Origin of the sequence: Salinibacterium sp. SWN1162 (assembly GCF_015864675.1) — a bacterium.
Lineage (GTDB): Bacteria > Actinomycetota > Actinomycetes > Actinomycetales > Microbacteriaceae > Rhodoglobus.
Genome location: NZ_JADYWT010000001.1, coordinates 286,883 through 343,980 on the forward strand (window position 1 = coordinate 286,883; position 57,098 = coordinate 343,980).

Here is a 57,098-nt window from a genome sequence, read left to right on the forward strand (position 1 = left end):
TGGTTATTGTGGCGATCGCGATCAATCTGGGGGCCATCGCACTCGTGCAGCTGGGCGCGCTCGGCAGCCTCGATTTCACCGTTCTCGCACTTTCCGGGGTGCTTGGGGCGTTGGTGTTCGCCATGCACATCACCCTGCGAGTGACCGCTCGCGATGCGGATCCGCTGATCTTGCCCATCATTACCGTGCTGAACGGCATCGGTATTGCCATGATCTACCGTCTCGATATCGCCGATGAACTCACTGGTTGGAGCAGTGGAGGAGTTCGCCAGATCATCTGGACCGGTATCGCAATCGCGATTGCAATCGCGGTACTGCTCATCATCAAGAATCACCGTGTTCTTCAGCGTTATCGCTACATCGCAATGTTCAGCGGTATTGCGCTGCTCCTGCTCCCGCTCGCTCCCATCATTGGCGACACTCGGTTCGGCGCGCGCCTGTGGGTTCAAATCGGTCCTTTCTCTTTCCAGCCTGGCGAACTCGCCAAGATCGCCCTGGCAGTGTTCTTCGCGGGGTACTTGGTTTCAGCCCGCGATTCCTTGTCGATGGTCGGTCGCAAATTCATGGGGATGACGTTCCCCCGAGCTCGCGACCTCGGCCCGATCTTCGTTGTATTCGTCGCCTCCATGTTGGTGTTGATTTTTCAGCGCGACATGGGAACGGCGCTTCTCTACTTCGGTCTCTTCCTTGTCATGATCTACGTCGCAACAGGGCGTTCCAGTTGGATCCTTCTCGGTATGGCCATGTTCCTCGGCGGAGCGTTCGTCGCGAGTCGCTTCTTGACCTACATTTCCGGACGCATTGATGCCTGGCTCAACCCCTTCGATCCAGCAGTGTACGACGCGACGGGCGGCAGCTATCAACTCGTGCAGGGCCTGTTCGGGCTCGCGGATGGCGGGCTCATCGGTACCGGTCTTGGCCGGGGAAGTCCTGAGATCACCCCTCTCGCGGAGAGCGACTACATCATCTCCGCTCTCGGAGAAGAACTCGGCCTTATCGGCATCTTCGCAATTCTCGCGTTGTACCTTCTCTTTGTGTCTCGTGGATTCCGTATCGGCTTTGCCGGTCAAGATGATTTCGGCCGCCTCCTTGGTGTCGGTCTCGCTTTTGTGATCGCACTGCAGGTCTTTGTCGTCATCGGCGGCGTCACCCGCGTCATTCCGCTGACCGGACTCACCACTCCCTTCCTCGCTGCGGGTGGTTCATCGCTCGTTGCTAACTGGATTATTGCGGCCCTCCTGCTGCGCCTCTCCGACACCGTTCGACACCAACCACAGTTGGTCGTGGAACCGTCTATCGAAAACCGATTGGTGGTGGGACAGTGAACCGCGAACTCAAGCGTGTGAGCACCGTCGTGCTGCTCATGTTCGTGAGCTTGTTTATCTCGAGCTCCGTTATTCAGGTCGTCACCGCTGATCAGCTGCAGGCGGATGGCCGAAACGTTCGCACGCTCTACGCAAGCTACTCAGCCGAACGTGGTCCGATCCTTGTCAATGGCGAACCTATTGCGTACTCCGAGCCGGTCGATGACGAATTCAAGTTCTTGCGGGTATACCCGAAGGGCGAGTTGTATGCGCCGATCACGGGATACCTCACCCTGAATCAAGGCAACACCGGGCTCGAACACTCGCTCAACGACTACCTCAGTGGCTCGTCGAATGATCAGTTCTTCGACCAGGTGAACTCGATTCTTACGGGCCAGAACCCCACGGGCGCCGCGGTAGAACTGACTATCGATCCCGTTATCCAGCAAGCAGCATGGGACGCGCTGGGTGACCTCAAGGGAGCCGTCATCGCGATCAAGCCCAAGACGGGTGAGATCCTCGCGATGGTCTCGAAGCCTTCGTACGACCCCAACGAGTTGGCAGTTCACGACAGCGCCGAGGTCATCGACGCCTACACTCGCTTGTTGAACGACGCCGATGAGCCTTTCTACAACCGCACGCTCGCTGGGCCTCTCGACCCTCCGGGATCGACGTTCAAGCTTGTTGTTGCGGCAGCCGCTCTCGAAAGCGGCGACTACACCGCCGAAAGCACGTTCCCGAACCCCGCTTCGCTGCAGTTGCCGGAGAGCACTTTCGAGATCAGCAACGCCGACTCTGGCACGTGCGGCTCGGGCAGCACAGCCACGATCGCCACGGCCATCCAATTGTCGTGCAACATTCCGTTCGCGCAATTAGGCGATGCTCTTGGTTCTAACGCGATTCGGGAACAGGCCGAAAGGTTCGGTTTCAACGAGAGCGTTTCGGTACCCCTCGTCTCGACCGAGAGTGTCTACCCCAGCGCGCTAGATCGCCCTCAGACGATGCTCTCCGCCTTCGGTCAGTCGAGCGTGCGCGCTTCCCCTTTGCAAATGGCGATGGTGTCGATGGCGATCGCCAACGGCGGTAATATCATGCAACCTAATCTTGTTGAGAGCGTCGTTTCGTCCGACCTCACAACCATCCAGTCCTTCGAACCAACGTTGTTCAACCAAGCAGTCAGTGCCGAAACCGCAGCATCCTTGACCCAGATGATGGTGAATGGGGTCGATAACGGTGCAGCAAACACTGCCGCGATCGATGGCGTTGAGGTCGCAGGAAAGACCGGTACAGCAGAGAACGGAGAAGGTGAGCCATACACACTATGGTTCACTGGATTCGCGCCGGCAAATGATCCAGAGGTTGTTGTGGCGGTAGTGGTTCAGGATGGTGGCGGGCTAGGACAGTCCGGAACCTCCAGCGGGCTTTCCGCACCAATTGGGCGTCAAGTACTAGAGGCGGTGCTAAACAAATGAGACCGACTAGCGGACTCACTTTCGGCGGTAGATACCAGCTGTCCAGTCGCGTAGCGATCGGTGGCATGGGCGAGGTCTGGGAAGCAACCGACCTCGTGATCGGTCGAACGGTCGCGATTAAGATCCTCAAGGATGAATATCTGGGAGACCCCGGATTCCTCGAGCGTTTCCGTGCAGAGGCCCGCCACGCCGCTCTGGTGAACCACGAGGGCATCGCGAACGTCTTCGACTACGGCGAAGAGGATGGCAGCGCCTACCTCGTTATGGAGCTCGTACCCGGCGAAGCACTCAGCGCCATTCTCGAGCGCGAACGAGTACTCGATCCCGATCGCGTGCTCGACATGGTCGCGCAGACAGCGGCCGCACTTCAAGCTGCTCACGCCGCAGGACTCGTCCATCGCGACATCAAGCCCGGCAACCTTCTCATCACCCCTGAGGGCCGGGTGAAGATCACTGACTTCGGCATTGCGCGCATCGCCGATCAAGTACCGCTCACAGCGACCGGCCAGGTCATGGGCACGGTGCAGTACCTCTCGCCAGAGCAGGCCAGTGGTCATCCCGCCTCCCCCACCACCGACATCTATTCGCTCGGTATCGTCGCTTACGAGGCGTTGGCAGGGCGTCGTCCATTTACGGGCGAGTCTCAAGTGGCGATCGCCATGGCTCAGATCAACGAGACTCCGCCTGAGCTGCCGATCACCGTTGCAGAACCGGTTCGCAACCTTGTGTATGCCTGCTTGGCTAAGTCGCCAGGCGACCGCCCGTCATCCGCGTCGCATCTTTCGCGTGCCGCCCAGTCGCTCCGTCGCGGAGACATCGCGGCTGCCGCCGCTGCCGTGCCCGGAATCATGGGCGACAACTCTCACGCGGCAACTGTTGGACTCAACTACGGCAATGCAACCCAAGCCACGCGAGTACTCAACACCGCTAGCGCGCCCGGTGAAGCCCCGACCGCTGCAGAGATCGCCGCAGAATCGAAACCACGCAACGCATGGACGTGGCCGATCGTCGCGCTCATTTCCTTGCTCGCAGTTGTTCTGATCGGTGCGATTATCGCTCTACTCGCAAGCCCGGGAGAAGAAGAAGCCCCACCAACCAGCGCCACACCAACTGTTTCGGTCGCTCCAGAGCCCGCCCCGTCGACGTCAGCACCGCCCACCAAGGTGTCGCTGACGGAAGACGAGCTACTCAACCGCACACGAGACGCTGTTGAGCAGTTGCTCGAAGAAAAGGGTCTCTTGCTCGACGCTCAAACCGGGTCTGAGGCTCCAACGTCAAACGACGTCGGTCGCTCTTACTCGGCGGCACCGGTAGGAAACGTCGCGATCGGTGAAACGATCACCGTTCGTTTCTACGATGAGATTCCTGAGACGCCGACCGCACCTCAGCCTCAAGCGAACCTGCTCGAACCCGCAGGCCCCTACAATCCCGGTGACACTGTCACCGTGAAGTGGAATACCTACAGCGATTGCCCCGCAGGGCATGCCCTGTCGTCGTATAACTTCCTCGTTCAGGGTGGGCCGAGCGCCGGGCCGTCTGAATACGACAAGGATGCCACGTCGTTCGACATCGTTCTTGGCGAGGACTCGACTGTCTCGACAAAGATCTCCTACTCGGTCACGTGCGACGGTCTTGTCGCGTCGCCCATGTCGGAGCAAGTCATCGTTACGGTTACAGATCCCGCTCCGTAAGCAGTGATCGGCAAAGGCAACGGATACACTTATTCGGTACTGATTCAAACAAAAACAGGAGTTAACCAGTGAGCGAAGGCGTGGCACAGGGCGTACGCCAGCTCGCTGGTCGGTACCAAATCGGTGAGCTTCTCGGCCATGGCGGAATGGCTGATGTTCACCTCGGCATCGACACTCGGCTGGGGCGGCGCGTAGCTATCAAGCTGCTCAAGCCAACTCTCGCTAACGATCCCGCCTTCCGAACCCGCTTTCGCCGTGAAGCTCACGACGCCGCGAAGATGGCGCATCCCACAATCGTGCGCATCTTCGACGCCGGTGAAGAGTCCGTAGTCGACCCCTCCGGGCACGAAACGCTCATCCCGTTCATCATCATGGAATACGTTGACGGTCGTCTGCTCAAAGACATCGTTGCCGAGGGCCCGCTTGCGCCCGAAGAAGCAGCCCGTATCGTCTCCCAAGTCCTCACCGCGCTCGAATACTCTCACCGTGCTGGCGTCGTTCACCGTGATATCAAGCCCGGCAACATCATGGTCACCACGGGTGGTCAAGTGAAGGTCATGGACTTCGGTATCGCCCGTGCCGTTTCCGACTCCGCCGCAACAATTGCTGAGTCGAGCGCAATCGTCGGGACCGCTCAGTACTTCTCCCCCGAACAAGCTCGCGGCGAGAGCGTGGATGCGCGTTCTGACCTGTACTCCACCGGTGTCGTACTGTTCGAACTGCTCACCGGAAAACCGCCGTTCAGCGGAGCAAACCCGGTTGCTGTCGCTTACAAGCACGTGAACTCCGAGCCGATCCCTCCCAGCACCATGGTTGCCGCAGTATCGCCGGCACTGGACGCTGTTGTGCTGCGCTCGCTCGCGAAGGATCGCTTCGACCGCTACCAAAGCGCCGCAGAGTTTCGCACTGACGTAGAGTCGGCCGCCGCCGGGTCAGTCCCCGAGCGCAAGCAACTAGCGGCTAACGACTTCAACAGCACCCTGTTCGGCGTCAACCCGAACATGACGGCCGGAAGCGACGCCACCTTCCGCCAACTTGCGGTAGATGAGAACGACCGCAGTCCTCGCACGCAAAACCGCCCTCCCGTCGCGTGGATCTGGGGCGGCATCGCTTTGATGGCGGTCATCATCGTCTCGGTCGTCGTCTGGGCGTTCACCCTCACTCCGGCTCAGCTCAGTGGCTCCACCGCTGTTGACGTGCCCGATGTTGCGACGATGACCTATGAAGACGGGGCTGCGCTGCTGACGGAGCTCAATCTCGTTCCCAAACAGGTTAGCCAGGCCAGTGAGACCGTGGATGAGGGAATCATCATCCGCACCGACCCCGGCCCCGGCCAGACCGTTCCTCTCGGACTCGAGATTCAGGTGGTCGTTTCTCTCGGCCGCACGCCCGTAACAGTGCCGAACGTGTCGAATATGCAGCAGGATGCCGCGATTGAACTGCTGGAATCCGCCGGCCTGGTCTACGGCTCAACCTCACAGGAGTATTCGCCCAGTTTGAAAAAGGGCACCGTAATCAGTTCAGATCCCCGTGGAGATGCCGAGCGTAATTCGGCCGGCGAGATCATCCGCGAGGGTGAGACTGTCAATCTGGTGGTCTCGAACGGTCTCGTGAAAATCCCGGATCTCGTGGGCACCGATTTAGGTGAAGCCAACAACACGCTCACCGCGCTGCAATTGAGCGTGAGCGCGAATGCAAACTTCGGGTGTTCTGGTAACTCAGTCACTTACCAGTCGATCGTTGGCGACCAACCTCAGAAGTCCAACATCACCATCGAGTACTGCGCCGCCAACTAGCTGGTAGTTACTAGCTAGTAGCTAGTAGCTAGTTGTTAGTTGTGAACGAGCGGCGTGAGGGTCTTGGCGAGCGCGGGGGCGTCCGGCAATCCTGCCTGCGCTAGCCAGTTGCCGAGCATGAGGTAGCCACCCTCGGTGAGTACTGACTCAGGGTGGAACTGCACGCCGTAGACGGGTTGGGTTGCGTGCTGCACCCCCATAATCACTCCACCGGGCGTGCGCGCCGTCACCACGAGTTCGTCGGGCACAGTGCCATCGACGATCGCCAGTGAGTGATACCGAGTCGCCGTAAATGGTTGGGGAAGGTCGCGGAAAATCACGCTGTCATCGTGGTCAATCTGCGAAGTCTTACCGTGCATCAGCTCGTCGGCATGGGTCACTGTTGCGCCGAGCGCTTCAGCGATTGCCTGATGTCCAAGGCAGACTCCGAACAGCGGTTTTCCGGTAGCGAGCGCGGCGTGCACGATCGGGATGCTCACGCCAGCGTTGGCGGGTGTGCCAGGACCAGGCGAGAGAAGAACGGCGTCGTACTCAGCGATTCGATCGGCAGCCTCTTCCGCGCTGAAAGAATCGTTGCGCACAACATCCGTCGTAGCGCCGAGTTCGAGAAGGTAGCCGTTAAGCGTGTAAACGAAACTGTCGTAGTTATCGACAACGAGAATGTGAGTCACTGTTGCACCGTCGCATCCAAAGGAGTGACAAGCGGCAACAACCACGGGAACACGAACGCGAACAGTACCGTGACGGCTACAGCCGCCATGATCAACAGGATCAGCACGCGGACGAGTGCTGGGCCTGGGAGTACGTTCCAGAGTGCTGCATACATTAGCCAGCTCCTTCGAGGTTTTGAGCGATCGCTGCGATTTCAGAGGGGGCGCCTTCTGAACGCGGGTACCAAGTGTCGTACACCGCATAGGCGATGATTCGTTCATCCGCGGTATGAATGGGGTTACAGCTCGTGAGCGTCATTATGCGATCACTTGCAACTGCACCGTCGAACTGGGGTACGGGGTTGAGTACTCCCACCCCGGATGCGGGCACGTATTCCAGCGAACGGAAGACGTAGCGGTACCAACCCGCTTCAGTCTCCACGTAGACGCTGTCTCCGAGTTGCAGCTTATTGATATCGAAGAACGGATCGCCCCACCCGGTTCGATGAGCGGCAACTGCAAAGTTGCCCACCTCTCCCGGCATCTGCGTTCCCGTGTAATGACCGACTCCGCGCGTGTTCAATACCCGTTCGAGACTGACGCTCTCCGCTATCGGGCGAGTGTAGTCCGCGCCAAAGCGCGGAACGATGAGGGTGCCGAAGACCTGAGCTTCACCGGGTGCTTCGTCGACAACGGGCACCCCAGGATCTGCTCGCTCGTCTGGGGCAAGCTTGACCGCTTCGCCCTTGTTCCACTCTTGGCTCAACTCAATAGCTTCGTCACGCTGGGTGTTGCTGACAAAGATGTTGTTGACCCAGGTCTGCCACACAAGAAACAGCAGCACAACTACGCCGGCCGTGATGAAGATTTCGCCGAGAACACCGATGAAAGAAACAGGGCGGCGGGCTTTCGCACTGCGCCGTGTGCGGCGGCCGTCTTCGAGAACCATAGGCGCAATTCTATCCGCAGTCTCCTCCGCGTTTCCGCGCGGCCGTTCGTCACTCAGGGCGTTCGCGCTAGAATCTCTCCCATGGCCCGTAATTCTGCAGAAAAGTCACCGTCGCGTCCCGCTGAGGACACTCCCAACGCGGTCTGGTTCAAGCCCGTCATGTTCGGCTTCATGCTGATCGGGCTTGCCTGGATCATCGTGTTTTACGTGAGCAACCAGCAGATGCCTGTAGCTTCGCTCGGCAGCTGGAACATTCTTGTTGGTTTCGGCATCCTCTTCATTGGATTTCTCATGACAACACGGTGGCGTTAGAAATTACACGCGTGTAGTTATACCCAGTGTTAATAAACCTGTGGATAACTTTTAGTCACTTATAGGACGAAGATTCTCACGAGGGTCAGACTGATCAAAGCAGCGACGACGAGCGCGACAAGCGCGATCTCCGCGTTCGAAGACTTCTTATTGCGCTGCCGCAAAAAGACCAGAGCCAGCACGGCGCCGGTTATCAGTCCTCCGACGTGCGCTTGCCACGAGATGTTGAGCCCCGGGATAAAGCCGGCAACCAAGTTGACCACCAGAACGATGAGCAAAACCTTGTTGTTCACACCCATACGACGCTGAATCACGAAGAACGCGGCGACGATTCCGAAGATGGCTCCGGATGCTCCCAGCACCACTGAACCGGGCGCCAACAGCAACACCGCCACCGACCCGCCTAACGCGCTCACCAGGTAGAGGGCAAGAAATCGAGCACGCCCCAGCGGTAGTTCCAGTGCACGCCCAAAAATGAAGAGTGTGAACATGTTGAAACCGATGTGGAAAACGCTGTTCGTGGAGTGCAAGAACGCCGAAGTGATCATGCGCCAGGGCTCAATGGCCGTCAGGGGCGGGTAATAAACGAGCGCTTGAGTGACACCAGTGCCCGGGATCAACTGCAGCAAGAAAATAGCAACGGTCAACGCCATAAGCGTGTACGTCACGACCGGCTTTCCCTGAGAGGCGCGAGAGGCTCGAACTAGAACTGGCTTGCGCTTCGGCCCATTCGCACGGGCCTCTTTGATACATTCGGGGCAATGTACGCCCACAGCTGCCTGCGTTTGGCAGCTGGGGCATACAGTGCGCCCACATCGCTGGCAGAGAGTGAAACTTTGCCGGTCTGGATGCCGGTAGCAGTAGTTACCGCTGGCATCCGGCGATGTGGTCACGAAGGTTAGACCTCGTCGATCGTGACGCTCTCGATAACAACGTCGGTGAGGGGCTTGTCGCTGCCGTCGGTGTCGACTGCCTCGATGGCGTCGACTACCTTGCGTGATTCGTCGTCTGCGACAGCACCGAAGATGGTGTGCTTGCCCTGGAGCCAAGGTGTGGCGACCGTCGTAATGAAGAACTGTGAACCGTTGGTTCCCTTGCCACCGCGCGTACCGGCGTTTGCCATGGCGAGAATGTAGGGAGCCGAGAAGTTAAGTTCGGGGTGGATTTCGTCGTCGAAGTTGTAGCCGGGGCCGCCGATGCCCTTACCTAGGGGATCTCCGCCCTGGAGCATGAACTGCTTGATGATGCGGTGGAAGATGACGCCATCGTAAAGAGGTGCGCTGGTCTTCTGGCCGGTGGCGGGGTGGGTCCATTCGATATCGCCCTTGGCGAGACCTACGAAGTTGGCAACGGTCTTCGGCGCGTGGTTGCCGAAGAGGTTGAGACGGATTTCTCCGAGGTTTGTCTTGATCGTGGCAACTGCGGTGTGTTGAGACATAGCGTCAATTCTTACATAGCGAACCTGAGCCTCGGATACTAGTTATTCAGCGTGCTCACAGGCAAAGCAGTGCGGACTTGGAACCCACCGTGGCAGTATGGAGTCACTGTTCGACCACCTTTGGAGGTTTCCCGTGGCACTAACTCGCAAACGCCGCAAAGAACTCAAGCGCTTGAAAGGTCAAGCCGAAGACCTGTGGCAAGACCAAAAGGAGCTGCTCGACCACGCTTCTGCCGTTGTACGAGAGGCGAGCCAACAGGCCGCTAACTACGCTCGTGAAGAAGTCAGCCCCAAAATTCACAACACGTTCGATGCCCGGGTAAAGCCCGTCGTGTCGTCTTCAGTCGCTGGTGCACGTTCAGCGGCCGAAAACACCAAGTCGAAGATCAAGGGTGACGTGCTACCGGCCGTCACGTCAGCTCTCGGCGCAGCTCTCGCCGCGCTCGAAGTCGCCAAGAACCAGCAGGTGCGGGATGCGTTCACTCGCGTCTCTGGCCTCGCAGTGTCTGCGGGAGAGAAAACCGGCCTCGTTAAGCCACAGCCGAAGGCAGCTGGATTTGGCCGCTACATCTTCATCGGTGTTGGCGTCGTTGCTGCTGTGGGCGTCGCGTACGCCGCCTGGCAGACGCTTCGCGCAGACGACGACCTGTGGATCGACGACGAAGCAGAGACTGCATAATTTCTCTTTGCTGCTCACCGCCTGCGGTGTAGCCACAACCTCTTAAACAGTTCTGGCCCGGTTCTTTCGAATCGGGCCAGAACTTTTTTCGTTAATCTCTGCAGCACGGCCAGCCGCATACCGCGGCGTCAGCGTCATGCACGAGGCGCCCGTGGGCCGCTAGCGGCTTCAAACGGTCCCGGCGAGCAGATGGGAGCCTTCGCCCCGGTTCGTCGCCTCAGTGGCACTGGAGGCGTCAGGAGAGTTCACGGCCACGGACGTGAATGTCGCGGGACGATCCTCACCTCGGTGACGATGCCTTGAGTGCACTCTCGCTACGTCGCTAACCAGCAATTACGCGAGCGTTCGAGTACGCAAAAACCCCGGCCAGATAACTGGCCGGGGTTTTTGTTGTCGTGCTGTGGAGCCTAGGGGAATCGAACCCCTGACCTCCTGCTTGCAAAGCAGGCGCTCTACCAATTGAGCTAAGGCCCCAATAGGAACTTCTTGCAGAAATTCCAGTGGGGGTACGTGGACTTGAACCACGGACCTCTTCGTTATCAGCGAAGCGCTCTAACCGCCTGAGCTATACCCCCGTTGGGCAGATACGAGAGTATCGCATTCTGCCCGTTTGGCGTAATCGACTAGTTATTGGTGAAACCCACGAGGATTCCACCGGTCAGTCGAACGCTGAAGTTATAAAGCATACTCGCAATTGCACCGAGTGCCGTACCCACGAGAGTGTTCAAAAGTGCGATCACGATCGAGAACAATGCGACTTGACCGAACCCGAACGAACTCGTGATTCGGAAGTCGGCTTCCTTCGAGAGGATGTCTCGGAAGATGTTGTCGATATCGCCGAAAATTCCGGTGGAGTTAAGAACAATCCACACCAGCATCGTCGCAACAACGAAGACCACTCCGAGCGAAATTGCCACCAGGAATGAGAACTTTACGGCCGACCAGAAGTCGATGTACACCAGCTTGAGGCGAACCTGTTTCACTGATGTTTGGCGCTGCGACTTGCGCTGCAACTTCTCCGCGACACTACTCATCTACCGACTCGTCCTTCCCAGCAGGGGCATCTTCACTCGGAACACTATCGTCCCCAGCTTCAAGTTCTTTGTTGTCTAGATTTCGTTCGCTATTTCGCGCAATTGCGATGATCTTGTCTTCCGCTGCGAAACGAGCGAAAACGACGCCCATAGTGTCACGACCCTTGGCCGGAACCTCAGCGACAGAAGAGCGTACCACCTTGCCACTGGCAAGAACCACAAGCACTTCATCCTCGTCCCCGACCATCAAAGCTCCCGCCAAATCGCCGCGAGATCCGTCGAGTTTGGCAACCTTGATACCCAAACCACCACGCCCCTGCACGCGGTACTGATCAGCGGCAGTTCGCTTCGCGAAGCCACCCTCAGTGACAACGAAGACGAAGCCACTCTCGGGGACAACACTGGCGCTCAGCAGTTGGTCATCCTCGCGGAAGCTCATACCCATCACGCCGGAGGTTGATCGCCCCATGGGACGCAATGCTTCATCGGATGCCGTGAAGCGAATCGACATTCCCTTGCGAGAAACGAGCAACACATCGTCGGTGTTTTCCACGAGCATTGCCGAAACGAGTTCGTCGCCCTCACGCAGGTTCACAGCGATGATGCCGCCGCTGCGGTTGGTGTCGTATTCCGCCATCGCGGTCTTCTTGACCAGACCGTTGCGCGTAGCGAGCACTAGGTAGGTGGATTGTTCGTAGTCGCGGATGTCGAGAATCTGAGCGATCTCTTCGCCGGGCTGCAGTGCCAAGAAGTTGGCAACGTGCTGGCCCTTCGCGTCGCGGCCGCCCTCTTGCAGCTCATACGCCTTGGCACGGTAGACGCGACCCGTGTTGGTGAAGAACAGCAACCAGTGGTGAGTGGTGGTGACGAACAAGTGGTCGACCACGTCATCCGCACGCAACTGGGCACCCTTGACGCCCTTGCCGCCGCGGTGCTGGCTGCGGTAGTTGTCGCTGCGCGTGCGCTTGACGTAACCGCCGCGCGTGACTGTGACCACCATCTCCTCTTCGGGAATCAGATCTTCCATACTCATGTCGCCATCGAAACCAAACATGATTTCAGTGCGGCGATCGTCGCCATATTTAGCGAGGAGTTCGGTCAGTTCTTCACTGACGATGTTGCTCTGACGTTCCTTGCTCGCGATGATCGCCTTGAAATCGACGATTTCGAGCTCGATTTCGTCGTGCTCGTCGATGATCTTCTGGCGCTCGAGAGCCGCGAGGCGGCGAAGCTGCATGTCGAGAATGGCGCGAGCCTGAATCTCGTCAATGTCGAGCAACTCGATGAGGCCGTTGCGGGCATCTTCGACGGTGGGCGAACGACGGATGAGAGCGATGACCTCGTCGAGAGCATCCAGAGCCTTGAGGTAACCGCGCAAAATGTGGGCACGCTCTTCGGCCTTGCGCAGACGGAACTCGGTGCGGCGAACAATAACTTCGATCTGGTGAGTCGCCCACTCCGTGATGAAGCCGTCGATCGAGAGCGTGCGCGGGATGCCATCCACGATCGCGAGCATGTTCGCGCCGAAGTTTTCCTGCAGCTGCGTGTGCTTGTAGAGGTTGTTGAGAACAACCTTGGCAACGGCGTCGCGCTTGAGCACGATGACGAGGCGCTGGCCGGTGCGACCCGACGTCTCATCACGGATGTCGGCGATGCCGGCGAGCTTGCCATCCTTGACCAGGTCGGCAATTTTTAGTGCCAGGTTGTCGGGGTTCACTTGGTACGGCAGTTCGGTAACGACGAGGCAGGTGCGACCCTGAAGCTCTTCGACGTTGACCACGGCGCGCATTGTGATCGATCCACGACCCGTGCGGTACGCATCCTGAATTCCCTTGACGCCCAAAATCTGGGCGCCGGTCGGAAAGTCTGGTCCCTTGATGCGCTGAATCAACGCCTCGACAAGTTCTTCCTTCGACGCGTCAGGGTTGGCGAGGTGCCAGAGGGCACCCTCCCCCACTTCGCGCAAGTTGTGCGGCGGAATGTTGGTGGCCATACCGACCGCGATACCGACCGAACCGTTGACGAGAAGGTTGGGGAAACGGCTCGGGAGAACCGTGGGTTCCTGCGTGCGACCGTCGTAGTTGTCTTGGAAGTCGACGGTGTCTTCTTCAATGTCCCGAACCATTTCCATGGCGAGTTGAGCCATTTTGGTTTCGGTATAACGGTGAGCAGCGGCGCCGTCATTTCCGGGAGAACCGAAGTTTCCCTGGCCCAAAGCCAGCGGATAACGGAGGCTCCACGGCTGAACCAAACGAACGAGAGCGTCGTAGACCGACGAGTCACCGTGCGGATGGAACTGGCCCATCACATCACCGATGACACGGGTGCACTTGGAGAAGCCTTTGTCTGGGCGGTAGCCACCGTCGTACATCGCGTAAATCACACGGCGGTGCACCGGCTTGAGGCCATCGCGCACTTCAGGAAGCGCACGACCCACGATGACGCTCATGGCGTAGTCGAGGTACGAGCGCTGCATCTCCAGTTGAAGATCAACCTGGTTGATCTTGTCGTGACGGTCGTCTACGGGTGCGTCTTCGAAGGTTTTCTTCGGAGTTTCTTCGTCAGCCATTAAATTTCAGTTCCAGTCTGTATCTGTCGCGAGTGCGGGCGCCGTGAGCTCTGTACGAGCTAGATGTCTAAGAAGCGGACGTCTTTAGCGTTGCGCTGGATGAAGTTTCGGCGAGATTCAACGTCTTCGCCCATGAGAGTTGAGAAGGTTTCGTCGGCGGCGGCAGCATCATCCAAGGTCACTTGAAGAAGCGTGCGAGTGGCGGGGTCCATGGTGGTTTCCCACAGTTCCTTGTAGTCCATCTCACCAAGACCCTTGTAGCGCTGGATGCCGTTGTCCTTGGGCATGCGCTTGCCTTCGGAAAGTCCCAGTTCAGTCAGAGCGTCGCGCTCGGCATCGCTGTAGACGTACTGGTGCTGTGCGTTGCTCCACTTGAGGCGGTATAGCGGTGGCTGAGCCAAGTAGACGTAGCCCAAATCGATGAGCGGACGCATGTAGCGGAACAGCAGCGTCAGAAGCAGCGTGGTGATGTGCTGGCCGTCGACGTCAGCATCGGCCATCAAAACGATCTTGTGGTACCGAGCCTTTTCAGGGTCGAAGTCCTCGCCGACACCCGCGCCGAACGCGGTGATCATGGCCTGAACTTCAGCATTACCGAGAGCACGGTCGAGACGCGCCTTCTCAACGTTGAGGATCTTGCCTCGCAGCGGAAGAATCGCTTGGAACTCGGGGTTACGGCCCTGAACGGCGGAGCCGCCGGCCGAATCGCCCTCGACCATAAAGATCTCGGAGAGCGAAGGATCTTTGCTCGAGCAGTCCCGCAGCTTTCCAGGCATTCCGCTCGATTCGAGCAGTCCCTTTCGACGAGTCTGTTCGCGCGCCTTACGGGCAGCGAGTCGTGCTTGCGAGGCCTGGATGGCCTTGCGGATAACGTCCCGGGCCTGCGTGGGGTTGCGATCGAACCAATCACCGAGCTGCTGGCCGGCGATGCGCTGAACGAATGCCTTTGCTTCGGTGTTGCCCAGCTTGGTCTTGGTCTGGCCCTCGAATTGAGGTTCACCGAGCTTGATCGAGATGACCGCAGTCAGTCCTTCACGAACATCGTCACCGGAAAGGTTTTCGTCTTTCTCCTTGATGATGTTCTTCTCGCGAGCGTAACGGTTCACCAGAGTAGTGAGCGCAGCGCGGAAACCCTCTTCGTGGGTTCCACCTTCGTGAGTGTTAATGGTGTTGGCGTAGGTGTGAACGCTTTCGGAATATCCAGCCGTCCACTGCATCGCGACTTCAAGCGAGATGCGCTTCTCGGTATCTTCGGATTCAAACGCGATGACATCCGGATGAATGAGCTCGTTCTTCTTGGTCTTGTTCAAGTATTCGACATAGTCAACAAGGCCACGCTCGTACATGTAGCTCTCGACGACTTCTTCTTCGCCGCGCTCATCAGTGATCGTGATGCGCAGTCCTTTATTAAGGAAGGCCATCTGCTGAAAGCGGGCGCGAAGCGTCTCGAAATCGAATTCAACTGTCTCGAACGTCTCTTTGCTCGGCCAGAAAGTCTGCTGGGTTCCGGTCAGGTCAGAACTTTCGCCCTGCTTCAGGGGGCCGGTGGGAACACCGTTTTTAAAGCTCATGCGCCACACGTACCCCTGGCGGTGAACTTCCGTGTCCACTTCTTCAGAGAGCGCGTTGACGACAGAAATACCTACACCGTGAAGTCCACCCGATACGGCGTAGCCGCCACCACCGAATTTTCCACCAGCGTGCAGGATCGTCATGACTACTTCGACAGTCGACTTCTGCTCTTGCTGGTTCAGATCGACCGGGATACCGCGGCCGTTGTCTCGCACGCGAACGGAACCGTCCTTGCGGATCCACACGCCGATAGTGTCGCAGTAGCCAGCCAGCGATTCATCAACAGAGTTGTCGACGACTTCGTACACCAAGTGGTGCAAACCGCGGGGACCAGTGGAGCCGATGTACATACCGGGGCGCTTGCGCACAGCTTCGAGACCCTCAAGGATCTGAATTTGATCGGCGCCATAGCTATCAGCGGCAACATGACCGTTGGCAATGATGTGGCTCTCGGGCACGTCGTTTTCGGGCGTCGATGTCATCTGAAGTTAGGCTCCTGCCGCTAGTTCATACTCGCCATTCAGAGCGGATATCTCTCTCAAGAGGTGCGTCCGACGGCTCCTGAGATTCTAACAAATTCCGAGCGGCCGCGGCGCTCAAATCGCGTTCTACGGGAGTTTCTTTAGTAGCGTGACCCATTTTGTCTCCCTAACCGTAAGTATCGCGCGGGCCCCTACCTGGAATTGATCTGGGGCCTCTTTTCCACGAAGGGGCGTTGGGGCCTTCAAAGCGCACAGTTTCCACACCCGCTTCTGGATGCTGTTGAGCAATCGTCGTCGTGATGTGGCCACGCATGAGACGCAGCTGTGTGGCCCACGCTGTCGAATCGCAGCGGATGGTGAGCACACCTTCTTCGATTCCGACCGGCTCAGAGTGTTCCGCAGTTTCGGCTCCCACGATTGTGGTCCACGCCAAAATGAGCTCGGAGCGAGCGAGCGGAGACTTCCACCCCATATTCGACGTGAGGCTATCCATCACATCGCCCAATCCGTGCGGATCGCGGCCCGGAGCGAAGGGCACACTGGTTCCTGGCTCTTTCTTATTACGCTTTCGCGCCATATAAGAACGCTTCGTGGCATCCCCAAAAACGTCGCGGAATCGCAGATACACCGCGACGTGTTCGTCCACGTTGGGATCTCGATCATTCACCGGTGATCACTTCCCCCGCTTGAATGCGCACTACGTTCGCTGCAAGTTCTTTCGGAACATCACCGAAAACAGCGGCTGTAATCAGCACTTGTTCAAAGCCAGAGATCGAACTAGCTAAGCGTTCGCGGCGTGATTGGTCGAGTTCAGCGAACACGTCATCCAGAATCAACACGGGGTCGCCCGCTGATGATTCTCGACGTAATAGTTCGGCGGATGCCAATTTCAGGGCGAGCGCGAAGGACCAGGATTCACCGTGGCTCGCATAGCCACGTGCCGGCAAACCATTGAGGCCGAAGATGAGGTCATCACGGTGAGGTCCGACCAGTGTGATCGCACGATCGCGTTCTGCTTTTCGCACCGAGGAGAGGGCTGCAATGAAAGCTGTTGTCGCGTCAGCGACCGAAATAATTTCGCCGACAGCGTTGGTAGCCACAGCGTTGTCCGGGTCGTCCTGTCGCGAGATGATGCTCAACGAATTGGCAAGCGATGCACCGTGATCGGCCCCGACGATGCGTTCATATGCGCTGGCGACTTCAGGACTCAAATCCGCAATGAGGGCGCTGCGAGCACTGATGATCTCGGAGCCGAAGGCGACGAGTCGTTCATCCCACACATCAAGGGTGCTCAACTGCGTGTCGCGAACCCCGGATGCCCGGGCAGATTTAAGCAGCATGTTGCGCTGTTTTACGACGCGCTCGTAGTCACTCATCACTCCGCTAAAGCGCGGCGATCGCAATATAAGCAAGTCATCGATGAATCTGCGGCGGCCAGAAGGTTCTCCGCGCACAAGAGCGAGATCCTCGGGCGCGAACAGCACACTGGAAAAATATCGCGGAAGTTCGCGGGTACGGATGACCGAGCGATTGATCTGGGCGCGGTTAGCCCCAGAGCGGTTAATTTGAACCTCCGCCAAAAAATTGCGGTCGTTATGCTCGAGGCGCACCCGCACAATGGCTGCATCCATCGCTTGTCTCACCATCGCGTGATCAGTGGACACTCGATGCGAGCCAAGGGTGCTCAAAAATCCAAGCGCCTCGACCAGATTCGTCTTGCCTTGGCCATTCGATCCGACGATGAGAGTCGGCCCTGCACCAAGCTCGAGGGTGAGCTCTTTATAGTTGCGAAAATCTTTGAGTTCGACGTGAGTTACGCGCATTGGTGCGGAGCTTAGCTCTTACGGACGCTATGCCCGCCGAACTGATTGCGGAGAGCTGCGACCGCCTTCATGGACGGCGAATCTTCTTGACGAGAGACAAAGCGCGCGAAGATTGCTGCGCTAATAGTGGGAACAGCGACCGCCTGGTTCAGCGCTTCGTGCACTGTCCATCGACCCTCCCCCGAATCTTCGACGTAGCCGGAGATGTCGGCGAAGTCGGGGTCTTCCTCTAGCGCTTTTACGAGAAGTTCAAGCAACCATGAACGGACAACTGTTCCGCGTTGCCATGCCTTAAAAGTTCCAGGGACGTTGTCGATGAGGTCTTTGCGGCTATCGAGCAGTTCAAAGCCCTCGGCCCACGCCTGCATCAGCGCATACTCGATGCCGTTGTGCACCATTTTGGCGTAATGCCCGGCACCAACCGGACCGGCGTGAACGAAGCCCTCGTCACGCGGACCTTCTGGACGAAGAGCATCGAAGATCGGCATTGCCCGCTCGATATCGGCCTTTTCGCCGCCGGCCATGAGACCGTAGCCGTTTTCTAGGCCCCAAATTCCGCCGGAAACCCCTACATCTACAAAAGAAAGTTTCAGTTCGGCCAGTTGATCGCGGTGTAACTGGTCGTCGGTGAAGCGGGTATTCCCACCGTCAATAACGAGATCGCCCGGCTCAAGAAGGGTCGCGACATCTGTAATTACGGAATCAGTAATGGGACCGGACGGAACCATGACCCATACGATGCGCGGGGTCGGCAGCGCATCCACTAGATCTGAAAGCGTAGCTACATCGGAGACCTCGGCGTTCGGATCGAATCCGGTGACTGTGAGACCGGCAGTGCGCATGCGTTCCCGCATGTTTCCGCCCATTTTTCCGAGGCCGATGATCCCAAGGTGCATGGTGTCTGCCATGGCCTATCGCAACAACAGGTTCGGCTGGAGAAGGTACTTGTAATTGTCGCTACCAGGTTGGTCTTTCGACGACTGGCTAGTGATCAACACTGGTCCGGGCTTATTCGGATTTTCAGTTTTGGTGAACGAGATGCGCACGAACTCGGAGTGCACTGAGCTCAAACCGTCAATAAGGAACTGCGGCTTGAGCGATACGACGGTGTCGTCCCCGGTCAAGAACGCATCGATGGTCTCCGAAGCTTGTGCTTGCTCAGATCCGATCGCCTCGAGAGTGACTCCCTCTTCAGTGAAGGTGAAGCGAAGAGCTGCTTCTCTTTCCAGCACGAGCGAAACTCGACGGACAGCCTCGATCAATTCGCCCGTGTTCATGACGGCGAAGTTATCCACAGTCTCGGGAAAAAGTCGGCGAACCGGTGGAAAGTTGCCCTTGATCAGCAACGAGGTGACGGTTTTCTTGTCCGACCGAAAAGCAATCAGCTCTCGCTCGTCAGTGCTTGTGATCGCTACGGAAATTTCGCCACTGTTGCCGAAAGTTTTTCCAACCTCCATCAGGGTCTTAGCCGGAACAAGGGCAGTGGCTGATTCGACACCAGACGAACCGGCGTCCCACTCAATATCCCGAACGGCAACACGGTAACGGTCCGTCGCTACGAGCGAAATATTGTTTTGGGAAACTTCGAGCTGAACACCGGTGATGACTGGAGTCACATCATCCCGTGACGCGGCAACAGCAACTTGTGAGATTGCGGCCGAGAATACGTCAGCCTTCAGCGTTCCGACCTTGTCTGAAATTTCTGGAAGGCTCGGGTACTCCTCGACAGGCATGCTCGACAACGTGAAGTGGCCAGTGCCGCAAGCAACGATAATTTTGTTTTCTTCAGTGCTAAAACGCACCGGAGCATTAGGGAGCCGGCTTGCAATGTCGGCGAGAAGCTTGCCCGAAACAAGGATGCGCCCAGGCTCTTCAACCTCAGCAACGATTTGTGTTCGAGCTGAAACCTCGTAGTCAAACGACGACAGCGTTAGGCCCTCAGCGGTGGCTTCGATCAACACACCGCTCAAAATGGGCAGCGTGGTGCGCTGCGGCAGCAGTTTTACCGCAAACGAAACCGCCTCGCTGAAGACGTCACGATTGACCTGAAACTTCATGAACTACCCCTAACCGGATGACGCTCTGGCCGTTAATACTGGCACAGCCAATCCACTTGCGAACTACAGGTTATTTGGGATTCAAATTTCATTCTTTAAAGGTCACACTCTTAACCGCTGTGGATTGTGTGTATAACTCTGCGATTTTCTTGTAATTACTGGAAACTACATCCGTGTGACTTGTTGAGGAGCCGTGGAGAACAGTGGCACTGTTCGTGGAAACTCGAGTTACAAGAATTCTCAATTCCACAGAAAGATTCTTGTGATCAACAATCTTTCCGGCGAGTTGGGAAGGTTATCCCCAAGTTATCCCCAAGTGGAAAAAGCTACTTTTGAGTGAAACGCTGGTTTTGTTTGATGCGGCTGGTGAGCTCGGTCACCTGGTTATAGATAGAACGGCGCTCTTTCATGAGCTCAGTGATCTTCTTATTGGCGTACATAACCGTGGTGTGATCTCTGTTGCCGAACAACTGACCGATTTTTGGCAGCGAAAGATTAGTCATCTCACGACAGAGATACATGGCGATCTGACGCGCAGTAGCAATCGCCTGGGATCGTGACGACCCGTACAGGTCGTCGACCGACAGTTTGAAGTAGTCCGCAGTGTGATTAATGATGTCGACCGGGGCGATCACGTTGTCTTCATCGAGAGTGATGAGGTCTTTCAGCACTGTTTGCACGAGTGCCATGTCGACCTCAGTGCGGTTGAGGCTCGCGAACGCAGTGACGCGAATGAGAGTTCCTTCGAGCTCGCGGATGTTCGACGAGACTTTTGATGCCATAAATTCCAGGATGTCGTTGCCGACCTGCATCTTCTCGCTTTGCGCTTTCTTGCGCAGAATCGCAATGCGAGTCTCGAGGTCTGGCGCCTGCACGTCTGTAATCAGGCCCCACTCAAAGCGCGAACGCATCCGATCTTCGAAACCGGTCAGGTGTTTGGGAGGCAGATCGCTCGTGATGACCACTTGCTTGTTGTGATCGTGGAGCGTGTTAAAAGTGTGGAAGAAGGCTTCCTGGGTGGAATCCTTTCCCTGCAAGAACTGGATGTCGTCAATGAGAAGAATGTCGATTTCGCGGTAGCGCGATTGAAATACTGACGCGCGGTTGTTTGCGATCGAGTTAATGAAGTCGTTGGTGAACTCTTCTGAACTGACATAGCGAACGCGGATGCCCGGGTAGAGACTTTCGGCATAGTGTCCGATTGCGTGCAAGAGGTGGGTTTTGCCGAGCCCGGATCCTCCATAGATGAAGAGTGGGTTGTATGCCTTGGCTGGTGCTTCGGCTACGGCCACCGCTGCGGCATGCGCGAAGCGGTTCGAGCCGCCGATAACGAAGTTGTCAAAGCTGTACTTAGGGTTTAACCGTGAGTCGCTTCGCCGCGGAGAGGATGTTTTCTCCACTGGACTGGGAGGAGTCGGCTCGATGTAGGGCTGTTCCGTGTGAGGAAGGTCCTGGGATAACGCATCCTGCTGGATTTCTGGATTCACTACGGTCGCGAAGTTTGTGACGCCGTGAGAATCATCGAGCGCGGCTATGGCATCGATGAACGGCTGACGCAGTCGCTGCTCCAGCATTCCTCGGGTGAGTTCGTTCGGAACTTCTAGATAGAGCGTGCCTGCCATGACACCTTTTGGTTCAACGAGATTTACGAAGCCCTGCAATTGCGGGGTAATTCGCTCGTCTCCGTTGAGGTGTGTCAGGACTATTTGCCATAGTCCCCTAGTCGGGTCGGGTGTTTCCGACATTCTTTTCCCATCCCTTTGCAGTAATTACTCACAGGCTTATCCACTGGTGAGTACAGCTATTCTCGCTGAAACACTGCGATCTTTTGGCCGTTATGCACCGCTAGTCACCTTAGTTGTCCACAGCATGTCGTTACCAATAACGATGTATTCTGTGTGGATAATGCGGCGTTCTTCCCGTTGCGGTTTGACCGCATCGGTTTAACGCCGTAGTTTTAATCAGTTGACTTCCGGCCCTTGGGCCTACCAATTCTTCCCGGCTGCTAGAGCTGGGCCTTGGAGATATAGCTATGAGCAAGAGAACTTTTCAGCCAAACAACCGTCGCCGCGCGAAGGTACACGGATTCCGTTTGCGCATGCGTACCCGCGCCGGCCGTTCAATCTTGAGCGCGCGTCGTCGTAAGGGACGCACCGAACTCTCCGCGTAATTTCGTCCGGTGCTGTCTAAGACGAATCGCGTAGCGTTGCCAAACGATTTTCGTTTGGCGGTTCGTCGGGGTCGTCGGTTTACAGCACCGCACTGCGTTGTCCACATTGTGAACAACGAGCGGTCTCAAGGCGTGCGCTTTGGATTCATTGTCTCTAAAGCGGTAGGCAACGCGGTTGTTCGCAATCGCGTTCGTCGTCGACTTCGGGCGGCGGCGGCTCAGTTGCTTCCGGATGTTCATGCCAATGCGGACATCGTTGTTCGGGCTTTGGCAGGTTCAGAGCAAGCTGAGTGGTCTACGCTGCAGGCTGAGATCGCAGAAGGGATTGACCGCATCGTGGTGAAGATATGAATTCCGTCCTGACGTTCGCTCTGCTCCTTCCGCGAAACATCTGTGTCTTCGTTCTTCGCATGTATCGCGCGGTCATCTCTCCGCTTTATGGGGATGTTTGCCGCTATTACCCATCGTGTTCTCACTACACGCTCCAGGCTATTCAACAGCACGGGGTTTTCCGTGGTGTGTGGCTTGGTTCGCGCCGAATTCTCCGTTGCCACCCGTGGGCAGAAGGTGGAATCGACGACATCCCGGCTCGCCGGCATGACCGCTACCAGATCACCCGGTTCGGCTTTGTTATAGCCGCAAGCCACGAAAGGGGCTAACCACTTCATGGACCTTTTTGCTTTCTTTGGCAATTTGCTTTGGCCAATCAAGTGGGTAATCGAGGCAATCCTCGTCGCCTTCCACGAGATCCTCACATTCTTTGGAATGAATGCGGATGACGGTCTGACCTGGGTGCTCTCGATCGTCGGCCTGGTATTGGTTGTTCGCGCAGCATTGATCCCCGTATTTGTTCGGCAGATTAAGAGCCAGCGGCGAATGATGGAAGTCGCTCCTCAGCTCAAGAAGATCCAAGACAAGTACAAGGGCAAGAAGGACCAGTTCTCTCGTGAGGCCATGTCTCGCGAGACAATGGCCATGTACAAGGATGCGGGAACCAACCCGTTCAGTTCTTGCCTCCCTCTTTTGCTTCAGATGCCGATCTTCTTCGGTCTTTTTTCGGTGTTGCGTAATGCACAACTCGAGGGAAACGCTCCCGGTGTTGGTCTGCTGAACGCGGAGCTCTCAGAGTCCTTTGGTACCTCGTCGCTGTTCGATATCGCGCCGCTTCACCTCGCGATCAGTACTGCCGATGGGAACACGGCCGTTATTGTTACCGCTGTCATCATGGTCATCCTGATGACCGGTTCGCAGTTCATCACTCAGCTTCAGATCATGTCGAAGAACCAGTCGGCAGAGATGAAAGCTAGCCCCATGTACCGCCAACAGCGGATCATGTTGTACCTACTCCCCCTTGTCTTCGCCTTCTCGGGATTTACCTTCCCGCTCGGAGTGATGTTCTACTGGCTGGTATCGAACTTCTGGACCATGGGTCAGCAGTTCCTCGTTATTCGCAACATGCCCACGCCTGGCAGTGAAGCTGCTCTGGCCCGTGAGGCTCGTCTTGCTAAGCGCAACCAGCGCAAGGGCATCGTTGAAGAAACTCCGGATGCCGGCACGATCATCATCGAAGAACCTAAGAACCCGCAGCGGGATCAACCCGTGAGCAAGAACCGTGCAAAGAAGAAGCAGGGAAAGAAGAAATGACGAACGTTTCTGACACCGATACCACCGCCGTCGAATCCGCTCCTGTGGAAGACCGCGAAGACCGCACCACCGCGCAGCTTGAAGAAGAGGGCGACATCGCGGCGGATTACATCGAAGAACTGCTCGACATCGCGGACCTTGATGGCGACATCGAGATCGATGCTCGCGCGGGGCGTTCGTATGTATCGGTTACTTCAAGTGAAGACACCAACCTCCGTTTACTGTCGAAGCCGGACACCGTCACGGCTCTGCAGGAGCTCACTCGAATTGCCGTCCAGAACAAGACCGGAGCGTTCTCGCGTCTGATCCTGGATATTGGCGGATCACGTGAAGCTCGCGCTGCAGAACTTTCGAAGCTCGTCGACGTTGCCGTTGCTCGTATCGAGGCTGGTTCTGATTCAGCCGCATTGCCCGCAATGTCTTCGTACGAGCGCAAGCTTGTTCACGATGTGGTCGCGGAGCGCGGCTTTGTCTCCCAGTCCAGCGGCGAGGGCCGTGACCGTCACACCGTGATCACGCGTTCATAGTTTCACGTGAAACATTGAGCCACGGATTAGAGCTCGAACCCGAGCCAGACATTGCGGCGGAGTTATTTGGCTCTCGCATTGATGTAGCACGCATGTATACCGAGAGCCTTGCTCATCGTGGTGAAGAACTCGGTCTTATCGGACCTCTAGAAGTTCCTCGGCTGTGGTCCCGTCACATTGTGAACTGTGCCTTAGTCGCTCCCCTGCTCCGGCCTGGTCTGGTCGGCGATATTGGCAGTGGCGCCGGCCTTCCGGGATTAGTGCTCGCAATCGCGCGTCCCGACGTGAATTTCGTCCTCATCGAACCTATGGAGCGTCGGGTTGACTGGCTCAATGCGGAGGTATGCCGGCTCGGTCTTAGTAACGTGCTGGTGGATCGCTCTCGTTCTCAGGACGCTCCATACGGTGAGAAGCTCACTCAAATTACAGCTAGAGCGGTCACAGCGCTCTCGAAACTTATTCCCTCTACGGAACACTTGCTCTCCCCCGGCGGAGAGATGGTCTTTATGAAGGGCGCACGCATCGATGATGAGATCGAGGCGGCTGCGAAGGCGATTCGTAAGGCTCGGCTCAAAGATGTTGAGTCTCTTGTTCTTGGACAGGGCCTTACTCCGGAGATCACTCGTGTCTTTCGGGCTAGAGTGGACTAATTCGGCTATCTCTGTAGCCGCCTTTAGTTTTTCCCGTTTTTACCGCAGTCTGAGAGAAAGTTTCACGTGAAACATCCCGAAAGCGAAGTCAACGAACAAGGTAAATCGTTCGATGAAACCACGCCGCTTGCGCGGGAAATAGCGGAGCTTACTCGTCGCCGTAGGGCTGTAGCGTCGGCTTCGTTGCCACTCCCCTCCGAGCCGCGAGTTTTCACTGTCGCTAATCAAAAAGGCGGCGTAGGGAAAACGACTTCCACAGTCAACTTGGCTGCCGCTCTCGCACGTACGGGCGCTCGTGTACTAGTGATTGATCTTGATCCCCAAGGGAACGCATCGACCGCGGTCGGCGTAGAGCATCGTTCCGAGACTGCCAGCGTCTATGACGTCATGATCAATGACGTTCCTATGGCGGATGTTGTCCAGAAGAGTCCTGAATTTGCGGCGTTGTATTGTGTGCCGGCGACGATTCATCTCGCTGGTGCCGAGATCGAGTTAGTTTCTCTCGTTGCTCGGGAACAGCGTCTCCGTTCCGCGCTTGATACTTTTCTGGCTGAAACTCCCGAGCCATTTCACTACGTTTTCATTGACTGCCCGCCTTCACTGGGTTTGCTTACGATCAACGCATTCGTTGCGGCGCAAGAAGTTCTCATTCCCATCCAGTGTGAGTACTACGCCCTTGAGGGACTGAGCCAGCTCCTCAACAACATCAAGTTGATCGAACGCCACCTCAACCCGCGGCTGCGCGTGACAACAATTTTGATGACCATGTACGACTCTCGCACTAATCTGGCGAACCAAGTCGTGGATGACGTTCGAGCACACTTCCCCAATCAGGTGCTGACTACTCTGATACCTCGTTCGGTCCGCATTTCAGAAGCCCCGAGCTACGGCCAGAGCGTGATCAGCTATGACCAGAACTCCCCCGGATCGCTTTCCTATCTTGAAGCGGCAGCGGAAATTGCACATCGAGGAGTACCCAAATAATGGCCGCACCGAAGAGAACTGGTTTGGGTCGAGGAATTGGCGCGCTGATTCCGTCCACGGATGAGAATCAAGAGCGTCCGGTGGATGTCTTCTTCCCCGGTGGTGAACTTGCGCCTGATCGCTTGCGCGCAGTTCCCGGCGCCCGACTCGCAAGCCTCTCCCCTCTCGATATTGTTCCTAACTCTCGCCAACCGCGAAGTGAATTCCGGCAGGAAGAGCTCGAAGAGCTTATTGTGTCGATTCGCGAGATCGGCGTGCTTCAGCCGATCGTAGTTCGACCCCTGGTGGGCGCGGTTGAGGGCGGCCCGCAGTACGAACTGATTATGGGCGAGCGTCGGCTGCGCGCGAGCAAACATTTGGGACTTTCAACGATCCCAGCGGTTATCAAAAGTACAGCCGATGAAGACATGCTTCGGGACGCGCTCCTTGAGAATCTTCACCGTGCGAACCTCAATCCCCTCGAAGAGGCATCGGCGTATCAACAGCTACTCGCGGACTTTGGCATCACTCAGGAGCAGCTCGCTGAGCGAATCGGTCGCTCACGGCCTCAAATCACGAACACAATGCGGCTTTTGCGCCTTCCAGAAACCGTTCAGCGCCGCGTAGCGTCCGGAGTTCTCACCGCGGGCCACGCTCGAGCGCTCCTATCGCTTCCTGACAGCGCCGGTATGGAGCGTTTGGCTGAGAAAATCGTCAATGAAGAGCTCTCGGTGCGTGCAGCGGAAGCTGCGGCAGGTTCTCTTTCGACGAAACCTCCTCGCTCAAAGCCGTCTCGCGGAAAAAAGCAGGGACATCTAGACGAGATCGCTGAGCGCCTCGGAGACCGACTCAATACCCGGGTCAAGGTCACTCTGGGTGCGAGCAAGGGCCAGGTCGTCATTGATTTTGCTACCGTGGGCGACCTCAACCGCATTCTCGAGGAACTCGGCGACACGGGGTTCAGCGCCTAAGGTGTCGCAGGTCCTCGTTGGGCCGTGTTTCGCTTGAAGGAACACGAGCCCGGATTGCGCCCTTCGATGGTCCATGGCGCTTTTCTGCTCTTTATATTGTCGGGAGCCCCTGTTTTTTGGATAGGCATGCTCGACTGATACGGAATTATTCCGGTTGACGTTGACGTTGACGTTGACGTTGACCTTGACGTTGACTGCGATTGCGACTGCGATTGCGACTGCGAGAGCGCTGTCGGGCGTGGTTCTGACACTATTCGGAGGGTAGCTTCCAAGGTTTGCGGCTTCCTGTCAGGAGTAGTGCGCCGCGTTCATGAAGACGGGCTCCTGATTTGCATCAGGCGTGCATACACATTCGATGTTTCACGTGAAACTTCGCTAGTCGCTAGTCGCTAGTCGCTAGTCGCTAGTCGCTAGTCGCTAGTCGCTAGTCGCACCCAAGATTGTGCACTCTCGGCGCCGTCGTGAAAGAGATCTGACCGCGCATCACCCGTACGGCGTGACTCGACAACTTGGGTGACTCCCCCACTATGTTCCACGTGAAACATCGCAGGATTCAGCGAGGTGGGCTATCCGTTCGAACAACGGCCCACCATCTCGAGCGGTTTCTTCGACCACTGTGCGAGCTTATTGGTGAGGAAACTCATTCGCGCCAAAGCAATGGAAAGGGGGCTCTAGCCCTCCATCGCGATGTCCGCCAGGGCGGCGTATACCCATCCGAGATCGTGGCCGGCCGCTATCAAGGCCTGCGGCAGAATGGATGTCTCGGTAAGACCGGGGAGGACATTTGCCTCGAGAAACCACGGGGTTCCGGCACCGTCGACGATGAGGTCGACGCGAGATAGGTGGCGTAGTCCGAGGGCGGAGTGCGCCGCAAGCGCCGCCGCGGCTGAGCGGTCGGCGTCAGCTTCTGAGATTCTCGCTGGCGTGTAAAAGCGGGTCTGACCAGCATTATAGCGAGCCTCGAAAGTGTAGGCGCCCTCGACGGGATCGATCTCAACCGCGGGAAGCGCGACTGGGCCCATGCCGCTGTCGAGGATTCCGATAGCGATCTCAACACCCGTGATGCGTTGCTCGATAAGGGCAACGTCGCAATAGTTGTAAGCGTTCACCATCGCGCTCGGAAGGTTAGCGCGGTCGGTCACGATGGACACGCCCTGAGCCGATCCGCCCTGAGCAGGTTTCACCACCAACTCCCCCGACAGCTCGTCAGCGAGTTCATCAAGAATGCTGTGCGCCCCGAGTTCGCGGAACGAGTCTCGAGACAAAGCGATCGACAATGGCGTGCGGACGCCGACGCGTGAAACGAGCGACTTGGCGGTCGGCTTGTCCCACGCTAAACGGGCAGCGTCGGCGCGGGACCCCACATAGGGAATGCCGATGAGGTCGAGGAGGCCTCGGAGGGCACCATCCTCGCCGCTAGCGCCGTGGAGTGCAGGCCACACGACATCCGGCTTCGATTCGCGCAGATAAGGCAGCAACGTCGCGTCGGGATCACGAAGCTCGACGATCTTGCCCTGGGCACGCAATCCATCGGCGACGCGGCGACCGGAGCGGAGCGAGACGTCCCGTTCATGCGAGATTCCGCCAGCGAGAACGAGTACGCGGGTAGGTGAATCGTTCATGGTGTTCCTAGCTGAGGTTGGCTGGGGGGTTGATCATCGATGGCGCAGGAGGCGACACCGTCAGAGGGGCTGTCTGCGAGAAAGTGTTGAGTAGCTCAAGTTCACCGTTGATCACGGTGGACAGCCTGCGAATTCCTTCCCGAATGAATTCGGGGGTGGGATAACAGAAAGACAGGCGCATATTGCTGCGTCCATTACCATCCGCGAAGAAGGCTGTGCCGGGCGTATAGGCGACTAGTTCCTTGACGGCACGCGGCAACATGGCCTTGGAATCGAGATTATCGGGCAGCGTGACCCAGATGTAGAAGCCGCCGTTTGGCACGGTCCACTGCAGGTCCGGAAGGTAATCGCCCAGGGCACCGAGCATGGCATCACGACGCTCACGGTAAACGCCACGGAAGGTATCGATCTGGCCCTTCCAGTCGGCAACACTCATGTATTCACTAATGATGTTCTGCGTGAACGAGCTCGGCGACAGTACCGCCGCCTCATTAGCCAAAATGAGTTTCTCTCTGATGGCGTGAGGGGCGAGAACCCAACCGACGCGGAAACCGGGCGCAAGAGTCTTGGAGAACGTACCCAAGTAAACGACGCCATCTTCTTCGACCGATCGCATGGCGTGGGGTGGTGGTCCGTCAAAGTAGAGCAACCCATAGGGGTTATCTTCGAGAACTAGGATGCCGTTTTCCCGAGCGATTTCTAGAACTTCGAGGCGACGCTGCCAGCTGAGAGTCACACCAGCGGGGTTGCTGAACGTGGGAACCGTGTAGAGGAACTTGATCGTCTTGCCGGCGGCGCGCACTGACGCGATGTGGGCTCGCAGCGATTCGGGAACGAGACCGAACTCATCCATCTCCACGTGAGTGATCTCGGCCTGGAACGACTTGAAGACGACCATTGCTGTGACGTAACTCGGTCCCTCGGCGATGACGACGTCGCCGGGGTTGATGAACAGCTTCGTGACGAGTTCAAGAGCGTGCTGGGAGCCCGTGGTGACGACGACGTCGTCGACACTGGCTCGGATGCCTTCGAGGGCCATCACTTCGAGGATTTGCTCGCGCAAAGCCGGAAGTCCTTGACCTGAGCCGTACTGGAGAGCGGCGGGCCCACGATCTCGCATAACGCGGTCGATTGACTCGGTGATGAGATCTTGAGGCAGCGCTGAAACATACGGCATACCGCCCGCGAGCGAAACAACTTCGGGCCGCGAGGCCACGGCAAACAACGCTCGTACCTCTGAAGCGGCGAGCCCTGAGGCGCGATCAGCGTAGTGGTCAAACCACTGGTCGAGGTTGTTTGGCTGTGTTGTCATGGGGCGTCCCGTTCGGTTGACTTTAAACAATAGGCGTTTGAGGGTTCCGACCTGAAACCGAGCGGGCATTGTGACTCGAGAGCGGACAATCTGGACCCGCTGCGGCTCCGAATAACTGACAAAGAAACAATCGTGGAATTAGCCTGTTCGCTTCACGGTTCTACAGTGGGCGGAGCGCCGTTGTTGCGTTGGCTCTGCCCCCCGTCTGACTCCTCATACCCTCAACGAAAGCTGATGATGAACGCTCGCACCGACTGGACCGAAGCTAACCTCGGAGACCTCACTGGCAAGGTCGCGATTGTGACCGGTGCGAATTCGGGGCTGGGGTTAGAGACGAGCCGCGCGCTGCTCAAAGCCGGTGCCCACGTTGTCATGACGATGCGGAGCGAAGCGAAGGCCGCATCCACCGCCGCCGCACTGACTGCTGAACTCGACGGGGCCTCTCTCGAGACGATGCTTCTTGACCTCGCCGACCTCGAGTCCGTGCGGCGTTTCAGCGAAATGTTTCACGGGAAACATTCGCGCCTTGACCTTCTGATCAACAACGCGGGGATCATGATGACGGATGCCCAGCTCACTATCGACGGCTTCGAATCGCAGCTCGGCACCAACCATCTCGGCCACTTCGCGCTCACGGGACATCTACTCGATCTCATTAGGGCAACTCCCGGCGCACGCGTCGTAAGCCTGTCGAGCGTCGCACACCGTTGGGGATTCATGGAATTTGGCGATCTCATGTTCCTCAACGGCTCGTACACACCGCGGGCCGCCTATGGTCGCTCGAAACTTGCCAATCTTCTCTTCGCGTACGAGTTGCAGCGCCTCTTCGACACAGCTGGAGTCGACGCGATCTCGGTGGCCGCGCATCCGGGAACCGCAGGCACAGGACTCGCCGACCACCTGTTCAACCGCTGGTACCTGCGGCCGTTGAAGCCTCTGGTCTTTCTGGGCATTCAAACTCCCAAGCAGGGCGCTCGGCCTTCACTCCGGGCTGCGACAGACCCGCTCGCGAAGGGCGGAGATTTCTTTGGCCCCGGAGGCCGCAAGGAGTACCGGGGTGCTCCGGTCTTGGTGGAGTCAAATGCGGCGTCGCACTCTGAAGTCGATGCGCGCAAGCTCTGGGTCGAGTCCGAGCGCTTGACCGGCGTTAACTACGAAAGCCTCCGTACATCCACCAAATAGTGGATGCCGGAGGCTCTCGGCAGAGTCTGAGCTTTAGGCCAAGAACTCGGCGAGGTCTGCCTCGATGGCAGGCTTCGGCTTGGCGCCAATAACAGTCTTGACGACCTCGCCGCCCTTGAAGACCTTCATCGCGGGGATCGACGTGATCTGGTACTTCATGGCCATCTGCGGGTTGTCGTCAACGTTGAGCTTGACGATCTTGATCTTGTCGGAGTTTTCGGCAGCGATCTGATCAAGGATCGGGCCGACCTGGCGACAGGGGCCACACCACTCAGCCCAGAAGTCGACCATGATGGTCTCTCCGGAGTTGATGACCATCTCTTCGAAGTTGGCGTCGGTTACATCTGTTGCTGTTGACATTGTGTATTCCTTTGTTCGGTGAAGTTGAAAAACTAATGGTGGAGAGAGCGCGGGGCTCCTAGGCGGCTGCTTCGTCTGCGTCCTCAACGCGAGCGGGCTGAACCGCTCCCGCCACGAGTTCGCGCGGCAGTGATGCGAGGTAGTGCTCCGCATCGAGTGCAGCAACAGTGCCGGACCCGGCGGCTGTGACTGCTTGGCGGTAGGTCGGGTCGATAACGTCGCCGGCGGCGAATACTCCGGTGATGTTGGTGCGTGACGAACGACCATCCACTGCCACTGTTCCGTCGGCGTTGATGTCGAGCTGCCCGTGCACGAGGTGCGTGCGGGGGTCGGCGCCGATAGCGATAAAAAGGCCGCTGACGTCGAGGTGGGAAGTGGAACCGTCAACCGTATCCGTGAGGTCGATGCCATCAACGAGCTCGGAACCAGTGATGCCGGTTACAGCCTTATTCCAGACAAATTCGATCTTCGGATCGCTGAAAGCACGCTCCTGCATCGCCTTGGACGCACGCAACTCATCCTTGCGGTGAATGACGTAGACCTTCTCGGCAAACTTGGTGAGGAAGGTTGCTTCTTCCATGGCAGAGTCTCCACCGCCGACGACCGCAATCGTCTTTTGGCGGAAGAAGAACCCGTCGCACGTGGCGCACCACGAAACTCCGTAGCCGCTGAGTCGTTCTTCATCAGCGAGTCCAAGCTTGCGGTAGGCGGAGCCCGTTGCGAAGACGACAGAGAGCGCCTCGTGAACGTCGCCGTTGCCGAGAGTGACCTTCTTGATCTGGCCCTCGAGCTGCAGATCGGTGACGTCGTCGAGAACGATCTCGGTGCCGAAGCGTTCGGCCTGCTTCTGCATTTCGAGCATGAGATCAGGACCCTGGATGCCGTTAGCAAACCCCGGGTAATTTTCGATTTCGGTGGTCTTCATGAGCTCACCACCTGCTTCGACAGAACTGGCGATCAACAGCGGCGCAAGGTTGGCACGCGCTGCGTAAATCGCAGCGGTGTACCCAGCGGGGCCGGATCCGATGATGATGACTTGACGCACTTTTTCGTGTCTCCTTGGGATTGTGATTACCCGGTTCAACACATCCTAGCTACGGAGTATTCCGTGTGGCTGTGGCGTGCGGGCTAGCTACTGAATGTTCGTAGCCCCGCCGCTTTTAGTTCGCTTTTTATTGTTAAGGCAATAAGGAAAGCGACCTCTAGCGTCGCGTCAACCGCGCAACGATCGGGCGAACGAAAGCAAGAAACTCATCGTTCTTAGTGAGCGCGAGCACCGCTGAATACACCAGCAGCATGCCGGTACCAGCCACGGCGATTGAAATGAAGCCCGTAAGGAAACTGGACACCACGAACGACCCTTCCCCGAATCCGCCCAGCAGCAGCAGGATGCCCACACCCGTCGCGGCCGCAGGAATCATCGCCGTAGCGAACCACAGCAAGCGTCGCAGGAGGGGCAGAATCTCGAAACCGGGGAGGCGCTTGCGCAGAACGAACAGCGCGATCGTCGTTTGGACGGTGCCGGCAATGGAGATGGCCAGCGCCAAACTCATAGCGATGCGCTCGACCGGGAACGTTGAAATTACCAGAGCCGCCGCAACGTAGAGAACGATTTGGAAGCTTTGCAAGAAAAAGGGAGTGCGCGTGTCTTCGAAGGAATAGAAAACACGTTGCAGAACGTACATCATGCTGAACGGTACGAGACCAATGAGGTAGACGACTAGTACGCCTGCCAAAGCCATAATCTGGGCATAAGTGGTGCCAAACAGAGCACTAAAGGGAACAGCAATCACCATGAGCCCAATGGCAGCGAACACCAGCAACATCAGGATCGAACGCAGTGCGGAAGAAACATCGCTTCGCATCGACACAAGGTCGTTGTCGCGAGCGTGGCCGCTCATTTGCGTGAAATAGGCCATTCCGATCGAGACGGCGATCACCGAGTGCGGAAGCATAAAAATGAGCCACGCGTTGCTCATGAGGAAGACTGATGGGTTGTCGCCCGAGGCCTGAGAGGCAACGACGCTTTCGACCACACCGCCGACTTGGGTGATCATAATCATCCCGAAGGTCCACGCAGCGGCTTTGCCGGCACGGCCTAACCCGACGCCGCGCCACTGGAACTCAGGACGATAGCGCAGCCCAGCTCGGCGCCAGAAATAGGCGAGCAACGATGCCTGCACGACAATGCCCATTGTGGCGCTGCCGGCGAGAAGCGCGATCATGCCGGGAGTCCAGTCAGCAGCGGCGACTCCTGAGGCACTTCCAAAGATAAAGGAGAAGACAACGAGGCCCGCGAGCATCACGACGTTGTTTACGACGGGAGCCCAGGTGAAGGGACCGAACTTGCCGCGTGCGTTAAGAACTTCGCCGAAGAGTGAATAGAGCGCGTAGAAGAGAATCTGGGGCAGGCACCAATAGGCAAAGGCTGTGGCGAGCGCGACCTTGTTCGATCCAAAGCTCGCGCTTGTGTAGAGGTCGACCAGCAGGGGCGCGCTCAGTGTGGCCGCCAGAGTCACAATGAGGAAGATCACGAGGCCGAGCGTGACGAGTCGGTTGATGAACTTCTGGCCGCCATCTTTGTGGATGGCAGCGCGGACTATTTGCGGCACGATGACAGCGCTGAGCATGCCTCCCGCCACGATTGCGTAGACACTCTTGGGCAGCTGGTTGGCGATCCCGTACGCGTCGGCAGCGCCCCCGGTGATGCCGAGCGTGCGAGCGAGAAGAAGTGCGCTGAGAAAGCCTAGGATGCGCGAAACGAAGGTACCGGAGGCAAGAAGCGCACTGGCTCGCCCGATCGACGCGGGTTTCGGGTCTGGCAGGCCGATGGAGGCGGTCGGAAGGCCGGGTGCCGGCTCGGCGTCTGGACCGAGCTGGTTAGTCATTGAGAGGCTTCTTTCGGCGAGTAATACTGCGAACTAGTCCCAGGGCGAAGATCACCACGACGAGCGCGCCAAACGTGAGAACGATGGGCGTTTCCCAACCGGCTCGAACGTTGACCTCACCGACGGTGGCCGCACCTACTGCGACGCCGTTTGCACTCGCCAGGCTGATCTCAACTTCGACGACACCGTTGGAGAGAGATTGCACCGGCACCTCCCCCTTGGCTTGGGAGTTGGGTTCGATGCGAAGTTCAACGCGTGAGTCTTCTACTGCCATAAGCCCCGTGCGGGGATCGACCGTGATGTAGACCGTGACGGCTTGATTGAGAGCATTGCTGACTGAAACCGGCAATGGTCCGTTGTCTGCGATCAGAAGGAAGTTGCTCGACTCGACGACGCTCACGGCGTCGAGGGTGTCACGCGAGTCGACGAGGAATCCGTTAACAGCGGTGAGCCACTCGGAGGGGTCTTCGTAGGGAACGGCTCCGAGGACATCGAGAAGAGCCAGGCGCCGCTGGGCGATCAGCGCCTCGGGGTCGTCAGCAATGGCGAAGAATGAGCGCTCCTTATACGCGGCGGACAGTAGCCGCTTTGCGTCGCTTACGCGGGATTCCGTTTGAGGCATGTCCTTGATCGTCGCGGCGACCGGGGTGCGCTCGGCGAGTTGCGTCAGCGACACTGTCGTGATCGACGGGCTGGCGGTGAGCGTTGCTAGAGCGGCATCGAGCCGGGCCGCACTCAGCTCAAGCGAGTGATCAATGGCGATCAAAACGGATGCCGTTCCTGCGCTCTGCGCTGCACCCGCGCTCAGCACCGCTTGATTGAGCGCAAGGTTCGCGGCAGTAACATCCCGGTCAATTGTTGACTCGAGTGCCTCATCCATGGCTTCTGATGCCGCAGAGTCCGAAATGAGGGCGGTGACACCGTCGATGCTGGTTACAGATCCAGCATCCGATTGCCGTGAAACATTTGTCGAGGACAGCACGATGGTGCTGTAGCCGCTTTCAGCGAAAGCGGGGAGATCGCTGGCCACGACGGTGTCAGAGCGAGGCCGCAAAAAGCCATCGATCGCGTAGTCCCAGTCGAGAAGCTGTGCGGTGGTGGGATAGTTCGCGTTGTCGTCAAACGCGCCGTCTTGGGGATTAGCAGTCGCGGCCGGATCTGGCTCGGCATCCGTGGGTTCAGCGGTCGAAAAGTTGGCGGCATCCAAGGCAAAATCGAAAGAAATCGGCTCGAGCGTTGAGGCCTGCCCCGATTGCGTCGCGAGGGTCGGGTCAGCATGTGCGTAGGAAAGAGGCACGATGTCATTGCTAACCGAAGAAAGGCGTTCAAGCCACAAGCGAGCTGATTGCGGCACGCTCGTGCCGAGAACCCGGATTGACGCGATAATCATCGGGTCAATAGCGATCGCCACTGGCTTACCGTCGAGGGCATCCAATTGACGGGTGAGCAATCCGAGCGGTTCGGTGTAGTTCGCTAGCGTTTCAGCGTCGATGATGCCACCGCTGCCGCTGGGGACAGTGAGCGGCGCAATCAGAGCGACATCGGTCGCTGCGGACGCCGTAGTGAGGGCACGAACGTCGCTGGCGGCGGGGGCGGCCTGGGCTCCAGTCGCAGCGAGCGTGAGCCCGAGACCGAGCGCTATGGCAGCGCTAAAGACTCTTATAGGCAACGGGAAACCCCGTACTCTCGCTCGGCCAGCATGGTGTGAGTTTATTCGTCCTTGCCTGAATGATGGGTGCTTTGATCACAGAGGCGCAAAATGCAGCCGGTGTCCGTGCGAAACTAGTCCCACCATGGAGAGTGTTGCCCACGCGATCGAGAGTCTCGACAAACTTGCCGACTCTAAGCCAGTAGCTACCCTAGCGGCGCGATTCGCTGCTGAGGGCTTCGAACTCGCGCTTGTGGGCGGACCGGTTCGGGATGCGTTCTTGGGACGTAAGGTCACCGACCTGGATTTCGCAACGAACGCCCACCCCGCCGACATCATGCGGTTAGTAAAGCCGATCTCTGACGCCCAGTGGGACATCGGCCGGGACTTCGGCACTATCGCCGCGCGTATCGATGGCGAGACCGTGGAGATCACGACGTATCGGGCGGATAGCTACGACGGCGAAACCCGTAAGCCGGTCGTCGCATTCGGCGACTCTCTCGAGAAGGATCTCGAACGCCGCGACTTCAGCGTCAACGCCATGGCATTGCGCCTACCGGAACGTGTTCTCGTCGATCCTTGGGGAGGAGTGGAACACCTTCTTACGAGAACGATCACAACACCGGGCTCTCCCGAGGTGTCCTTCGGTGATGATCCGCTCCGGATGATGCGGGCTGCACGTTTCACGTCGCAGCTCGGGTTCACCGTCGACCCCGCCACGGTGGCGGCGATGAAGGAACTGGCTCCGCGCCTGGAGATCGTGAGCGTTGAGCGCGTGAGTGATGAGCTGACGAAACTCTTGAAGACGGATGACCCGGTGCCGGGCATCCGCTTAATGGTGGAGACCGGCCTCGCTGACCAGGTACTCCCCGAGGTTCCTGCCTTGAAGCTTGAAGTGGATGAGCATGCTCACCACAAGGATGTCTACGAGCACTCCTTGACCGTATTACGCCAGGCGATTGATCTGGAGAAGAGTCGGCCCGGTATTGAGGGCCCCGACCTCATCCTGCGCATGGCGGCCCTGCTGCACGACATTGGCAAGCCATCCACTCGCAAGATCGAGCGCGGTGGAGTCGTGACCTTCCACCACCACGACGTTGTCGGCGCCAAGCTCGCGACCAAGCGACTGCGGGCTCTGCGCTTCGACAAAGAGACTATTAACTCTGTCGCGCGCCTGGTGGAGCTTCACTTGCGCTTCTTTGGCTACACCGAAGGCGCGTGGACCGACTCGGCGGTGCGTCGCTATGTTCGGGATGCTGGCGACCAGCTAGAACGTCTGCACATCATTACTCGGGCGGATGTCACCACTCGTAATGTGCGCAAGGCCGACCGGTTGTCGTTTGCCTACGACGACCTCGAAGAACGGATCGGTGCCATTGCCGAGGCAGAGGGGATCGCTGCAGTGCGGCCCGACCTCGATGGTGAAGAAATCATGGCGATCTTGGGCCTCAAGCCCAGCCGCGAGGTCGGCGAGGCCTACAAGTTCTTGCTCGACTTGCGCCTTGATGAAGGGCCCCTCGGCGCGGACGAAGCCGAAAAGCGGCTGCGGCTGTGGTGGGCTGAGCGCTCCTAAGCTTCGCTTTAAACTTCGCCTTGAGTATTGACCCACGGAACAACTACACTAGGCAGGTTGTCTGACTGCTTTCGTGCGGTCGGATGAACGTCAACACCCTCCTGTTACAGACCGTCTGTAACCGTTTAAGTCCGAAGGAGGTGGGTTTGTGACGCATCAGTACGAACTCATGGTCATCCTCGATCCAGAGATCGACGAACGCACCGTGGCTCCCAGTCTCGACAAGTTCCTCAATGTCATCCGCAATGACGGTGGCACCATCGATAACATCGATATTTGGGGTCGCCGTCGTTTGGCCTACGAGATCAACAAGAAGACCGAAGGCATCTACGCCGTCGTGAACTTCACCGCAGAGAGCAAGTCAACAGACGAGCTCGACCGCCAACTCTCACTCAGCGAAGCTGTCATGCGCACCAAGGTGCTGCGTGCCGAAGCTGGGTTCGCTCAGGTAGCTGCTGCAAAGAAGATTGCTGAAGAGAAGGCTGCCCGCAAGGCTGCTGCTCCGGCAAAGACTCCTGCCGCAGACGCTAAGACTCCTTCTTCAGAAGCTAAGGCTCCTGCTGCAGAAGCCAAGACTCCTGCTGCTCCTGCTGCACCTAAGGCTGAAGCGGCTCCTGCTGCAGAAGCCAAGGCTGAAGCGGAAGCTAAGTAACCGTGGCCGGCGAAACAGTCATTACGGTCGTGGGAAACCTCACGGCAGATCCCGAACTGCGTTACACGCAGGGCGGACTTGCCGTAGCTAACTTCACCATTGCCTCTACGCCGCGCACCTTCGATCGAGCATCCAACGAGTGGAAAGACGGAGAAGCTCTCTTCCTCCGTGCTTCCTGCTGGCGTGAATTCGCCGAGCACGTTGCCAGCTCACTGACTAAGGGAACCCGCGTTGTTGCGCAGGGTCGTCTTCGTCAGCGTTCCTACGACACCAAAGAGGGCGAAAAGCGCACGAGCATGGAACTGGAGATCGACGAGATCGGTCCCAGCCTCCGTTATGCAACGACGCAGATCACCCGTGCACCCCGTGACAGCTCGGCTCCTCGTGGAGTTCAGCAGAACGGCGGCCAGCAGAACGGTGGCGGCCAGCCAAAGGAAGAACCGTGGGCAGCTAGCGCTCCTGCAGCTTCATCCGGCGACGTGTGGAACACCCCTGGCAACTACTCCGACGAGACGCCTTTCTAGGCACTCGACGATCAGTCTTATTTACAGAAAGAAGTAACACTCATGGCAGGAAAGAGCAGCGGCGACCGCCGCAAGCCCATCCGCAAAGGCAAGGACGGCAAGAACGCCGCACCCGCCAAGTCGATCCGCGTAGGCGTCATCGACTACAAGGATGTCGCTACGCTTCGCAAGTTCATCTCCGAGCGTGGAAAGATCCGCGCCCGTCGTATCACCGGTGTTTCCGTTCAGGAGCAGCGTCTCATCGCCACGGCCGTCAAGAACGCCCGTGAGATGGCATTGCTGCCCTACGCCGGCGCAGGCCGTTAAGGAGCCACCGACATGTTAAAGCTCATCCTCACTCACGAAGTGACCGGTCTCGGCGCGCCTGGCGACGTTGTTGACGTAAAGAACGGCTTCGCTCGTAACTACCTCGTTCCCCAGGGCTTCGCCGTGGCATGGACTCGCGGTGGCGAAAAGCAGGTTGAATCCATCAAGGCAGCACGCGCATCGCGCGAGCACGCCACTCTCGAAGAAGCGCAGGACCTCAAGGCTCGCCTCCAGGCGACCAAGGTCAAGCTCACCGTGACCGCTGGTCAGGGTGGACGTCTGTTCGGTTCAGTCAAGCCCGCGCACGTAGCAGATGCTGTTTCCGCTGCAGGTCTTGGCGACATCGACAAGCGCAAGATCGAGATCCCCTCGGCAATCAAGATTGTCGGAGACCACGAAGCTACGATCCGTCTGCGTGACGACATCGTTGCAACGATCACCCTTCAGGTGGTCGCTAGCAAGTAATTGCTTGAGAACAAGGACGACGGGCCGGTTGGCTCGTCGTCCTTGTGCTTTAAGCCCGGTTGTCAAGGCTTTTGTGCACAGGATGAAGAAAAAATTCGAACCCTCAAGTCTTACTTTAGGTCGGTTTCTACACACTGTGTGTGAAAACTAAAAATGCTGGTCAGAAGCATTGTTTACGGATTCCCCGCCATTGTTTCCACAGGAGTTTCCACAGTTTGTTCACACGGCTTCCGGCGTTTCGTCCGAGTTATACACAAAGTTATACACAGCCCCAGTTGTGGGTAGTTGATTCTGGTTCGTAAGGTGAAGCAGCCTTGAAGCCCAACCCGCTTTGACGCTGCCCGAGTGTCTGCGGCTGCACGTATAACTAGAGCAGCCCACTAAAAGGAGAACTATGTCGATTGCGCATCTCGGTCTCGCCGGAGACGAGCGACAATCAGGTGGCTCCTCCGGAGCATCACGCGGCGACCGCGTTCCTCCACATGACCTTCTTGCCGAGCAGAGCGCTATCGGCGGCATGCTCCTGAGCAAGGACGCCGTCGCTGACGTAATCGAAACCGTGCGCGGTGTGGACTTCTATGTTCCCAAGCACGAAACAATCTTCAATGCAGTGCTCACTCTCTACTCGCACGGTGAGCCCACCGACGTCATCGCCGTCACCGACGAACTGACGAAGACCGGCGAACTATCGCGCGCCGGCGGTATTGAGTACCTCCACACCCTCACCGGCATCGTTCCGACCGCAGCCAACGCCGGGTTCTACGCGACCATCGTTACGGAGAAAGCCGTTCTGCGACGCCTTGTTGAAGCGGGCACTCGCATCGTTCAAATGGGTTACGCCAGTGAGGGCGAAGTTCTCGACCTCGTCAACAACGCCCAGGCTGAAATCTACTCCGTCACCGGTGGTGTTGAAACCGAGGACTACGTGCCGCTCACGACCGCCGTCGAAAGCGCCATCGACGAAATCGAAGCAGCGCGCGGGCGCGACGGGCAGATGATCGGTGTTCCCACCGGCTTTGCGGAGCTCGATGAACTTACTAACGGGCTACACCCCGGTCAGCTGATCATCTTGGCCGCGCGACCCGCTATTGGTAAGTCAACTCTTGGTTTGGACTTTGCTCGCGCAGCATCCATTCACCACGATCTGCCGTCGATCGTGTTCTCGCTCGAAATGGGTCGCAGCGAAATCGCCATGCGTCTGCTCTCGGCTGAAGCCAGCGTTCCCCTTCAGCACATGCGTAAGGGGTCGGTTCACGCCAACGACTGGACCACCATCGCTCAAACGCGTGGCCGCATTAACGATGCACCGCTCTATATCGATGACAGCCCCAACATGACGTTGGTGGAGATCCGCGCCAAATGCCGTCGACTCAAGCAAAAGGTTGGCCTGCGCATGGTCATCATCGACTACCTGCAGCTCATGACGAGCGGTAAGAAAGTCGAATCGCGTCAGCAAGAGGTCAGTGAGTTCTCGCGTGCTCTCAAGCTTCTCGCCAAGGAACTTGAAGTCCCGGTTATCGCAATCTCTCAGCTGAACCGTGGTCCTGAGCAGCGAGCAGATAAGAAGCCGGCACTCTCCGACCTGCGTGAATCGGGATCGCTCGAGCAAGACGCCGACATGGTGATCCTGCTCCACCGCGAAAGCGCCTACGAAGCAGACAGCCCCCGTGCCGGTGAAGCCGATCTGATCATTGCCAAGCACCGTAACGGACCGACCCGCACCGTCACCGTGGGCTTCCACGGTCACTTCTCGCGCTTCGTCGACCTTCCGCCGGGCTCCTAAGCCCCCGGGCAGGGGATCGGCGCGAGCGGCCTAGACTGGGAACACCCGCTTGTTCAGAAAGAAGGCGATCGCTTGACTAGTGCTCACACTGAGCCGCTGCCTGCATCTACTGCGTGGTACGTGCCCTTAGCCCGCGCCATCCCCGCCCTGATTCTCGCTGTTGTCATCACGTTCTCGGCTGACCATTCCTCGCGCCTCGGACTTGTCACGCTGGCCAGCTACACCCTTATCGTCGGCGCAGTACTGCTGACCGCCAGCGTGCTCTCCCTTCACCGCGGAATCGGTCGCAACCTCACGATTACGCAGGGCGCTCTTTCCATTGCTACCGCCATCGCCGCCTTCATTGCGTCTAATGGTGGTCAGGCCTATTTCGTCTTCCTGCTGACGGCGTTCGCTGCGATCACCGGATTTATCGAGCTCTATCTCGGACTGCGCAGCCGTGGGCGTGACGCGTCATCCCGCGACTGGGTTTTCGTTGGCGGCCTCACCGCCCTGCTCGCCCTCGTGGTGCTGCTCGTGCCGCCGGGATTCAGCCAACCATTTACCGGGCCGGATGGAATTGACCGTGAACTGACGGCATCCATCGTGGTGGTCGGGCTTCTCGGAGCCTATTGGGCCATTCTTGGTGTGTACCTAGTGATTGCTGCACTCTCTCTCAAGTGGAGCACAACCGATCACGACGCTGTAACCGCAGCCGTGCAAAAGAAAGAGGACTCGTGACTACCCCAGACAAGCGTGACCGCACGCGCCCCGCAGAGATGCTCGGCCTCTCCGCAGTCTTCGGGCTGTTCACGGGACTGGTGGTTTTCATGGCTACCCGCGACCTGATGCTCGGCCTTATCTTCGCCGGCGTCGCCTTCATCGTGTCGCTCGTCGTTATCGCCATGCTCACGCTCGCGGTGCGCCCCGACAAGAACGAACTCATCGATCTCGATGAGCAGGATCGCGAAGCCGGGCACTAGCCTCCTCCCGTTCTGGCCTGCCGCCGAGAGGCGGCTCAGCTCGGCAATAATTCTGGCGCGCTCGGGGTTCACAATTTCGCCCCAGGCCCTTTGACTCTCAGTCTTTATTAAGGTTAGGCTTACCTAAGCAACACTCGCTGCAGCGGGTGTTGCCTTTTTACGCCCGACCGCTTTCGGTCATCCGAAATAACTAAGGACACTATGAACTTCTCTCGCACCCGCTACGGCGCCCTCGTGGGCGTAGTCGCTCTTGCGCTTGCTGCCTGCAGCACCGCAATCCCCGAAGCTGCAGATTCAGACGGAGCAGAAGCATCCGTTCAGTTCGAAGACAACAACGGCAGCCACACGCTGTCGACGCCGCTCACCTCGGTAGTGGCCACCGACAACCGCACGTTCGAAACTCTCTCAGACTGGGGCATCGAACTCAGTGCCGCTGCTGTCGCCTTGATGCCCAGCACGATTGCCTACACCGAAGATGACTCGATCATCGACCTCGGTAATCACAACGAGCCTGACCTCGAAGCTGTCGTTGCCGTCCAGCCCGACGTGATCATCAACGGCCAGCGCTTCACGCCGTACTACGACGACTTCGCCAAGCTGGTTCCTGACGCCGTGATCGTTTCGCTCGACCCGCGCGAAGGCGAGCCCTTCGACGCCGAGCTCAAGCGCCAGACCACCGTTCTGGGCGAGATCTTCGGCAAGCAGGCAGAGGCCGAACAGTTGAATGCTGACTTCGACGCCTCCATCGAGCGCGTGAACGCGGCCTACAACAGCGACGATTCGGTCATGGCGGTCATCACCTCGGGTGGAGAAATCGGATACTCCGCTCCCAGCGTCGGTCGCACCCTCGGACCGGTCTTCGACATCTTCGACTTCACCGCTGCACTGGATGTCGATGACAGCAGCGAAGACCACCAGGGTGATGACATTTCGGTAGAGGCAATCGCCGACTCCAACCCCGACTGGATTCTCGTCATGGACCGCGACGCCGCGATTCTCGCGGACGACCCCAGCTACGTGCAGGGTAGCGAAGTTCTTGAGAACTCCGAAGCACTCTCGGGAGTCACCGCCGTGCAGGACGACAACCTCGTGTACATGCCCGCTGACACCTACACGAACGAAGGCATCCAGACGTACACCGAGTTCTTCAACGCTCTCGCTGACGCGCTAGAAGCCAAGAACTAGCGTTACTCACGCCGTTCGGTGCTGAATCGTGCCCCCGGGCGAACTTCAGCACCGAACGGTTCTGGCCTTCAATCAGAAACCCTCACTCACGGATGACGTCAACACTGGCCCGACGGCGGCCCGCCAACACGACCACCCTCTTCGACTGGAAACTCCTGCTCGCGACGGTGGGTGTTGTTCTGCTGCTGATCGCCTCCCTGTTCACGGGTGTTTACGACATTTTCGGGGCGGATGACGGCCAACGAATGTTCGGCATTACCCGCGTTCCCCGAACGATTGCGCTCGTGCTCGCGGGGGCCGCGATGGCAATGAGCGGGCTCGTCATGCAGTTGCTGACGCAGAACCGTTTCGTGGAACCGACCACGACCGGCACTACCGAGTGGGCAGGCCTCGGACTGCTCACCGTGATGATTCTCTTTCCGGGAGCCAGCATCCTCGCCCGCATGACCGGTGCCGTTGTGGCGGCCTTCATCGGCACCGGGGTGTTCTTTCTCTTCCTGCGCCGCGTCACCCTGCGCTCGTCGCTGATCGTGCCGATCGTCGGCATCATGCTCGGCTCGGTCGTCGGTGCCATCTCCACCTATATTGCTCTCTCGACGGACATGCTTCAGAGCCTCTCCGTGTGGTTCGCCGGCAGCTTCACCTCGGTGATGCGCGGGCAATACGAACTGCTCTGGATCGTCGCACTCGTCGTGGTCGTGATCTTTCTGTTCGCCGACCGGCTCACCGTGGCGGGGCTCGGCCAAGACATCGCAACGAATGTCGGCGTGAACTACAACCAGATTTTGCTCATCGGCACCGCGCTCATCGCGGTAGCGACCGGAGTCGTGACCGTTGTCGTCGGCAATCTGCCGTTCCTCGGCCTGATCGTGCCCAACATTGTGTCGATGTTCCGCGGCGATGACCTGCGCAGCAACCTGCCCTGGGTGTGCCTGCTGGGCATCGCCATCGTGACCGTGTGCGACATTGTCGGCCGCACGATCATCATGCCGTTTGAAGTTCCCGTCTCGCTTATTTTGGGCGTCGTGGGTGCGGTCGTCTTCATTGCCCTTCTGTTGAAGCAGCGCCGCCGTGCATAGCCCCGTGGATGCTCAAGAAGCACGAGCAGCGGCGGCGGGAGCGCCCGGCGTGACTGGTCCCTTCCCGACGGTTAAGGCGCGTCGCCGCTACTGGATACTGCTCAGCATCCTGAGCGTTGCTGCTGTCGCGATCGCTGTCGGCCTGCTGGCGCGGGACAACCCGATGCCGGTGGGCACCGATGGCTTCTGGCTCATTGCTGAGCTGCGCGCTACCAACGTTATTGTGATTGCGGTCGTGGCTTTCTGTCAGGCGATTGCAACCGTGAGCTTTCAGACCGTGACCAACAACCGGATTCTCACGCCATCCATCATGGGCTTCGAGTCTCTGTATGTGGCTGTTCAGACCTCATCCGTGTACTTCTTGGGCATCGCAGGGATCGTCGCCCTGCAGGGTCTCCCCCAGTTTTTGCTTCAGATCGCGCTGATGGTGGGGCTCTCGCTGCTGCTCTACGGCTGGTTGCTCACGGGAAAGTACGGCAACCTGCAGATCATGCTGCTCGTCGGCATCATCATCGGCGGCGGACTCGGAGCAGTGTCGACGTTCATGCAGCGCCTGCTCACGCCCAGTGAGTTCGACATCCTCACGGCCCGCCTGTTCGGGTCTATCTCCAATGCGGATGCCAGCTACCTGCCCATCTCGCTTGTGCTGTGCCTGGTGGCCGGCACCTTCCTGCTCTCGCAGGGCCGACGCCTCAACATCGTCGCGCTCGGGTCTGACACCGCCACGAACTTGGGAATCAGCTACCGGTTCGAGATCATGCGCGTGCTGTTCTTCGTCTCGATTCTGATGGCGGTCTCCACGTCGCTCGTCGGCCCGATGACCTTCTTTGGGTTTCTGGTCGCGACACTCGCCTACCAATTCGCGGACACCTACGACCATCGCCACATCTTCCCGATCGCGGTGTTGGCCGGGTTCGTGGTCTTGGGCGGCGCGTACTTCGTGATGAAAAACCTGTTCTACGCGCAAGGAGTGGTGTCGATCATCGTTGAACTTGTCGGAGGAACCGTCTTCCTCATCGTCATTCTGAGAAAGGGCCGCCTGTGATCACCCTGAACAATGTGGGAAAAAGCTACGGCCACGAAATCACCATTGGCCCCGTCGACCTGACGATCCCCGAGGGCGGCATCACTGCGCTGGTGGGCCCGAACGGTGCGGGAAAATCCACGCTGCTGACGATGATTGGCCGCCTGCTCGGTATTGACTCGGGTCACATCGAGGTGGCGGGCTACGACGTCGCGAAGACGAAGTCGAAAGACCTCGCCAAGATCATCGCGATCCTGCGGCAAGAGAATCACTTCATCGCCCGACTCACGGTGCGTCAGCTGGTGGGGTTCAGCCGCTTCCCGTATTCGCAGGGCCGATTGACCGAAGCGGATGAGCTGGCGATCAACAACTCCATCACCTTTCTGAACCTTGAGGGCCTGCAAGATCGCTATCTCGACGAGCTCTCTGGCGGACAGCGCCAACGCGCCTACGTGGCCATGGTGCTGGCGCAAGACACCGAATACGTGCTTCTGGATGAGCCCCTCAACAACCTCGACATGAAGCACTCGGTTCAGATGATGCGCCACCTGAAGCGCGCCGCCCAAGAACTCGGCCGCACCATCATCATCGTGCTTCACGACATCAACTTTGCCGGGCACTACGCCGACCATATTTGCGCTGTCAAGGACGGGCAGGTCACCGAATTCGGAACGCCCGCTGAGATTTTGACCGATGACGTGCTCACCCGGATCTTCGATACCCCGGTGCAGGTCATCGATGGGCCCAACGGCGCCCTCGCGGTGTACTACTAAGCCCCGAGGCGTGTGCAGCGCCCCTGTCGGACGGAGCAATCAGGGGTGGAAGCGTCACAGGCCGGCCTCCGTGTGGAGACCGGCCTGTGTTTAGCGTGAGTTGCTCGCTGTAGAGCGTGAACTACTTGGTGTCGCCGAGGTAGTCGACGAGCGAACTCGCAAGGCCGACATAGGTCGCCGGGGTGAGCGCCTGCAAACGGGCCTTGGCATCCGCCCCAATGTCGAGCCCCGAGATGAACTCGGTGAGATCGACGGAGTTGATGCGCTTGCCGCGCGTGAGTTCCTTCAGGATGGCGTAGGGGTCGCTGATGGTGCTGCGGCCCGCAGTGACCTCGGCGCGAATGACCGTTTGGATGGCCTCGCCCAGGATCTCCCAGTTGCTGTCGAGATCAGCGTCGAGAGCCACCGGGTCAAGGGCGATCTCCTTGAGGCCGCGCTCGATGTTGTCGAGAGCGAGCAGCGAGTGACCGTAGGCGACGCCCACGTTGCGCTGCGTCGTGGAGTCGGTGAGGTCGCGCTGAAGTCGTGAAGTCACGAGAGTCTGAGCCAGCGACTCGAGTAGAGCGCTCGAGAGCTCGAGGTTGGCTTCGGCATTCTCGAAGCGGATCGGGTTGATCTTGTGCGGCATTGTCGACGAGCCGGTGGCGCCAGCCTGCGGAATCTGGCGGAAGTAGCCCATCGAAATGTACGACCACACGTCGGTGCAGAGGTTGTGCAGCACGCGATTGGCGTGACTGGTGGCCTGGTACAGCTCGACTTGCCAGTCGTGGGATTCGATCTGCGTGGTCAGCGGGTTCCAGTCGAGCCCGAGCGACTCCACGAACTCTTTCGAGAGGGCTGGCCAGTTCTGCTCAGGGTCTGCCGCGAGGTGAGCAGCAAACGTGCCGGTCGCTCCGCTGAACTTGCCAAGGTAGCTGATGCCTTCAATGCGGGTCAGGATGCGGTCGAGACGGTACACGAAGACCGCAAACTCCTTACCCATGGTGGTCGGCGTCGCCGGCTGTCCGTGGGTGTGAGCGAGCATCGCGTTATCGCGCATGAGCTCGGACTGCGCGCGAAGGGCCTCGAGCACGGTGCGGAACTTGGGCAGCCACACTTCGCGCACGGCATCCGAAATGGTGAGCGCGTAGGAGAGGTTGTTGATGTCTTCGCTCGTGGCCGCGAAGTGAGTGAGTTCAGCGATCGCGGTGAGGCCCAGCTCGTCGAGCTTGGCGCGCACCAGATACTCGACGGCCTTGACGTCGTGGCGGGTCGTGGCTTCGAGGCGAGCGAGCTCATCGATCTGCTCTTGGCCAAAATCGGTGGCGAAGGCGCGCAGGGCGGTGACCTGGTCGGCGCTCAACGGGCTGGAACCGAACAGGCTCTTGCCCGTGAGGAAGATCAGCCATTCGACTTCTACGTGCACGCGGGCCCGGTTGAGGCCTGCCTCGGAGAGGTGCTCGCCCAGAGCCGAAACGGCGGGACGGTAGCGGCCATCGAGGGGGCTCAGTGGTTGAACGGGCAACGGGCTCATGGGGCTCCCTAGTTGTGTGCGGTGGATGCCGAGATTCCTGGCGTGATTTGACGAAATAGCGAGCCGCACGCCTGCTCGATCATGCCGAGGACATGATCAAAAAGTGCGGCATCCGAATAGTAAGGGTCTGGCACGTCAACGAGCGGAGCGAGTTCGCTGTCAAAGCTCAACATGGGCTGCACTTTCGATCGGTCTTGATCGTTGGGTGCCCACGTGCGCAGAATTCGTTCCTGTCCTCGATCAAACGCGACGATGAGGTCGAATTTGCTGAACCATTCGGGGTCGAACTGGCGGGCGCGATGCCCAGATCCATTGTAGCCGCGTGCGGCAAGCGCATCGATGGTGCGATCGTCGGCCGGCTCGCCGACATGCCAGTCGCCTGTTCCGGCGGATGTCACCGCGATGCGGCCCTCGAGGCCAGCTTTCGCCACAAGGTCTCGAAAGACGGCTTCGGCCATCGGAGACCGGCAAATGTTTCCGGTGCACACGAAACAGATCGAGAACGCGGTCGAGTGATCGGATGCTCGCTCGAAGGTCATGCCTCATTGTGTCGCAGTTTCGCCTCCTCAACAGGGACGGCCGCCGGATTCTCCTCCCCGATACCTGCTGGCAGGATTCGTGTCGACTGGCGTTTAGCGAGAGTTGTCTTCTCGAAAGGTAGGAAATGACGACTCCCCCGAATGCGATGGCTCACGATGCCCTCAACTTTCAAGCTCAACAACTCCGGATGATTCTCGAACGACTGACTTATGTCAGAGGCCTCCTCCCTGACACCAGCATCGACTGGTGCGGACCCGCTCAGCAACTGTTCGACGCGGGGGTTCTTGACCTGTACCGAGAGCTGGCCGTTGTGCGCACCCTGCTCGAGGCGGCGTACTCCCGCACCGTACTCGCGTCTAACCAAATGGGTTTCCATGTCGGATAGCCTCACCATTTCGGGCGGGGGCAGCACCGCTGTCTCAACCACGGAAATGCTGGTCAGTGCGAGCGCGCTTCACCGTACGGCGGGCATGTCCCGCGATATTGCGGGAGCGATCTCGATGGTGGATGCCCGGCTGACGACCAATCAGCTCGTGTCGCTCGGCATCCCCACCGCTGCCGCCCTTGCGGAGAACGATCTTGAATGCGCTTTTACTCAGCTCCACGCCGTGGCGGATCGCGCTGAGCGGCTGAGCGGCTTGGTGCGATTTGCCGCCGACAGCTACGGCCTGGCGGAGGCATTTGCAGAGGGGCTGACTCGTAAGTTCTCTGCTGAAGCCGCGGCGCTCTTTGGATTCCTCTTTCCCAAACACCTCGCGGTGCTTGGCGTGACGCTTGTTGGAGTGCCGGTCGTGCTCGGCTTCGCCGCGGCGGCACTGGTGACGGGCCGCCAGCCCGCCGAGTTGATGGCTGACAAGGAGTTCCTGGCGCGACTGAACACCCTAATTTCAGATCCGCTCTTCGTGCAGACGGTGCGCTTCGGCGTGATGAATGTCGACGAGATTGTTGCCGGGGCTGCGGGCTTGCCGCCGGTGCTTGTGGGCTTGTTGAGCACCACCGGAGTGATCGGGTTGTCGTCATCAGCGGCGGGCGTCGGACGCATTGCGGGACTGGCCGGGAAGATGGCCGAAACCCCCGTGGCTCTGGTCAGCAAGAGTGACACGTCATCCGTAAAGCCGGCGCAGACCGTGGAGGAGCGAGCGGAGCGAATCCCGCAACCGACCGATGAGAGCCCGTTTCAAGTAAGCATCGAAACGACGTCGCGCCCCGGGGAAGAGGACACATTCGAACTGTATATCGGGGGCACGGTGGACTTCGCGTTCGGCGACTCCGCGCAGCCTTTTGATGGTTCAAGCAACGTGAACCTTGCCGCGGGGCAGCAGGCGGCAGCGCTGAAAGCCGTACTGAGAGCGATGGAGGAAGCGGGGATCACCGCTGAAAGCGAGGTGGTCATCAACGGCTACTCACAGGGTGCGGCCGTCGCCGCTTTGATCGCGGCGTCGGGTGACTTCAACGTCACGGGAGTGCTCAGTTTCGGAGGTAACACTGGCCAGATTCCCATTCCAGTCACCGTGGATACCGTTCTCGTCGAGCATGAGGACGACATCGTCCCCGCGGTGGGCGGCCCCCAGGATAACCAGCACGCGACAATCGTGACCCGGGAAGCATTCGGTGGGAGAGAACTACCCGAAGGGGTTCTGGCTCCCGCGCATCAGCTCAGCGAATATCGCGAAACCGCGCGCCTCATGGACAGCGACAATAGCGAGGAGCTTCGAGCGGCACTCGCTCAACTGACGCCGAGAGTTCACCCTGATGCGTCAACGACGGTGACGAGCTACGAGTTTGAGCGGGTGAAGCCTTAGTGGCGCTTGCCCACAATCGGCCGAACGAGAATGCCGATGAACCAGCTGATGAGACCAAGGACAAGAGCCCCCAGCACGCCCCACCAGAAGCCGTTCACGACAAGACCGAAGCCGAAGAGGCCCGAGATCCAGCTAGTGAGAAGGAGTAGAAGGCCGTTGACCACGAGCGCGAGCAGCCCAAGAGTCAGAACGTAGAGCGGGAAGGCAACAATGCGGATGAGGTTACCGAGCACGCCGTTGACGATTCCGAAGACAGCGGCGACCAGCAAGAAGGTCAGCACGACCTCAAGAGTTCCTCCGGGAGCAAAGGGGACAATTTCGACCCCGGCGACAACCACCGTTGTAAGCCACAAAGCAAGAGCGTTGATCAGCAAGCGCACGACGATTCTCATGCCTCAACTATGCAGCACCTATTCAGCACGCCGCAATGCTTACGCGCACCTAGGCTGGAGACGTGACCAGCAAACGAGTACAGCTCCGCCCCGAAATCGCCGCCATCGTGCCCTACCGTCAGGGCGCGCCCGCCACCGCGGATGCCTTCAAGCTGTCCTCCAATGAAAACCCCTACGAGCCGCTGCCCTCGGTGCTGGCGCAGTTGTCGACGCATTCGATCAACCGCTACCCCGACGCATCCGCCCTCGAACTGCGCACGCAACTAGCAGAACGTTTCGGAGTCACCGCCGACAGCGTGCAAGTGGGAGCCGGCTCTGTTGCCGTGCTCGCCCAACTCGTGAGCGCTGCCGCCGCCCCCGGTGATGAAGTCATCTACGCCTGGCGCAGCTTCGAGGCTTACCCCTTGCTGGTATCCGCGGCTGGTGCCACGAGTGTGCAGGTCGCGAATCAGGCCGATTACCGGCACGACCTTGCGGCTATGAGCGCCGCAATTACGGCATCCACTCGCGTCGTCATTGTCTGCAGCCCCAATAACCCCACCAGCACTGTCGTGACGGATGCCGAATTCCGCGAATTCATGGCCACCGTTCCCGAGAACGTTCTTGTCGTTCTCGACGAGGCCTACGGCGAGTTCGTGACCGACCCCGACGCGGTTCGGGGAGAAACCCTTGTGGGCCAGTACCCCAACCTCGTATTGCTGCGCACCTTCTCCAAGGCCTATGGCCTCGCCGGCCTGCGTATTGGGTACGCCATTGGCCCCGAATACGTGATGGATGCGGCGCGAGCGGTAGCAATTCCGCTTTCGGTCACGGAGCTTGCTCAAAAAGCGGCCACCGCATCCCTCGAACATGAAGATGAATTGTTAGAGCGAGTCAGCCGGATTAACGAGGTGCGCGAGCAGATCGTGGCGGGGCTCCGCGAGCAGGGTTGGGCGGTGCCGACGCCCAACGGCAACTTCGTTTGGTTGCCCACCGGGGCAGTAACTGACTGGGCTGCTGAGGTTTTCCGCAGCCACGGCATCGTCGTTCGAGCCCTCGGCGAGGGCGTGCGAATCAGCGTTGGTGAACCAGAATCTGTGGAGAAACTCCTAAGAGCAGCCCAAGAGGTTGTCGCTTCACGGAAAACGAACTGACCCGAGCCGCGTTAGATTAGTCGAATGTCTTATACCGCCGCGACGGTTCAGCTGCTGTCTCCCGAGGGCACGCTCGTTCACAGCGATGCCAGCGAACAGTACCTTCCGTATGTAGACAAGCTCAGTGACGACGCTCTGCAGGAGTTTCACCGCCACATGGTGACCATGCGCCGCTTCGATATCGAAGCCGCCAACCTGCAACGTCAAGGCCAGCTCGCCCTCTGGGTTCCGAGCCACGGTCAAGAGGCCGCTCAAGTGGGTTCGGCTCTTGCCGCCAAACCCCAAGACCACCTTTTTCCCTCCTACCGGGAACACGTCATCGCGCTCATGCGCGGCGTCGACCCCATCACGATCCTCTCGATGTTCCGTGGCCTCAGCCACGGTGGTTGGGACCCGAAAGATCACGACAACTTCCACCTCTACACGCTCGTCATTGGCTCGCAGACTCTGCACGCCACGGGCTACGCCATGGGAATGGGCCTTGACGGCCGCAGCGGAACAGGTGACCCCGAGAAGGACGCCGCCGTCATGGTCTACTTCGGCGACGGCTCAACGAGCCAGGGTGATGTGAGCGAAGCAATGGTCTTCGCCGCCAGCTACCAAACCCCGCAAGTCTTCTTCTTGCAAAACAACCACTGGGCAATCTCGGTCCCCGTGTCACGCCAGTCGCGCACCCCGCTGTATCTGCGCGGCGAAGGCTTCGGCATCCCGAGTGTTCAGATCGACGGCAACGACGTTCTCGCAAGCTTCGCCGTAACCCAGGCCAATTTGGATGCCGCCCGCTCCGGCGAGGGACCCCGCTTCATCGAGGCCCTCACCTACCGCATGGGTGCCCACACCACGAGCGACGACCCCTCGAAGTACCGCGACAACAGCGAGCTCGAGTTCTGGGCGCAACGTGACCCCATCACTCGCTTCGAAACGTTCCTCCGGGCCCGCGGTGCGAGCCAAAGCTTCTTCGACGAGCTCGCGACGGAAGGCGACGACCTCGCCGCCGATATCCGTAAGCGCATTCTCGAGTTGCACGTTCCGGCAACCTCGACGCTCTTCGACCACGTCTATTCCGACCCTCACCCCGTGATGGATGCGCAGCGCCAAGCGCTCGCCGACTTCGAGGCATCGTTTGAGGAGGGCAACTAATGACTGAAACCATGACAATGGCGAAGGCTCTCAACGAGGGCCTGCGCGCCGCCATGGGCGCTAACGACCGCGTTCTCTTGATGGGCGAAGACATTGGGCCGCTGGGCGGCGTCTTTCGCGTCACCGAGGGGCTGCAGGCCGAATTCGGCGATAAGCGCGTTCTCGATACTCCGCTGGCTGAGTCCGGCATCGTGGGTACCGCGATCGGGCTCGCGATGGGCGGATTCCGTCCCGTGTGTGAAATTCAGTTCGACGGTTTCATTTTTCCCGGCTTCGACCAGATCACGTCTCAACTGGCCAAGCTGACCGCACGCCACGAGGGCACGCTGCAAATGCCCGTCGTGATTCGTGTTCCCTACGGCGGCCACATCGGCGCGGTTGAGCACCACCAGGAAAGCCCGGAGGCGTACTTTGCGCACACTCCCGGGCTGCGCCTGCTGAGCCCCGCTACCCCGCACGACGCGTACTGGCTGATTCAAGAGGCCATTGCCAGCAATGACCCCGTCATGTTCTTCGAGCCCAAGTCGCGCTACTGGCAGAAGGGCGAGGTCGACCGCGAGTCGAGCGGCATCGCCACTCACGCCAGCCGGGTGGTTCGCGAAGGCACCGAAGTGACGCTCGTAGGTCACGGCGCTATCGTCTCCACCCTGTTGCAGGCGGCCGAACTCGCTGCCGAAGAAGGCACGAGCATCGAGGTCGTTGACCTTCGATCGCTCTCTCCCATCGACTACGACCCGATTGTGGCATCCGCCCAAAAAACGGGCCGCGTCGTTGTCGTTCAAGAGGCACCCGGGAATGTCAGCGTGGGCTCAGAGGTTGCCGCCACGGTGACCGAGCGTGCGTTCTACTCACTCGAAGCCCCTGTGCTGCGCGTGAGTGGCTACGATCTCCCGTTCCCTCCCGCCAAGCTGGAATCCGTGTACTTGCCCAGCGTTGACCGCATCTTGGATGCTGTTGACCGGGCATTGGCCTACTGACGAAGGAGGCCCCCGTGGCCGTATCTGAATTTCCTCTCCCCGATGTGGGCGAGGGGCTGACTGAAGCCGAGATCGTTTCGTGGAAGGTTGCGCCCGGCGACGAGATCACCGTCAACCAGGTGCTCGTTGAGATTGAGACCGCGAAGTCGCTCGTCGAGCTGCCCTCGCCGTTCGCCGGCACCGTGCAGAAGCTGCTGGTTGAAGAGGGCGCGACCGTGGAAGTCGGCACCCCGATCATCAGCGTGCAGTCCGTCGGAGGCTCGGTTGAACTGACCGCGCCCGGCTCGGGTGAAGACGAAAGCCACGGCCTGATGTCCGATGTCGGTTCTGAGGCTGGCGCCGCGAGCAGCGCCGCCAGCAGTGCAGCGGATGACGCTGCCGCCGCTGTCGCTGACACGGCATCCACGATCGCCAACGAAGACGACAAGCCCGGAGCGGTGCTCGTGGGCTACGGCACTGGCGGCCACGTGAGCTCGCGTCGCCGCAAGGGCGGGCAACCGGCCAAGGCCGACGCCACCGCGACGGCCACCAGCGCGTCGAAGCCGCGCCCGGCATCCGTTCCCGCGTCGTTCGCGAGCCCGATTATCGCCAAGCCGCCGATTCGCAAGCTTGCCAAAGACCTCGGGGTTGAACTCGCTGAGGTTGCTGCCACCGGTCTCGCTGGCGAGACAACGCGCGAAGACGTGATTCGTCATGCGTCGCAGGCGAGCGTCTTCCGCAACATCGAAACTCCCGCGTGGGGCGACGAACGCGAAGAGCGCATCCCCGTGAAGGGTGTGCGCAAGGCCATCGCCAAGGCCATGGTGCACAGTGCTTTCACCGCGCCGCACGTGAGCGTCTTTACCGACGTGGATGCCACGCGAACCATGGAGTTCGTGAAGCGCCTCAAGAACTCCCCCGACTTCGCTGGCGTGCGCGTGAGCCCGCTGCTGATCATGGCCAAGGCCGTGAACTGGGCTGTGCGCCGCAATCCCACCGTGAACTCCAGCTGGACTGACAAAGAGATCATCGTTCACCACTACGTGAACCTCGGTATCGCGGCGGCAACCCCGCGCGGCCTCATCGTTCCGAACATCAAGGACGCGCAAGACTTGAGCCTCTTCGATCTCGCCAAGGCCCTCGAGCAGCTCACACTCACGGCGCGCGATGGCAAGACTCAGCCCGCCGAAATGTCGAACGGAACGATCACGATCACCAACATCGGTTCGTACGGCATGGACACGGGTACGCCGATCATCAACCCCGGCGAGGCCGCGATCGTGGCGCTCGGCTCGATCAAGCAGAAGCCGTGGGTTGTCGACGGCGAAGTTCGCGCCCGCTATGTGACGACCGTGAGCGCCAGCTTCGACCACCGCATCGTTGATGGCGATGTCGCGAGTCGCTTCGTCGCCGACCTCGCGAGTGTGCTCGAAGAACCTGCTCTGCTGCTCGACTAGTAGCTGAGCGTTCGGCAGCAACGGGCCTCTGCTTCACCACAACCGGCGAAGCGATAGGTAATGTAGCCGCATGATCTTCCGAAAGAAATCGTCGGCGGCAGAGCCAGCATCCGATTCGACGCGCCCTGGAATTGAACAACTCTGGACGGATCGTCTGGGCGCGTGGTCGACCCGGGCCCTGCAGGTTCTCTTGCTTCTGACGCTCATCTCGGTGATCGTGTATGCGCTCACGCAGCTCAAGCTCGTGGTCATCCCGGTGCTGATCGCGCTGATCTTCGCTGCGGCCGCAACACCGGTCGTGGTCTGGATGCGTAGCCGCGGCGTTGGCCGCGCCCTGTCGACGTGGATTGCCCTGCTGGGCGGCATCGCAGTGTTTGGTGGACTGGTCACGGCCGTTGTCTTTGCGGTGGAGGACCAGTGGTCGGAGCTTTCTGACTCGGCGGTTGAGGGCTTCGAGCAGCTCAAGAACTTTGCCCTCGACGGTCCCTTCCCCATTGATCAGACCGCCCTCGACGATGCGTGGAACGCAGTCATCGACTTCGTGACGAGTGCCACCTTTGGCCTCGGTGCGATTCAGGGCGTGTCGGCAGCGGCTCAGGTGGTCACGGGGATTCTGCTTGGCCTGGTCATCCTCTTCTTCTTCCTCAAAGACGGCGACCGCATTTGGGAATTCTTCCTTCGCCCGCTCGAAGGTGAACGCCTTGCACGCGGGCACCGCATCGGCCACACCGCCGTACGCACCCTGGGCGGCTACGTTCGCGGAACCGCAACGGTCGCGGCGGTTGACGCTTTCGGTATCGGGGTCGGGCTGCTCATTTTGCAGGTTCCGCTGGCGCTGCCGCTTGCAGTCATCGTGTTCTTGGGCGCGTTCATCCCGCTCGTCGGTGCCACGGTCGCCGGCGTCTTGGCCGCCGTTGTCGCTCTCGTGACCAACGGTTGGGTCGTGGCGCTCATCGTGCTGGGCATCGTCGTATTGGTCAATCAGCTCGAGGGCAACTTCTTGCAGCCCGTCGTCATGGCTCAGTCGTTGAGCATCCACCCGTTGGTCATCTTGGTGGCGTTGACCGCCGGAACGATTCTCGGCGGCATCGTGGGTGCCGTATTGGCCGTGCCGATCGCCGCGGTGGGTTGGGCGATTCTCAAGACGTGGAATGAAGAGGGCCACAAGCCTGATCTCGATCCTGCTCCGAAGAAGGCAAAAAAGAAGAAGTAGCGCGCTAGCGCGGCCCGAGGGTTCGTTCGAGAAACGGATTCCAGAACTTGCCGTGCGGGTCGTACTCGCGCTGCAGGCTGACGAAGTCGGAGCTTCGCGGGAAGCGTTCGCGGATGACGTCGGCGCCGTAGTGAAACAGCTTGCCCCAGTGCTGCCGCGGTGTGAAGGGCGCGAGCGCCTGCTCGATCACCGGCAGTAGCGCGGCGACCTCGGCCGGATGCTTCGCCCACGTGAAGCCGATGCACAGCACATCCCGCTCGTAGGCGGGGCTCATCCACAGGGAGTCGGCGGCGGCCGTTCGGATCTCTGAGATCAGCAGGTGCGGCGAGATCTGGGCACCGAGAGCGCGCAGCGCCTGCAACGCCTCAACGCCGTGCTCTCGTGCCACGTAGTACTCGCTCTGCAACTCATCGCCGCCGTTGGAAGGCTGGCCCTCGAGACGAAAGTGCGGCATCCGTTCTGACCACGGGCCAGGCACGCTTGCTCGTTGGTTCACATGCTCGCTCGAAGCTTCGTCTGAGTCGTCATACCAAGTGCCGCCGAACAGAGTGGATGCCAGCGGCGGTTCAGCGCCGGCGCCCAGGCGCGTCTTGAGCCAGATCTGGGCCACGGTTGGGCTCGCAAAGTCGGCAAGAAGGCTCACGCTGTAGGCGCTGGCCATCACGGCATCCAACTGTTGGAGCACGGTCTCCCATGGGGCAAACCGGTAGATGTCTTGGCGCACGACATAGCTGGGCTGGATGTCGAGGGTCACGCGCGTGATGATCCCGAACGCCCCGAGGCCCACCGCTAGCGCTGGCATGTCATCGCTGGAGCGATCGACCGTCACGAGCGAGCCGTCAGCGGTGACGAGTTCGAGCG

Annotated in this window: 56 protein-coding genes, 2 tRNA genes and 1 pseudogene (2 of these 59 running past the window's edge); 34 read left to right on the forward strand and 25 right to left on the reverse strand. The window is 59.0% G+C overall.

Translation table 11 applies throughout. From position 1 onward, the window contains the following. The 4 genes from I6E58_RS01330 to pknB all read left to right on the forward strand — a co-directional run. Positions 1–1,325, forward strand: partial view of an FtsW/RodA/SpoVE family cell cycle protein gene (locus I6E58_RS01330; protein WP_197129571.1) — the 3' portion only. 121 nt of this gene lie to the left of the window's left edge; only the last 1,325 of its 1,446 coding nucleotides appear in the window; its start codon lies beyond the left edge, outside the window; its stop codon occupies positions 1,323–1,325. Further along, positions 1,322–2,776, forward strand: a complete 1,455-nt coding sequence (locus I6E58_RS01335) for a penicillin-binding protein 2 (protein ID WP_129072634.1) — start codon at positions 1,322–1,324, stop codon at positions 2,774–2,776. Before I6E58_RS01330 ends, I6E58_RS01335 begins: the two co-directional genes overlap by 4 nt. Continuing rightward, positions 2,773–4,467 (forward strand): protein kinase, encoded by a 1,695-nt coding sequence (locus I6E58_RS01340; RefSeq protein WP_197129573.1) that lies wholly within the window; start codon positions 2,773–2,775, stop codon positions 4,465–4,467. The genes I6E58_RS01335 and I6E58_RS01340 overlap by 4 nt, the downstream gene beginning before the upstream one ends. A gap of 68 nt (positions 4,468–4,535) precedes the next feature. Next, entirely contained in the window at positions 4,536–6,263 is a 1,728-nt protein-coding gene (gene pknB, locus I6E58_RS01345) for a Stk1 family PASTA domain-containing Ser/Thr kinase (RefSeq protein WP_197129576.1), read from the forward strand. Positions 6,264–6,298: 35 nt separating this feature from the next. Here the strand turns inward: pknB and I6E58_RS01350 are convergent, their stop codons facing one another. From I6E58_RS01350 to I6E58_RS01360, 3 genes are read right to left on the reverse strand one after another with little or no spacing between them, the layout of a single operon-like run. After that, entirely contained in the window at positions 6,299–6,934 is a 636-nt protein-coding gene (locus tag I6E58_RS01350; RefSeq protein ID WP_197129579.1) for a gamma-glutamyl-gamma-aminobutyrate hydrolase family protein, read from the reverse strand. Then, positions 6,931–7,089 carry a hypothetical protein gene (locus I6E58_RS01355; RefSeq protein ID WP_197129582.1) on the reverse strand — a complete coding sequence of 53 codons (159 nt, stop codon included), beginning with the start codon at positions 7,087–7,089 and terminating at the stop codon, positions 6,931–6,933. Before I6E58_RS01355 ends, I6E58_RS01350 begins: the two co-directional genes overlap by 4 nt. After that, on the reverse strand, positions 7,089–7,862 hold the full coding sequence (locus I6E58_RS01360; protein WP_197129585.1) for a class E sortase: 774 nt from the start codon (positions 7,860–7,862) through the stop codon (positions 7,089–7,091). Before I6E58_RS01360 ends, I6E58_RS01355 begins: the two co-directional genes overlap by 1 nt. A gap of 81 nt (positions 7,863–7,943) precedes the next feature. On the opposite strand from I6E58_RS01360, the gene I6E58_RS01365 reads away from it, so the two are divergent. Continuing rightward, positions 7,944–8,174 carry a cell division protein CrgA gene (locus tag I6E58_RS01365; protein WP_129072629.1) on the forward strand — a complete coding sequence of 77 codons (231 nt, stop codon included), beginning with the start codon at positions 7,944–7,946 and terminating at the stop codon, positions 8,172–8,174. A 59-nt stretch (positions 8,175–8,233) separates the two neighbouring features. Here the strand turns inward: I6E58_RS01365 and I6E58_RS01370 are convergent, their stop codons facing one another. After that, on the reverse strand, positions 8,234–8,842 hold the full coding sequence (locus tag I6E58_RS01370; RefSeq protein WP_307841919.1) for a rhomboid family intramembrane serine protease: 609 nt from the start codon (positions 8,840–8,842) through the stop codon (positions 8,234–8,236). A 230-nt stretch (positions 8,843–9,072) separates the two neighbouring features. Beyond that, entirely contained in the window at positions 9,073–9,612 is a 540-nt protein-coding gene (locus I6E58_RS01375; protein WP_129072627.1) for a peptidylprolyl isomerase, read from the reverse strand. A 133-nt stretch (positions 9,613–9,745) separates the two neighbouring features. Between I6E58_RS01375 and I6E58_RS01380 the strand changes: the two genes are divergently transcribed. After that, positions 9,746–10,291 (forward strand): hypothetical protein, encoded by a 546-nt coding sequence (locus I6E58_RS01380; protein ID WP_197129590.1) that lies wholly within the window; start codon positions 9,746–9,748, stop codon positions 10,289–10,291. A gap of 401 nt (positions 10,292–10,692) precedes the next feature. Here I6E58_RS01380 and I6E58_RS01385 read toward each other — a convergent pair. From I6E58_RS01385 to dnaA, 10 genes are all read right to left on the reverse strand, one after another. Continuing rightward, positions 10,693–10,765 (reverse strand) — tRNA-Ala (locus I6E58_RS01385). A 27-nt stretch (positions 10,766–10,792) separates the two neighbouring features. Further along, positions 10,793–10,866, reverse strand: a tRNA-Ile gene (locus I6E58_RS01390). Between the two features lie 48 nt (positions 10,867–10,914). Next, positions 10,915–11,325 carry a DUF3566 domain-containing protein gene (locus I6E58_RS01395; RefSeq protein ID WP_129072625.1) on the reverse strand — a complete coding sequence of 137 codons (411 nt, stop codon included), beginning with the start codon at positions 11,323–11,325 and terminating at the stop codon, positions 10,915–10,917. Continuing rightward, positions 11,318–13,894 (reverse strand): DNA gyrase subunit A, encoded by a 2,577-nt coding sequence (gyrA, locus tag I6E58_RS01400; RefSeq protein WP_197129593.1) that lies wholly within the window; start codon positions 13,892–13,894, stop codon positions 11,318–11,320. Before gyrA ends, I6E58_RS01395 begins: the two co-directional genes overlap by 8 nt. A gap of 59 nt (positions 13,895–13,953) precedes the next feature. Further along, positions 13,954–15,948 (reverse strand): DNA topoisomerase (ATP-hydrolyzing) subunit B, encoded by a 1,995-nt coding sequence (gyrB, locus tag I6E58_RS01405; RefSeq protein WP_197129596.1) that lies wholly within the window; start codon positions 15,946–15,948, stop codon positions 13,954–13,956. Positions 15,949–16,114: 166 nt separating this feature from the next. Continuing rightward, positions 16,115–16,615 (reverse strand): DUF721 domain-containing protein, encoded by a 501-nt coding sequence (locus tag I6E58_RS01410; protein WP_100387777.1) that lies wholly within the window; start codon positions 16,613–16,615, stop codon positions 16,115–16,117. Then, positions 16,608–17,771: a DNA replication/repair protein RecF gene (recF, locus tag I6E58_RS01415; protein WP_197129599.1), complete on the reverse strand. Its 1,164-nt coding sequence runs from the start codon at positions 17,769–17,771 to the stop codon at positions 16,608–16,610. The genes I6E58_RS01410 and recF overlap by 8 nt, the downstream gene beginning before the upstream one ends. An 11-nt stretch (positions 17,772–17,782) precedes the next feature. After that, positions 17,783–18,667: a phosphogluconate dehydrogenase (NAD(+)-dependent, decarboxylating) gene (gene gnd / locus I6E58_RS01420; RefSeq protein WP_129073577.1), complete on the reverse strand. Its 885-nt coding sequence runs from the start codon at positions 18,665–18,667 to the stop codon at positions 17,783–17,785. A gap of 15 nt (positions 18,668–18,682) precedes the next feature. Further along, positions 18,683–19,828: a DNA polymerase III subunit beta gene (dnaN, locus tag I6E58_RS01425; protein ID WP_129072620.1), complete on the reverse strand. Its 1,146-nt coding sequence runs from the start codon at positions 19,826–19,828 to the stop codon at positions 18,683–18,685. 326 nt (positions 19,829–20,154) lie between these two features. After that, entirely contained in the window at positions 20,155–21,573 is a 1,419-nt protein-coding gene (gene dnaA, locus I6E58_RS01430; protein WP_129072619.1) for a chromosomal replication initiator protein DnaA, read from the reverse strand. Between the two features lie 287 nt (positions 21,574–21,860). Here dnaA and rpmH point away from each other — a divergent pair, with 287 nt between their 5' ends. The 8 genes from rpmH (at position 21,861) to I6E58_RS01470 (ending at position 26,753) form a co-directional block, all read left to right on the forward strand. Then, positions 21,861–21,998 (forward strand): 50S ribosomal protein L34, encoded by a 138-nt coding sequence (rpmH, locus tag I6E58_RS01435; RefSeq protein ID WP_055810406.1) that lies wholly within the window; start codon positions 21,861–21,863, stop codon positions 21,996–21,998. 9 nt (positions 21,999–22,007) lie between these two features. Continuing rightward, positions 22,008–22,349 carry a ribonuclease P protein component gene (gene rnpA / locus I6E58_RS01440; RefSeq protein ID WP_197129602.1) on the forward strand — a complete coding sequence of 114 codons (342 nt, stop codon included), beginning with the start codon at positions 22,008–22,010 and terminating at the stop codon, positions 22,347–22,349. After that, positions 22,346–22,657, forward strand: coding sequence for a membrane protein insertion efficiency factor YidD (gene yidD / locus I6E58_RS01445; RefSeq protein WP_197129605.1), 312 nt, complete (start codon positions 22,346–22,348; stop codon positions 22,655–22,657). The genes rnpA and yidD overlap by 4 nt, the downstream gene beginning before the upstream one ends. 7 nt (positions 22,658–22,664) lie before the next feature. Beyond that, complete coding sequence (gene yidC, locus I6E58_RS01450) at positions 22,665–23,642, forward strand: membrane protein insertase YidC (protein ID WP_197129607.1); 978 nt, start codon at positions 22,665–22,667, stop codon at positions 23,640–23,642. After that, positions 23,639–24,169, forward strand: coding sequence for a R3H domain-containing nucleic acid-binding protein (locus tag I6E58_RS01455; protein ID WP_197129609.1), 531 nt, complete (start codon positions 23,639–23,641; stop codon positions 24,167–24,169). Before yidC ends, I6E58_RS01455 begins: the two co-directional genes overlap by 4 nt. Before the next feature lie 14 nt (positions 24,170–24,183). After that, complete coding sequence (rsmG, locus tag I6E58_RS01460) at positions 24,184–24,819, forward strand: 16S rRNA (guanine(527)-N(7))-methyltransferase RsmG (RefSeq protein ID WP_197129610.1); 636 nt, start codon at positions 24,184–24,186, stop codon at positions 24,817–24,819. Positions 24,820–24,885: 66 nt separating this feature from the next. Beyond that, positions 24,886–25,803 (forward strand): ParA family protein, encoded by a 918-nt coding sequence (locus I6E58_RS01465; protein ID WP_307841921.1) that lies wholly within the window; start codon positions 24,886–24,888, stop codon positions 25,801–25,803. Then, positions 25,803–26,753, forward strand: a complete 951-nt coding sequence (locus I6E58_RS01470) for a ParB/RepB/Spo0J family partition protein (protein ID WP_197129611.1) — start codon at positions 25,803–25,805, stop codon at positions 26,751–26,753. Before I6E58_RS01465 ends, I6E58_RS01470 begins: the two co-directional genes overlap by 1 nt. Before the next feature lie 671 nt (positions 26,754–27,424). On the opposite strand, the gene I6E58_RS01475 is transcribed toward I6E58_RS01470, so the two are convergent. Next, positions 27,425–28,375 carry a D-alanine--D-alanine ligase gene (locus I6E58_RS01475; protein WP_197129612.1) on the reverse strand — a complete coding sequence of 317 codons (951 nt, stop codon included), beginning with the start codon at positions 28,373–28,375 and terminating at the stop codon, positions 27,425–27,427. A gap of 7 nt (positions 28,376–28,382) precedes the next feature. Continuing rightward, a complete protein-coding gene (locus I6E58_RS01480) occupies positions 28,383–29,687 on the reverse strand; it encodes a PLP-dependent aminotransferase family protein (RefSeq protein ID WP_197129613.1) in 1,305 nt (434 codons plus the stop codon). Between the two features lie 234 nt (positions 29,688–29,921). On the opposite strand from I6E58_RS01480, the gene I6E58_RS01485 reads away from it, so the two are divergent. Further along, on the forward strand, positions 29,922–30,869 hold the full coding sequence (locus I6E58_RS01485) for an oxidoreductase (protein ID WP_231595111.1): 948 nt from the start codon (positions 29,922–29,924) through the stop codon (positions 30,867–30,869). Between the two features lie 33 nt (positions 30,870–30,902). On the opposite strand, the gene trxA is transcribed toward I6E58_RS01485, so the two are convergent. From trxA to I6E58_RS01505, 4 genes are all read right to left on the reverse strand, one after another. Next, a complete protein-coding gene (gene trxA, locus I6E58_RS01490; RefSeq protein WP_129072610.1) occupies positions 30,903–31,229 on the reverse strand; it encodes a thioredoxin in 327 nt (108 codons plus the stop codon). Positions 31,230–31,287: 58 nt separating this feature from the next. Beyond that, on the reverse strand, positions 31,288–32,274 hold the full coding sequence (trxB, locus tag I6E58_RS01495; protein ID WP_129072609.1) for a thioredoxin-disulfide reductase: 987 nt from the start codon (positions 32,272–32,274) through the stop codon (positions 31,288–31,290). Positions 32,275–32,431: 157 nt separating this feature from the next. Further along, positions 32,432–34,117 (reverse strand): murein biosynthesis integral membrane protein MurJ, encoded by a 1,686-nt coding sequence (gene murJ / locus I6E58_RS01500; RefSeq protein ID WP_197129614.1) that lies wholly within the window; start codon positions 34,115–34,117, stop codon positions 32,432–32,434. Next, positions 34,110–35,786 (reverse strand): DUF6049 family protein, encoded by a 1,677-nt coding sequence (locus I6E58_RS01505; RefSeq protein WP_129072607.1) that lies wholly within the window; start codon positions 35,784–35,786, stop codon positions 34,110–34,112. Before I6E58_RS01505 ends, murJ begins: the two co-directional genes overlap by 8 nt. A gap of 124 nt (positions 35,787–35,910) precedes the next feature. On the opposite strand from I6E58_RS01505, the gene I6E58_RS01510 reads away from it, so the two are divergent. The 12 genes and pseudogenes from I6E58_RS01510 (at position 35,911) to I6E58_RS01565 (ending at position 46,091) form a co-directional block, all read left to right on the forward strand. Beyond that, complete coding sequence (locus tag I6E58_RS01510) at positions 35,911–37,338, forward strand: CCA tRNA nucleotidyltransferase (RefSeq protein WP_197129615.1); 1,428 nt, start codon at positions 35,911–35,913, stop codon at positions 37,336–37,338. 169 nt (positions 37,339–37,507) lie between these two features. After that, a pseudogene (gene rpsF, locus I6E58_RS01515) lies at positions 37,508–37,849 on the forward strand (30S ribosomal protein S6); the annotation flags it as partial. Positions 37,850–37,992: 143 nt separating this feature from the next. Then, complete coding sequence (locus I6E58_RS01520) at positions 37,993–38,514, forward strand: single-stranded DNA-binding protein (RefSeq protein WP_129072604.1); 522 nt, start codon at positions 37,993–37,995, stop codon at positions 38,512–38,514. Positions 38,515–38,556: 42 nt separating this feature from the next. Further along, entirely contained in the window at positions 38,557–38,820 is a 264-nt protein-coding gene (gene rpsR, locus I6E58_RS01525) for a 30S ribosomal protein S18 (RefSeq protein ID WP_009773575.1), read from the forward strand. A gap of 12 nt (positions 38,821–38,832) precedes the next feature. Further along, positions 38,833–39,285, forward strand: a complete 453-nt coding sequence (gene rplI, locus I6E58_RS01530) for a 50S ribosomal protein L9 (protein ID WP_129072603.1) — start codon at positions 38,833–38,835, stop codon at positions 39,283–39,285. Positions 39,286–39,679: 394 nt separating this feature from the next. Beyond that, complete coding sequence (gene dnaB / locus I6E58_RS01535) at positions 39,680–41,068, forward strand: replicative DNA helicase (protein WP_129072602.1); 1,389 nt, start codon at positions 39,680–39,682, stop codon at positions 41,066–41,068. Positions 41,069–41,140: 72 nt separating this feature from the next. Continuing rightward, a complete protein-coding gene (locus I6E58_RS01540; protein ID WP_197129617.1) occupies positions 41,141–41,788 on the forward strand; it encodes a hypothetical protein in 648 nt (215 codons plus the stop codon). Beyond that, a complete protein-coding gene (locus tag I6E58_RS01545; RefSeq protein WP_129072600.1) occupies positions 41,785–42,030 on the forward strand; it encodes a hypothetical protein in 246 nt (81 codons plus the stop codon). The genes I6E58_RS01540 and I6E58_RS01545 overlap by 4 nt, the downstream gene beginning before the upstream one ends. 201 nt (positions 42,031–42,231) lie before the next feature. Then, positions 42,232–43,215 (forward strand): siderophore ABC transporter substrate-binding protein, encoded by a 984-nt coding sequence (locus tag I6E58_RS01550; protein WP_197129620.1) that lies wholly within the window; start codon positions 42,232–42,234, stop codon positions 43,213–43,215. 92 nt (positions 43,216–43,307) lie between these two features. After that, positions 43,308–44,294, forward strand: coding sequence for an ABC transporter permease (locus I6E58_RS01555; protein WP_197129623.1), 987 nt, complete (start codon positions 43,308–43,310; stop codon positions 44,292–44,294). Continuing rightward, positions 44,287–45,339, forward strand: coding sequence for an iron chelate uptake ABC transporter family permease subunit (locus tag I6E58_RS01560; protein ID WP_374189176.1), 1,053 nt, complete (start codon positions 44,287–44,289; stop codon positions 45,337–45,339). The genes I6E58_RS01555 and I6E58_RS01560 overlap by 8 nt, the downstream gene beginning before the upstream one ends. Next, positions 45,336–46,091, forward strand: coding sequence for an ABC transporter ATP-binding protein (locus I6E58_RS01565; protein ID WP_197129627.1), 756 nt, complete (start codon positions 45,336–45,338; stop codon positions 46,089–46,091). The genes I6E58_RS01560 and I6E58_RS01565 overlap by 4 nt, the downstream gene beginning before the upstream one ends. A 121-nt stretch (positions 46,092–46,212) precedes the next feature. Here I6E58_RS01565 and purB read toward each other — a convergent pair whose 3' ends face one another. Both purB and I6E58_RS01575 read right to left on the reverse strand, forming a co-directional pair. Next, positions 46,213–47,604: an adenylosuccinate lyase gene (gene purB, locus I6E58_RS01570; protein ID WP_197129630.1), complete on the reverse strand. Its 1,392-nt coding sequence runs from the start codon at positions 47,602–47,604 to the stop codon at positions 46,213–46,215. Between the two features lie 8 nt (positions 47,605–47,612). Continuing rightward, positions 47,613–48,143: a low molecular weight protein-tyrosine-phosphatase gene (locus I6E58_RS01575; RefSeq protein ID WP_129072595.1), complete on the reverse strand. Its 531-nt coding sequence runs from the start codon at positions 48,141–48,143 to the stop codon at positions 47,613–47,615. Between the two features lie 125 nt (positions 48,144–48,268). Between I6E58_RS01575 and I6E58_RS01580 the strand changes: the two genes are divergently transcribed. After that, a complete protein-coding gene (locus I6E58_RS01580; protein ID WP_197129633.1) occupies positions 48,269–48,529 on the forward strand; it encodes a hypothetical protein in 261 nt (86 codons plus the stop codon). Then, on the forward strand, positions 48,519–49,946 hold the full coding sequence (locus tag I6E58_RS01585) for a hypothetical protein (RefSeq protein ID WP_197129636.1): 1,428 nt from the start codon (positions 48,519–48,521) through the stop codon (positions 49,944–49,946). The genes I6E58_RS01580 and I6E58_RS01585 overlap by 11 nt, the downstream gene beginning before the upstream one ends. Here I6E58_RS01585 and I6E58_RS01590 read toward each other — a convergent pair. After that, positions 49,943–50,338, reverse strand: a complete 396-nt coding sequence (locus I6E58_RS01590) for a phage holin family protein (RefSeq protein WP_129072592.1) — start codon at positions 50,336–50,338, stop codon at positions 49,943–49,945. The two genes, I6E58_RS01585 and I6E58_RS01590, sit on opposite strands and share 4 nt — an antisense overlap. Positions 50,339–50,400: 62 nt before the next feature. On the opposite strand from I6E58_RS01590, the gene hisC reads away from it, so the two are divergent. From hisC to I6E58_RS01615, 5 genes are all read left to right on the forward strand, one after another. Next, positions 50,401–51,471 carry a histidinol-phosphate transaminase gene (hisC, locus tag I6E58_RS01595; protein ID WP_197129639.1) on the forward strand — a complete coding sequence of 357 codons (1,071 nt, stop codon included), beginning with the start codon at positions 50,401–50,403 and terminating at the stop codon, positions 51,469–51,471. Between the two features lie 24 nt (positions 51,472–51,495). After that, positions 51,496–52,611, forward strand: coding sequence for a thiamine pyrophosphate-dependent dehydrogenase E1 component subunit alpha (locus I6E58_RS01600; protein WP_197129642.1), 1,116 nt, complete (start codon positions 51,496–51,498; stop codon positions 52,609–52,611). Continuing rightward, positions 52,611–53,588: an alpha-ketoacid dehydrogenase subunit beta gene (locus I6E58_RS01605; RefSeq protein WP_197129645.1), complete on the forward strand. Its 978-nt coding sequence runs from the start codon at positions 52,611–52,613 to the stop codon at positions 53,586–53,588. The genes I6E58_RS01600 and I6E58_RS01605 overlap by 1 nt, the downstream gene beginning before the upstream one ends. Before the next feature lie 14 nt (positions 53,589–53,602). Beyond that, positions 53,603–55,024, forward strand: a complete 1,422-nt coding sequence (locus I6E58_RS01610; RefSeq protein ID WP_197129648.1) for a dihydrolipoamide acetyltransferase family protein — start codon at positions 53,603–53,605, stop codon at positions 55,022–55,024. Between the two features lie 70 nt (positions 55,025–55,094). Further along, positions 55,095–56,237 (forward strand): AI-2E family transporter, encoded by a 1,143-nt coding sequence (locus I6E58_RS01615; RefSeq protein WP_197129651.1) that lies wholly within the window; start codon positions 55,095–55,097, stop codon positions 56,235–56,237. 4 nt (positions 56,238–56,241) lie between these two features. Here I6E58_RS01615 and I6E58_RS01620 read toward each other — a convergent pair whose 3' ends face one another. Then, a protein-coding gene (locus I6E58_RS01620; RefSeq protein WP_197129654.1) for an FAD-binding protein crosses the window boundary here: on the reverse strand, positions 56,242–57,098 show its 3' portion. Its footprint extends 397 nt past the window's final position; 857 of the gene's 1,254 nt are visible here — the last part of the coding sequence; its start codon lies beyond the right edge, outside the window; the stop codon is at positions 56,242–56,244.

Bases quoted from the DNA above. Each gene is read 5' to 3' on its own strand.
- yidD (WP_197129605.1), top strand. From the start codon at position 22,346: ATGAATTCCGTCCTGACGTTCGCTCTGCTCCTTCCGCGAAACATCTGT.
- rplI (WP_129072603.1), top strand. From the start codon at position 38,833: ATGTTAAAGCTCATCCTCACTCACGAAGTGACCGGTCTCGGCGCGCCT.
- I6E58_RS01580 (WP_197129633.1), top strand. From the start codon at position 48,269: ATGACGACTCCCCCGAATGCGATGGCTCACGATGCCCTCAACTTTCAA.
- I6E58_RS01575 (WP_129072595.1), bottom strand. From the start codon at position 48,143: ATGACCTTCGAGCGAGCATCCGATCACTCGACCGCGTTCTCGATCTGT.
- I6E58_RS01550 (WP_197129620.1), top strand. From the start codon at position 42,232: ATGAACTTCTCTCGCACCCGCTACGGCGCCCTCGTGGGCGTAGTCGCT.
- I6E58_RS01605 (WP_197129645.1), top strand. From the start codon at position 52,611: ATGACTGAAACCATGACAATGGCGAAGGCTCTCAACGAGGGCCTGCGC.
- I6E58_RS01555 (WP_197129623.1), top strand. From the start codon at position 43,308: ATGACGTCAACACTGGCCCGACGGCGGCCCGCCAACACGACCACCCTC.
- I6E58_RS01455 (WP_197129609.1), top strand. From the start codon at position 23,639: ATGACGAACGTTTCTGACACCGATACCACCGCCGTCGAATCCGCTCCT.
- I6E58_RS01360 (WP_197129585.1), bottom strand. From the start codon at position 7,862: ATGGTTCTCGAAGACGGCCGCCGCACACGGCGCAGTGCGAAAGCCCGC.
- murJ (WP_197129614.1), bottom strand. From the start codon at position 34,117: ATGACTAACCAGCTCGGTCCAGACGCCGAGCCGGCACCCGGCCTTCCG.
- I6E58_RS01340 (WP_197129573.1), top strand. From the start codon at position 2,773: ATGAGACCGACTAGCGGACTCACTTTCGGCGGTAGATACCAGCTGTCC.
- dnaN (WP_129072620.1), bottom strand. From the start codon at position 19,828: ATGAAGTTTCAGGTCAATCGTGACGTCTTCAGCGAGGCGGTTTCGTTT.
- I6E58_RS01485 (WP_231595111.1), top strand. From the start codon at position 29,922: ATGATGAACGCTCGCACCGACTGGACCGAAGCTAACCTCGGAGACCTC.
- recF (WP_197129599.1), bottom strand. From the start codon at position 17,771: ATGCGCGTAACTCACGTCGAACTCAAAGATTTTCGCAACTATAAAGAG.
- gyrA (WP_197129593.1), bottom strand. From the start codon at position 13,894: ATGGCTGACGAAGAAACTCCGAAGAAAACCTTCGAAGACGCACCCGTA.
- yidC (WP_197129607.1), top strand. From the start codon at position 22,665: ATGGACCTTTTTGCTTTCTTTGGCAATTTGCTTTGGCCAATCAAGTGG.
- I6E58_RS01585 (WP_197129636.1), top strand. From the start codon at position 48,519: ATGTCGGATAGCCTCACCATTTCGGGCGGGGGCAGCACCGCTGTCTCA.
- I6E58_RS01365 (WP_129072629.1), top strand. From the start codon at position 7,944: ATGGCCCGTAATTCTGCAGAAAAGTCACCGTCGCGTCCCGCTGAGGAC.
- I6E58_RS01395 (WP_129072625.1), bottom strand. From the start codon at position 11,325: ATGAGTAGTGTCGCGGAGAAGTTGCAGCGCAAGTCGCAGCGCCAAACA.
- I6E58_RS01470 (WP_197129611.1), top strand. From the start codon at position 25,803: ATGGCCGCACCGAAGAGAACTGGTTTGGGTCGAGGAATTGGCGCGCTG.
- I6E58_RS01590 (WP_129072592.1), bottom strand. From the start codon at position 50,338: ATGAGAATCGTCGTGCGCTTGCTGATCAACGCTCTTGCTTTGTGGCTT.
- I6E58_RS01375 (WP_129072627.1), bottom strand. From the start codon at position 9,612: ATGTCTCAACACACCGCAGTTGCCACGATCAAGACAAACCTCGGAGAA.
- trxA (WP_129072610.1), bottom strand. From the start codon at position 31,229: ATGTCAACAGCAACAGATGTAACCGACGCCAACTTCGAAGAGATGGTC.
- rpmH (WP_055810406.1), top strand. From the start codon at position 21,861: ATGAGCAAGAGAACTTTTCAGCCAAACAACCGTCGCCGCGCGAAGGTA.
- rpsR (WP_009773575.1), top strand. From the start codon at position 38,557: ATGGCAGGAAAGAGCAGCGGCGACCGCCGCAAGCCCATCCGCAAAGGC.
- I6E58_RS01600 (WP_197129642.1), top strand. From the start codon at position 51,496: ATGTCTTATACCGCCGCGACGGTTCAGCTGCTGTCTCCCGAGGGCACG.
- I6E58_RS01615 (WP_197129651.1), top strand. From the start codon at position 55,095: ATGATCTTCCGAAAGAAATCGTCGGCGGCAGAGCCAGCATCCGATTCG.
- gyrB (WP_197129596.1), bottom strand. From the start codon at position 15,948: ATGACATCGACGCCCGAAAACGACGTGCCCGAGAGCCACATCATTGCC.
- dnaA (WP_129072619.1), bottom strand. From the start codon at position 21,573: ATGTCGGAAACACCCGACCCGACTAGGGGACTATGGCAAATAGTCCTG.
- I6E58_RS01510 (WP_197129615.1), top strand. From the start codon at position 35,911: ATGGAGAGTGTTGCCCACGCGATCGAGAGTCTCGACAAACTTGCCGAC.
- gnd (WP_129073577.1), bottom strand. From the start codon at position 18,667: ATGCACCTTGGGATCATCGGCCTCGGAAAAATGGGCGGAAACATGCGG.
- I6E58_RS01480 (WP_197129613.1), bottom strand. From the start codon at position 29,687: ATGACAACACAGCCAAACAACCTCGACCAGTGGTTTGACCACTACGCT.
- I6E58_RS01355 (WP_197129582.1), bottom strand. From the start codon at position 7,089: ATGTATGCAGCACTCTGGAACGTACTCCCAGGCCCAGCACTCGTCCGC.
- dnaB (WP_129072602.1), top strand. From the start codon at position 39,680: ATGTCGATTGCGCATCTCGGTCTCGCCGGAGACGAGCGACAATCAGGT.
- I6E58_RS01475 (WP_197129612.1), bottom strand. From the start codon at position 28,375: ATGAACGATTCACCTACCCGCGTACTCGTTCTCGCTGGCGGAATCTCG.
- purB (WP_197129630.1), bottom strand. From the start codon at position 47,604: ATGAGCCCGTTGCCCGTTCAACCACTGAGCCCCCTCGATGGCCGCTAC.